This window comes from Bacillus sp. AFS037270, from assembly GCF_002585305.1.
Map to the genome: position 1 here is coordinate 57,672 of NZ_NUNF01000002.1, position 57,671 is coordinate 115,342.

Annotated in this window: 43 protein-coding genes and 1 pseudogene (2 of these 44 cut by a window edge); 8 read left to right on the forward strand and 36 right to left on the reverse strand. The window is 40.8% G+C overall.

Annotated elements, in window-relative coordinates:
- The 18 genes and pseudogenes from COD92_RS00725 to COD92_RS00805 form a co-directional block, all read right to left on the reverse strand.
- A protein-coding gene (locus COD92_RS00725; protein WP_098531116.1) for an iron-containing alcohol dehydrogenase family protein crosses the window boundary here: on the reverse strand, nucleotides 1-904 show its 5' portion. It extends 275 nt beyond the left edge of the window; 904 of the gene's 1,179 nt are visible here — the first part of the coding sequence; its start codon is at nucleotides 902-904; its stop codon lies off the left edge, out of view.
- 30 nt (nucleotides 905-934) lie between these two features.
- Nucleotides 935-2,401, reverse strand: coding sequence for an aldehyde dehydrogenase family protein (locus COD92_RS00730; RefSeq protein WP_098531117.1), 1,467 nt, complete (start codon nucleotides 2,399-2,401; stop codon nucleotides 935-937).
- A 30-nt stretch (nucleotides 2,402-2,431) separates the two neighbouring features.
- Complete coding sequence (locus COD92_RS00735; RefSeq protein ID WP_098531118.1) at nucleotides 2,432-3,007, reverse strand: UbiX family flavin prenyltransferase; 576 nt, start codon at nucleotides 3,005-3,007, stop codon at nucleotides 2,432-2,434.
- Nucleotides 3,008-3,036: 29 nt separating this feature from the next.
- Complete coding sequence (locus tag COD92_RS00740) at nucleotides 3,037-4,398, reverse strand: MFS transporter (RefSeq protein ID WP_098531119.1); 1,362 nt, start codon at nucleotides 4,396-4,398, stop codon at nucleotides 3,037-3,039.
- 182 nt (nucleotides 4,399-4,580) lie between these two features.
- Nucleotides 4,581-6,041, reverse strand: coding sequence for a hypothetical protein (locus COD92_RS00745; protein WP_255295232.1), 1,461 nt, complete (start codon nucleotides 6,039-6,041; stop codon nucleotides 4,581-4,583).
- A complete protein-coding gene (locus COD92_RS00750) occupies nucleotides 6,008-6,673 on the reverse strand; it encodes a (2Fe-2S)-binding protein (RefSeq protein WP_098531121.1) in 666 nt (221 codons plus the stop codon). The genes COD92_RS00745 and COD92_RS00750 overlap by 34 nt, the downstream gene beginning before the upstream one ends.
- A gap of 356 nt (nucleotides 6,674-7,029) precedes the next feature.
- Nucleotides 7,030-7,710, reverse strand: coding sequence for an Ig-like domain-containing protein (locus COD92_RS33540; RefSeq protein ID WP_483295667.1), 681 nt, complete (start codon nucleotides 7,708-7,710; stop codon nucleotides 7,030-7,032).
- Nucleotides 7,711-7,722: 12 nt separating this feature from the next.
- Nucleotides 7,723-8,883: pseudogene (gene ganB, locus COD92_RS33545) on the reverse strand (arabinogalactan endo-beta-1,4-galactanase); the annotation flags it as partial.
- A gap of 773 nt (nucleotides 8,884-9,656) precedes the next feature.
- Nucleotides 9,657-11,723, reverse strand: a complete 2,067-nt coding sequence (locus tag COD92_RS00760) for a beta-galactosidase GanA (RefSeq protein WP_480254005.1) — start codon at nucleotides 11,721-11,723, stop codon at nucleotides 9,657-9,659.
- Between the two features lie 39 nt (nucleotides 11,724-11,762).
- A complete protein-coding gene (ganQ, locus tag COD92_RS00765) occupies nucleotides 11,763-12,614 on the reverse strand; it encodes a galactooligosaccharide ABC transporter permease GanQ (RefSeq protein WP_098531124.1) in 852 nt (283 codons plus the stop codon).
- Nucleotides 12,615-12,617: 3 nt separating this feature from the next.
- A complete protein-coding gene (gene ganP, locus COD92_RS00770; protein WP_098531125.1) occupies nucleotides 12,618-13,874 on the reverse strand; it encodes a galactooligosaccharide ABC transporter permease GanP in 1,257 nt (418 codons plus the stop codon).
- 218 nt (nucleotides 13,875-14,092) lie between these two features.
- Nucleotides 14,093-15,373, reverse strand: coding sequence for an arabinogalactan oligomer ABC transporter substrate-binding protein GanS (gene ganS / locus COD92_RS00775; protein WP_098995832.1), 1,281 nt, complete (start codon nucleotides 15,371-15,373; stop codon nucleotides 14,093-14,095).
- 154 nt (nucleotides 15,374-15,527) lie between these two features.
- Nucleotides 15,528-16,520 carry a galactan degradation operon transcriptional regulator GanR gene (locus tag COD92_RS00780; protein ID WP_098531127.1) on the reverse strand — a complete coding sequence of 331 codons (993 nt, stop codon included), beginning with the start codon at nucleotides 16,518-16,520 and terminating at the stop codon, nucleotides 15,528-15,530.
- 247 nt (nucleotides 16,521-16,767) lie between these two features.
- A complete protein-coding gene (locus COD92_RS00785) occupies nucleotides 16,768-18,630 on the reverse strand; it encodes a DUF2264 domain-containing protein (RefSeq protein WP_098531128.1) in 1,863 nt (620 codons plus the stop codon).
- 49 nt (nucleotides 18,631-18,679) lie between these two features.
- Nucleotides 18,680-19,807: a glycoside hydrolase family 88 protein gene (locus COD92_RS00790; RefSeq protein WP_098531129.1), complete on the reverse strand. Its 1,128-nt coding sequence runs from the start codon at nucleotides 19,805-19,807 to the stop codon at nucleotides 18,680-18,682.
- 14 nt (nucleotides 19,808-19,821) lie between these two features.
- Nucleotides 19,822-21,648 carry a heparinase II/III family protein gene (locus tag COD92_RS00795; RefSeq protein ID WP_098995833.1) on the reverse strand — a complete coding sequence of 609 codons (1,827 nt, stop codon included), beginning with the start codon at nucleotides 21,646-21,648 and terminating at the stop codon, nucleotides 19,822-19,824.
- Nucleotides 21,649-21,748: 100 nt separating this feature from the next.
- Entirely contained in the window at nucleotides 21,749-23,530 is a 1,782-nt protein-coding gene (locus COD92_RS00800; RefSeq protein WP_098531131.1) for an ABC transporter ATP-binding protein, read from the reverse strand.
- Nucleotides 23,517-25,286, reverse strand: a complete 1,770-nt coding sequence (locus tag COD92_RS00805; RefSeq protein WP_098531132.1) for an ABC transporter ATP-binding protein — start codon at nucleotides 25,284-25,286, stop codon at nucleotides 23,517-23,519. Before COD92_RS00805 ends, COD92_RS00800 begins: the two co-directional genes overlap by 14 nt.
- 145 nt (nucleotides 25,287-25,431) lie before the next feature.
- On the opposite strand from COD92_RS00805, the gene COD92_RS00810 reads away from it, so the two are divergent.
- Nucleotides 25,432-26,346 (forward strand): helix-turn-helix domain-containing protein, encoded by a 915-nt coding sequence (locus COD92_RS00810; RefSeq protein WP_098995834.1) that lies wholly within the window; start codon nucleotides 25,432-25,434, stop codon nucleotides 26,344-26,346.
- A 65-nt stretch (nucleotides 26,347-26,411) separates the two neighbouring features.
- Here the strand turns inward: COD92_RS00810 and COD92_RS00815 are convergent, their stop codons facing one another.
- Together COD92_RS00815 and COD92_RS00820 are read right to left on the reverse strand one after the other, a co-directional pair.
- Nucleotides 26,412-29,570: a family 43 glycosylhydrolase gene (locus COD92_RS00815; protein ID WP_255295233.1), complete on the reverse strand. Its 3,159-nt coding sequence runs from the start codon at nucleotides 29,568-29,570 to the stop codon at nucleotides 26,412-26,414.
- Nucleotides 29,571-29,666: 96 nt separating this feature from the next.
- Nucleotides 29,667-31,712 (reverse strand): glycoside hydrolase family 2 protein, encoded by a 2,046-nt coding sequence (locus COD92_RS00820; RefSeq protein ID WP_098995836.1) that lies wholly within the window; start codon nucleotides 31,710-31,712, stop codon nucleotides 29,667-29,669.
- A gap of 549 nt (nucleotides 31,713-32,261) precedes the next feature.
- On the opposite strand from COD92_RS00820, the gene COD92_RS00825 reads away from it, so the two are divergent.
- Nucleotides 32,262-33,119 carry a hypothetical protein gene (locus COD92_RS00825; RefSeq protein WP_098531136.1) on the forward strand — a complete coding sequence of 286 codons (858 nt, stop codon included), beginning with the start codon at nucleotides 32,262-32,264 and terminating at the stop codon, nucleotides 33,117-33,119.
- A gap of 63 nt (nucleotides 33,120-33,182) precedes the next feature.
- On the opposite strand, the gene COD92_RS00830 is transcribed toward COD92_RS00825, so the two are convergent.
- Nucleotides 33,183-33,776, reverse strand: a complete 594-nt coding sequence (locus COD92_RS00830; RefSeq protein ID WP_098531137.1) for a biotin transporter BioY — start codon at nucleotides 33,774-33,776, stop codon at nucleotides 33,183-33,185.
- 579 nt (nucleotides 33,777-34,355) lie between these two features.
- Between COD92_RS00830 and COD92_RS00835 the strand changes: the two genes are divergently transcribed.
- On the forward strand, nucleotides 34,356-34,892 hold the full coding sequence (locus COD92_RS00835; RefSeq protein WP_098531138.1) for a ribonuclease H-like YkuK family protein: 537 nt from the start codon (nucleotides 34,356-34,358) through the stop codon (nucleotides 34,890-34,892).
- Nucleotides 34,893-34,935: 43 nt separating this feature from the next.
- On the opposite strand, the gene COD92_RS00840 is transcribed toward COD92_RS00835, so the two are convergent.
- Genes COD92_RS00840 through COD92_RS00855 form a run of 4 tightly spaced genes read right to left on the reverse strand, consistent with a single transcriptional unit; the run spans nucleotide 34,936 to nucleotide 38,558 of the window.
- Nucleotides 34,936-35,883: a siderophore ABC transporter substrate-binding protein gene (locus COD92_RS00840; protein WP_098995837.1), complete on the reverse strand. Its 948-nt coding sequence runs from the start codon at nucleotides 35,881-35,883 to the stop codon at nucleotides 34,936-34,938.
- Between the two features lie 20 nt (nucleotides 35,884-35,903).
- Nucleotides 35,904-36,665: an iron ABC transporter ATP-binding protein gene (locus tag COD92_RS00845; RefSeq protein ID WP_098995838.1), complete on the reverse strand. Its 762-nt coding sequence runs from the start codon at nucleotides 36,663-36,665 to the stop codon at nucleotides 35,904-35,906.
- Nucleotides 36,662-37,615: an iron chelate uptake ABC transporter family permease subunit gene (locus COD92_RS00850; RefSeq protein ID WP_098531141.1), complete on the reverse strand. Its 954-nt coding sequence runs from the start codon at nucleotides 37,613-37,615 to the stop codon at nucleotides 36,662-36,664. Before COD92_RS00850 ends, COD92_RS00845 begins: the two co-directional genes overlap by 4 nt.
- Nucleotides 37,608-38,558, reverse strand: coding sequence for an ABC transporter permease (locus COD92_RS00855; RefSeq protein WP_098995839.1), 951 nt, complete (start codon nucleotides 38,556-38,558; stop codon nucleotides 37,608-37,610). The genes COD92_RS00850 and COD92_RS00855 overlap by 8 nt, the downstream gene beginning before the upstream one ends.
- A 234-nt stretch (nucleotides 38,559-38,792) precedes the next feature.
- On the opposite strand from COD92_RS00855, the gene COD92_RS00860 reads away from it, so the two are divergent.
- Nucleotides 38,793-39,275 (forward strand): hypothetical protein, encoded by a 483-nt coding sequence (locus COD92_RS00860; RefSeq protein ID WP_098995840.1) that lies wholly within the window; start codon nucleotides 38,793-38,795, stop codon nucleotides 39,273-39,275.
- A 116-nt stretch (nucleotides 39,276-39,391) separates the two neighbouring features.
- Here COD92_RS00860 and COD92_RS00865 read toward each other — a convergent pair whose 3' ends face one another.
- The 7 genes from COD92_RS00865 to COD92_RS00895 all read right to left on the reverse strand — a co-directional run bounded on the left by COD92_RS00865 (nucleotide 39,392) and on the right by COD92_RS00895 (nucleotide 48,056).
- Nucleotides 39,392-40,396 (reverse strand): DUF418 domain-containing protein, encoded by a 1,005-nt coding sequence (locus COD92_RS00865; RefSeq protein ID WP_098531144.1) that lies wholly within the window; start codon nucleotides 40,394-40,396, stop codon nucleotides 39,392-39,394.
- 349 nt (nucleotides 40,397-40,745) lie between these two features.
- Nucleotides 40,746-42,107, reverse strand: coding sequence for an arsenic transporter (locus COD92_RS00870; RefSeq protein WP_098531145.1), 1,362 nt, complete (start codon nucleotides 42,105-42,107; stop codon nucleotides 40,746-40,748).
- Nucleotides 42,108-42,391: 284 nt separating this feature from the next.
- Nucleotides 42,392-43,906: a succinyl-CoA:acetate CoA-transferase ScpC gene (locus COD92_RS00875; protein ID WP_098531146.1), complete on the reverse strand. Its 1,515-nt coding sequence runs from the start codon at nucleotides 43,904-43,906 to the stop codon at nucleotides 42,392-42,394.
- A gap of 130 nt (nucleotides 43,907-44,036) precedes the next feature.
- Nucleotides 44,037-44,681, reverse strand: a complete 645-nt coding sequence (locus tag COD92_RS00880; protein ID WP_098531147.1) for a LytTR family DNA-binding domain-containing protein — start codon at nucleotides 44,679-44,681, stop codon at nucleotides 44,037-44,039.
- 66 nt (nucleotides 44,682-44,747) lie between these two features.
- The gene (locus tag COD92_RS00885) at nucleotides 44,748-45,350 is read right to left on the reverse strand and encodes a class I SAM-dependent methyltransferase (RefSeq protein ID WP_098531148.1); all 603 of its coding nucleotides are present in this window, start codon (nucleotides 45,348-45,350) and stop codon (nucleotides 44,748-44,750) included.
- Between the two features lie 94 nt (nucleotides 45,351-45,444).
- Complete coding sequence (gene nagE, locus COD92_RS00890) at nucleotides 45,445-46,887, reverse strand: N-acetylglucosamine-specific PTS transporter subunit IIBC (protein WP_098531149.1); 1,443 nt, start codon at nucleotides 46,885-46,887, stop codon at nucleotides 45,445-45,447.
- Nucleotides 46,888-47,150: 263 nt separating this feature from the next.
- On the reverse strand, nucleotides 47,151-48,056 hold the full coding sequence (locus COD92_RS00895) for a Gfo/Idh/MocA family protein (RefSeq protein WP_098531150.1): 906 nt from the start codon (nucleotides 48,054-48,056) through the stop codon (nucleotides 47,151-47,153).
- 168 nt (nucleotides 48,057-48,224) lie between these two features.
- On the opposite strand from COD92_RS00895, the gene COD92_RS00900 reads away from it, so the two are divergent.
- On the forward strand, nucleotides 48,225-49,202 hold the full coding sequence (locus tag COD92_RS00900; RefSeq protein ID WP_098531151.1) for a glycosyltransferase family 2 protein: 978 nt from the start codon (nucleotides 48,225-48,227) through the stop codon (nucleotides 49,200-49,202).
- An 18-nt stretch (nucleotides 49,203-49,220) separates the two neighbouring features.
- Nucleotides 49,221-51,404 carry a glycosyltransferase family 39 protein gene (locus tag COD92_RS00905; RefSeq protein WP_098995841.1) on the forward strand — a complete coding sequence of 728 codons (2,184 nt, stop codon included), beginning with the start codon at nucleotides 49,221-49,223 and terminating at the stop codon, nucleotides 51,402-51,404.
- A 68-nt stretch (nucleotides 51,405-51,472) separates the two neighbouring features.
- On the opposite strand, the gene COD92_RS00910 is transcribed toward COD92_RS00905, so the two are convergent.
- The 4 genes from COD92_RS00910 to COD92_RS00925 form a co-directional block, all read right to left on the reverse strand.
- The gene (locus tag COD92_RS00910) at nucleotides 51,473-52,222 is read right to left on the reverse strand and encodes a sulfite exporter TauE/SafE family protein (RefSeq protein ID WP_218011290.1); all 750 of its coding nucleotides are present in this window, start codon (nucleotides 52,220-52,222) and stop codon (nucleotides 51,473-51,475) included.
- A 137-nt stretch (nucleotides 52,223-52,359) separates the two neighbouring features.
- The gene (locus COD92_RS00915) at nucleotides 52,360-53,121 is read right to left on the reverse strand and encodes a TerC family protein (protein ID WP_098531154.1); all 762 of its coding nucleotides are present in this window, start codon (nucleotides 53,119-53,121) and stop codon (nucleotides 52,360-52,362) included.
- Nucleotides 53,122-53,318: 197 nt separating this feature from the next.
- Nucleotides 53,319-54,431, reverse strand: a complete 1,113-nt coding sequence (locus tag COD92_RS00920) for an FtsZ/tubulin family protein (RefSeq protein WP_098531155.1) — start codon at nucleotides 54,429-54,431, stop codon at nucleotides 53,319-53,321.
- Nucleotides 54,432-54,572: 141 nt separating this feature from the next.
- Nucleotides 54,573-55,775: an MFS transporter gene (locus COD92_RS00925; protein ID WP_098531174.1), complete on the reverse strand. Its 1,203-nt coding sequence runs from the start codon at nucleotides 55,773-55,775 to the stop codon at nucleotides 54,573-54,575.
- Nucleotides 55,776-56,064: 289 nt separating this feature from the next.
- Here COD92_RS00925 and dltX point away from each other — a divergent pair, with 289 nt between their 5' ends.
- Together dltX and dltA are read left to right on the forward strand one after the other, a co-directional pair.
- Nucleotides 56,065-56,214 carry a teichoic acid D-Ala incorporation-associated protein DltX gene (gene dltX, locus COD92_RS00930; RefSeq protein WP_098531156.1) on the forward strand — a complete coding sequence of 50 codons (150 nt, stop codon included), beginning with the start codon at nucleotides 56,065-56,067 and terminating at the stop codon, nucleotides 56,212-56,214.
- 18 nt (nucleotides 56,215-56,232) lie between these two features.
- Nucleotides 56,233-57,671, forward strand: partial view of a D-alanine--poly(phosphoribitol) ligase subunit DltA gene (gene dltA / locus COD92_RS00935; protein ID WP_098531157.1) — the 5' portion only. 64 nt of this gene lie beyond the right edge of the window; only the first 1,439 of its 1,503 coding nucleotides appear in the window; it begins with the start codon at nucleotides 56,233-56,235; the stop codon falls past the right edge of the window.

Consider the following 57,671-nt stretch of genomic DNA (forward strand, 5'->3'; position numbering starts at 1 on the left):
ATTCAATTACACTTGGAAGTAATAGTCCAATTGCAACCCCATGTGGAACATGACAGTGACCGGACAGGGCGCTGCCAATCGCATGGGCTAACCCTAAAAATCCGTTATTAAAAGCCATCCCTGCTAATAAGCTGCCATGTGATAGGCCAACGCGTGCTTCCACTTCATGCCCTCGTTCGACCGCACTGCGAAGATGTCCATTCACCATATGGATAGCCTCCATCGCAAGTGCATCCGATACAGGGCTGGATAGAATTGAAAAGTATGTTTCAATTCCGTGAGCCAAAGCATCAATTCCTGATGCAGCGGTCATTTTTACTGGTAAACTCATTGTCAAGGCAGGGTCGACAATCGCAATAGTTGGCGCCATATATGGACTGGTCACCGTTACCTTCACATTATTTTGCCAATCCGAATAAACGCCGAACATGGTTACCTCACTCCCGGTACCAGATGTGGTTGGGATGGCGATAAGCGGAAGTGTTGGCGCAACAGGGACCCGATTTACCCCGGCATAATCACCGATGCTGCCCCCATTTGCGGAAACTACCCGGATCCCCTTCGCGGTATCAATCGGACTTCCGCCGCCGACTGCGACAATACAGTCATACACCTTTTGCCGAAAAATTTCATAACCATTGTTGATGGTCTCAAGACTCGGGTCGGGTTCTACCCCTGTAAAGATATCGAATAAAATCTCTGATTTTTCCAAAGATCCAGTTAATCCTGCAAGCAATCCAGCTGATTCGACCCCTTTATCCGTTACTAAAAACACCTGTTTAACTCCAAGCTTTTGAAGCCGTTGTCCCAGCTCAACAGCCTTTCCATACCCGAATTCAATTAGAGTAGGAAGATTAAACGAGAATTTAAAATCGGTTGCCTTTACTAAATGTCCTGTTGTCACGGTATCCCCTCCTTTTTATTCCTGTTTTGATTAATCGATTTCAAAATGAATGTGTTTTGTCTCACAATATTCATTTAATCCATCAATACCGCGGGTACGTCCTTGACCACTTTGCTTATAACCGCCAAATTCAGCTTCTGGGAAGTTCCTGTTGTACGTGTTAATCCATACGGTACCTGCTTTAATTCCTCTCGACATTTTCATCGCTCGGTTTAAATTGGTTGTCCAGACACCTGCAGCAAGTCCAAAATCGGAATCATTGGCCATGGTGAGTGCTTCTTCATCATTAGAGAAAGACTGAATAGCTAGAACCGGTCCAAAGATTTCCTCCTGCACGACTCTAGAGGATGACGACAGTTCATCGATAATAGTTGGTGCTATAAAAAAGCCTTTATCATATTCCCCACCTGTTAAGCGGTAACCGCCTGTAACGATTTTTCCTTCCTTACGTCCCATTTCGATATAGTCTGTCACGATATCCAACTGACTTTGCGAAATAACTGGCCCCATATCCGTTGTTTCAAGAATTCCATTCCCGACCTTCAGATTCTCCGCATATTGTTTTAAGCCGGCAATCACTTCATGTTTAATAGATTCATGGACTAACAATCGAGAACCGGCCATACAAATCTGTCCGGCGGTGTTAAAGATCGAGCGGCCTATCAGAGGGATTGCCTTCCTTAAATTTGCATCTGCAAATACAACATTGGGCGATTTTCCACCTAGTTCTAATGCCAGCTTCTTAATATTGCTTGTTGCCATTTCCATGATCGTCTTACCTGTGGAAGTATCTCCAGTGAAGCTGATCATATCGATCTTCTTGCTTGTTCCCATCGCTGCACCTATTGATCTTCCAGGTCCAGTCACAATGCTAACTATCCCTTTGGTGAAATCAGGAACTTGGTCAATGAGTTTGAAAATTTCCACTGAAATAGCCGGTGTGAGACTTGCCGGTTTAACAATTACACCGTTACCAGCTGCCAAAGCAGGAGCTAATTCCCGAACCATCAAAAGGGCCGGCCAGTTCCATGGGCTGATAATTCCAACTACGCCAATCGGCTCTTTTGCAATAACCCCAAAATTTTGCGATTCAAGCTGAATCGAGCGCCCAAATACGGTCCGGGATGCACCGGCAAAGTATTTTAAGGTATCAATACAACCCGCAATCTCGCCTCGGGATTCATTGATGGTTTTCCCTTGCTCGATCGTTAAAACTCTTGCAAGATGCTCCTTGTTCTCTTCCATTTTTTGAGCTAAACCTAACAAAGCGTTGTAGCGGCGCTTCGGATTATAGCCCCAGTCACTAGTGTTAAACGCATGAAAAACGGTATCAATTGCATATTCCACATCCTGAACCGTTGATTTTTGCGCGTAGCCCACCACTTCACCAGTAGCCGGGTTTTTTGATTCCAATAATTCTTTTGAAGAAGATTCCGTCCATTCCCCATTGATGAGATTATAATATGTAGTCTGTTTTTGATCGATTAATGTAGACATATCCCTACTCCTCTCATGTCCATTCATTTATCATTTTTCTATCGGATGTTCCATACCTGACCATCGCGTAAATAAATTAGCTTCAAGATCAAATTGATCAAGTGCTTTCTGAACACTTTGATTTACAATATCATCAATTGTTTTAGGTAAATGATAGAAAGACGGAACCGGCGGAAGAATCACTCCTCCCATTTGGGTAACGTTCATCATATGTTGGATATGCCCAAGATGTAAGGGCGTCTCACGTAGAAGAAGCACCAGCTTTCTGCGTTCCTTTAACTGAACATCTGCCGCCCTGGTCAGCAATTCATTATTAAAACTATTAGCGATACCGGCCAGTGTCTTGATTGAGCATGGTGCGACTATCATTCCTTTTACTTTAAAAGAACCACTTGAAATAGCGGCCCCCAAATCACGATTTTCATATACCTCTGAAGCCATTCTATAAACATCCTGAAAACGATAATCTGTTTCGTACTCGATCGTTTTCCTGGCTGTTTCACTGATTACAAGGTGAACTTCCACCCCCAGCCGGTACAATGCTTCCACGGTGCGAACGCCATATATAGCACCGCTCGCACCGGAAATACCCACGACCATTTTCATGTTTATTCACCTCCTGTAGTTTACAAGATTTAGAAGTTTCCTTTTGTCTCTGGAATAATGATACTTCCAATTATGAAAATCAAATAGATTCCAACAAGGAAGCAAGCCAGCGCAACAGGAATGCCACCAGTTACACTACTAACCAAGGAAACGAATGTTGGCATGATTCCGCCAAGTGCAAATCCTGTGTTCCAAGAGATACCAGTACCAGTGGAACGGATAGCTGTTGGGAAGCGCTCATTCAGAAAGATCATAACAGGTGCGTATCCGGCATTGCCTAGTCCTGAAAACACAATCGCATAAAACGCAATAGCTGAGATACTTGTAGCATGTCCCAATCCCAATCCCAGCACCGGAAGCGCAATAACATTGATAACCCCGATAATTAAGAAGGTTTTCTTTCTTCCAATTTGATCGCTTAAATATCCCAATGCGATCGGTGTAATAATGGCCACAACACTAGCTCCCATTAGAATAAACGATGCTGTTGTAGGATTAATTTTGTTAACCATCTTCAAGAGTGTAGGAAGGTATCCGGATGTTAAATAGTAACCGGCACCACCACCAAAAACAATCATCAAGTTGACAAAAAATACGGAGCGATATTTTGTAAAAATAATCTTAACAGGCGATTTTTCAAGCTCTGGCTGTATTTGTACAGTCTTCTTGTTTTCCTTTTCTTTCTTCAATTGCTTCCATAGTGGAGATTCTTCTAGTGATTTAAATACAAAGATCCCCATGACCGAACTTAAAATTCCCGAGAAGAACATGACTCTCCATCCCCAGCCGTTAAATGCCTCGCCTGGAAAAAGCTGTGTAACAATAAGATAGACAATCGATGCAAATAATGCTCCCAAACCTGCACCGCCGCCGCCGATCAGACCTGACATCGTTCCGCGCCACTTAGCTGGAACAGATTCGGTACCGATTGTATGCGTAGATGCAACAACGCCACCGACAAAAACCCCTTGAACTATACGGAGGACAAGGAAAATGATTGAAGCGGCAATACCAATTTGATCAACAGTAGGCAGAAGACCGAATGAAGCAGAAGCCAGTCCGACACCAATAAATGCTACAGTCATTGCACCCTTTCTTCCGTGCTTATCAGCATAAGCACCAAAAATGGCGGAACCAAGCGGACGGACAATTAATGTTACCGCAAAAGATGCGTAGACAGCTGCCAGTGAAAGCACCGGGACATGGGAAGGGAAAAACACTTGACCAACAACAGGAGCGACATAAAGAAGAATAAATAAATCAAAAAGATCGAGTGACCATCCTAATACAGATGCAATAGAGGCCTTTATCATTTGACTATTACTAACACCTGTTGTTGGACTTGAATTTGGATTACTTGCTAAATTTGAAGAACTAGACAAATTAGACATATTTTTTCCTCCACATTTTCATCATTTTGCTACGATTACAGAGCAATCCTATGAATCCGGTTTCATTTTTAAAAATTCTTGTTGGAGAGGATGTTCAAAAGGGGCAGACCCCCAATACATAATAAGTGAACGTTTACTGTATATTGGGGGTCTAGGGTGACCCTTCGTTTTTTGAATAATCACTATGCGTTGACCAAAATGCCTCTTTGCTTTAGCCATTTTGGCATTAGGATGTTATCGACTTTGTCGCTGACACTTGGTGCGACTTCCATCAGATGATCTGCCAAGGAGCGGCTCACATTGATCCCGCCAACGGCACCGTCAAATACGATGACTTTGTCTGTTCCTGTTGTTTTATAGGCAAAGTTCATGGAATCATGTAAGTTATCCGCTACCATCGCGTATTTCATATACTCGATGTTTTGCGAATCATGTTCAAACAGGTCTGCTTGTTCTTTTCCAACTACCAGCGTTGGCACCTGCTGAGAGAAGAATGCACTCGGATATCCGATCCACGCGTAGTTATGAACGACCATCTTAATAGCTGGATTGACTGGTTTTACATCTGAAACGAGCGGTTTTCCGTCTCTGCCGTACATCGCTTCCGCATACCATGTATACGGTGCGAGTCTCTCATCGAGATCAAACAAATCGCAGTTGGCCCCAACAAAGTTACAGTAAATAACCCCTGCCGAGAATACATATGGCACCGGACATGGGAAGTCCAAACCAACGATACACTCATCAATTTCGCCTAACAGCTGGAACACTTTACCGTAGTGACGTAAACCACTAAGGGTAATGACATCGTTAATCTTGTACAGGTCATTATCTGCCTCGACGCTGATGACACCACTTGGAGACATGTTGAGGAACACAGCTCCAACGAACTTGCTTTGTACAAACTCTGATTCAAAGATAGCCCGAGCAGTGAAGTTAGCTCCGCGCGGTCCTAGGTTTTGATGGTAAGTCGACCGAGTTTCAATCCGCGCATAAGACATCCCAAACGGCTTCACCGCACGGTCTACCTGGCGGTGGAAGTGAACCTCACGCACGTCACTGTTATGAACGTGAATAATCCAAGTAGCATCATACGTCCATTTCAACCCGTAAAGCGTCCCGATTTCCGTTTCGATCGGAATGCCCTCATCAATTGGGGCCATTCCTCTTGCTCTATCAAAATGCTTATTCAACTCAAAACGTTTAATATATTCTTCCGTCTCTCTAAAGCGCAGACCCACGCCTGCACGTAAACGAACTTCCCTGGCGCCTGTACGCTGCTTAACTACGTCATAGACTGTTTTTAATAATTCGGCATACGGTTCTCCGCCCAGAAGCGTAAATCCATGGTGAGAAGCCAAGATATTCACCGTATGATTCGGCTGGATCATCGACAGATCAACTTTTTCGAGTGCTGCCTCAGCGTGGCGGCGGATTGAGTAGATTCCTTCTGGACTTGGATAAATGACATCCGGAACATCCGGGAACAATTCGTTTAGCATCAGTGAGGTCATCTCTGGAAGCTCAGCAAAACGGTTTTTCACCAATGATGGGTCGATACCATATCGTGATGGCCGTGGATTAAGTGGTTTAATTGGTGCTGGGTACATTACTTTTCCTCCCCTTTCACTTGAAGTTGACAAGTTGTACTTGATAATGGAGCGTTACGCAACTTCTCCAGGAATTCAATATCCTCATCAAAATGGAAACCGCGTTTCGAATATTTCTCTTTTACTTCGTCCGGAATACTCCAAATAGTCGGTGTTTCTCCATACCACTGGTAACGGCCTTTAGGAGCTTCGAGTTCAATACCTGCTGATTTCAGCATGCGAATGGCCGGCTGGAGGCATTCTACCGTACAACCTGTACGCAGGCCGGTTCTTTGTGAGATTTTATCCGGTGTATCCGCTCCTTGAAGAATGGCCGCAGCTACCTCGTCGGCACGTGTACTAGTACAATAGCAAACAATTTGCTCCGGGTGTAAATGGGCATCATAACAAATCTTTTGTACTTCTTCATAGTTTGATAGGCTAATATCCACGCCGATCATACGAGACTCTTCCAGATTGGTCATCTCAATCGCATCGAACGGACAGCGCTGTTCACACGCCGTACAGCCCGTACAATTTTCCTCCTCGACCACAGCCAGCTTTTTATGCTTGGTTCCTGGCACAGGTTCCATTGTAATTGCTAAAGTCGGACAAACTTGAGAACAAATTTTACAGCCGGTACATTTGTCATTCAGAATTACCGCCAACGAATTAATTAAGCGCATACATTTCACTCCTTTGGGAATTACATCACAATGTCACTTATATACTTGCAAGTATTGTGCCAATTTAGATTTATTTAAAATATGCGACGATTGGCGGTTCCATCCCTGACAGTGGTGCCATAAGGTTCCAATATGGAAATTTTTTCGTTCCAAAAAGTTTCCGTGTTTCCAATACTCGGATAAGGTTTAAACAGGTAGCTTAGGAGAGTAGGAATCTTGAAGTGGTTTGGTATAGGAGAAGATAGATTCTTGCAAAGGAACTCATCAATGAATACAACCTTACTAAAATATTACTAAAACTTCAAAATAAAAAAGAGACGCATGAACCAAACTTTTCATGCGCCTCTTTTTATATCTTATTGATTGCTTACCTGATACAAATAAAAGTCATCTAAACTTCCCCATGCACCACCATCAGCCTTTATACTTGCTCCAATCGTAATCGTTCCATCCTCTTTAACAAATATGTTAGCGATCTGAGGGTTACTCCAATTCACCCAGCCATTTACAGCAGAATCCACTTTATATTCTTGACCTCCAGCTTTTGCAAACAGATACATCTCGGAGTTATGCGCATCTCCGCCTTGTAGAAATGTGGATAGATTATAGTACCCTGGTTTTAAGCCTGCAATCGTCTGCTCTACGGTAAAGTTAACCTCGGTCCCAGAATAAAAGTGGAGAGAATAATCCCCTGATTTAGCATCTGAAGCTTTTAGTTGAAAGTCGGCGTGTGGCGTGGTACCCGTTCCATAGGAAATCTTCCACATGGTCCTATCATTATTTTCAAAGCTTGGATTTACTACAAAGTTTTGCGGCTTTATTTCAAGTTTAGCCTTTATAGTCATTCCACCTTCGACCATACCATTAATCACATAGGTGCCAACACCCGCGCTGATGGCTTGCTGTAGAGCTGCATTGTCCCAAGTAACAGCTACCGTTCCTTTGCTTCCATCATTATAAGTAACAGCGACAGTATCTGGTAAATTAATATTTTCCCCTGAGATAGCACTTATCGATATATCTTTGATTTCGTCAATTTTTAACGGGGCAACGGCTCCTGTGTCTACATATTTAAAGACATTTAGGGATGCAAGCGGATGTCCAGTAAAGTCAAACATCGCCTGGTTGTCTACCGCACTGCCGCCGTACCACTTGCCAGCATCTTCAGGATCATATTCGCCTGCATAACTTGACGCCCAGCCTGATCCGTATTTTTCCCACTTCATTTGGTTTTGCTTTAGTTTTTCAAGCGGTCCCACTGGAATCCAAGCTGGCTCCCAGTAAAAGACACCAATCCCAGCTTCACCGACATTCGCAATCGCTTGAATTACGTCCCGTACAGAATTAGCTTGACCTTGAACTGTAATAGGGTAATTTAACGTTTGACCTGCATCCTTTGGTGCTGTATTTCCGTGCCCATCTCCGTCTGCTGTGGTATAAGTATATGAGGTTTCAGCCACCATTACTTCTTTGCCATAAGTATCGGCAACATTTTTTAGAACAGAAGTCAAATTACTTAAGGTGCCATGCCAGAATGGATAATAGGAGCTTGCAAATACATCATAATCAACATTATTATCAGCAAGAGTTTTAGCATAAGAAGCATATCTGCCTGCTGTTTCAGGGTTTGTAAAATGAACAGCTACTAAGATATTCGGATCAACTGCTCTTACTGCTTTACTTCCTTCATTAAATAAAGCACTTATTTTTGTCCAATCCTTTTCCCCTGCAACTCCTCCATTCGTTTCATTTCCTACCTGAACCATACCAATACTAACTCCCGCAGCCTTCATTGATTGCAAGCTATCTTTGGTATAGTTATATAAAGCTTTCTTCTTATCTTCGAAACTTAAGTTTGCCCACGCCTTAGGTACCTGCTGTTTAGCAGGATCGGCCCAGAAATCGGAATAATGGAAGTCTACTAACACCTTCATTCCATTAGCAGTAGCCCTTTTACCGATTTCAATCGCCCTCCCTAAATCGTTAGTACCGCCGCCGTACCCATTTCCTTTTGAATCATAAGGATTATTCCATACACGGACACGAATATAATTAACTCCAGCCTCATGCAATGTTTTAAAAATGTCCTGTTTTTTTCCAGCCTCATTGTAGAATTTAACACCGCTGTTTTCTAAAGAAATGATACTAGAAACATCAACGCCTTTAATAAAGTCCTTATCGAGTCCATCTACTCTTTTAACAAAAATATCAGCATCAACGGCCTTAGGAACAGATTTCAAGGTAAAACTATCTAAGTACCCCCATGCCTTTGGTGCTCCGGTTACAGTTGCTCCCACTTGAAGATTAGACGTCTCTTGTTTTAAAACAAATTTCAAGGTAATGGTCCCCCATGCATTGTAGCCTGTTGTGGCAACAGCATTTATAGTTTCCGTTCCCGCAAAAAGTTTAATATTGCCAGCTTCAGCACTTGCTCCCCCCATCGATTTTACCGATAATTCATAACTTCCTGCAGGAAGTGTCGGGATCGTCTGCTTTACTGTAAAAGACGGAGCCTCTGTAGCCGTTTCCTTAATCCAATACTTTAAAGCATGGTCCCCTTCATCCTTCGTCATCCAAGTATCAGAGGAGTATAAATAGTGTTGAATATCAATGTTGTCCCAATTTAAGGATTCAATATTCCATGAACCATCATTCCAAAAATTACTTTCAAATCCTCCATTTGTTAAGTATTGTGTTTGTGATTCTGCAGCAAGGCTAATGTGACCATTCAAAAGTAGTGTGCTAAACACCATCACAATGGCTAACAGCATTGCAAACGGCTTGACCATTCTTCTCATATTCTCCTACCCTCTCAAGTTTTTTATGACTATAGCAACATCTTTGCTAAATCACCAAGTAAACGTTTCCACAAAACTGTAAAACTATCAATCTATAGAAAAGACACCCACTCAAAATAACGAAATGGATGTTTTCTATTGGTTGGACAAATCAAGCGGGAAAAGCTCCCGCTCACAATCATCCATTAATTATTTCTTACTTTTTCCAGAATACGAACCTCATACGTTTCCAGAATCAGCTCACCTGTAAGCTCTTCACCAGTAACTAAATCTTTTACATGGTCCTCCAGTACAATTGGCTGCTTCTTTTCCGTAAAATTCATAACGAAAATATAGTCATGTTTAGGAGCTTGTCTAACCTGGACCGATACGCCCTTTTCATGTTTTACAGAAACTACAGGCTGCAGTACTAACTCATTAATTAGTTCCTGGTAAAATTCTCGATGAAACTCATCTTCTAAGCGGCCGCCAAGATAATAGGTTTTACCTTGATTATACTGATGGCTCGTAACCGCTGGGGTATTGGCATAAAAGTCTACCTTATATTGAGCTTCAGCCTTGGCAGTATCAAGTTCAATGACAGTTGCATAATCTTTCAATTCATAGACCTGGCTGCGATAACTTACATAATTTTTATCACTTGGATATAAAGTATCAGTTTCAATTGGCTTCATCCCAAACATCTCTTGCAAGTCCTTATGCCAGCCGCCAAGATAAGTTAAATCATGTTCATTGACAAGTCCGCTAATATAAGTCATAACCAATCTGCCGCCATTTGCAACGAAGGTCTTTAAACGGGCAATGGTTTCTTCACTTACTAAATAAAGCATTGGAACAATCAATAATTTATAGGAAGAAAAATCTTGTTCTTTTGTAATCACATCAACCGGAATATCCTGTTCCCAAAAGGTACGATAATGATCGACTAATGTTTGCGGATATCGCTTGGTTTCCAATCCAAACCCTTGAGCGTCATTTAGTGCCCAATTGCTTTCCCAATCATACAGGATCGCCACATCCGCCGGACGATTTGTCCCCACAACATCCGACAGCTTTTCTAATGTTTGACCAACTTTTGCAACCTCTTTGAAAACACGATTTTCCGGACTATTATCATGATCAACCACTGCGCCATGGAATTTTTCCGATGATCCACGGGATTTCCGCCATTGGAAATACATAACACTATCAGATCCATGAGCAACCATTTGCATTGATGCAAGCAAATGCATACCTGGACGCTTTGCTTTATTAACATTATGCCAGTTGACACCACTTGGGGTAGATTCCATTAATAAAAATGGCTTTTGCTTTAGACTGCGGTATAAGTCATCGATAAAGCCAACTCGCATCGCTAAATCTGCCGTACTTTCCCAATCATTATGCCACGCAGGGTACGCATCCCAGCTGATGACATCAAGGTGTTTAGCAAACTTGCTATAGTCCAGTGCTTGGAATGGTATGAGTTCATGCGTGTCAGCCATAAAGTTTGTCGTAATCGGTATATCAGGTGTTAACTCCTTAATTGGGACAATTTCATTTTCAAAGAATGAAATGGTTTGGTCAGTGACAAACCTGCGCCAATCTAAGTTTAATCCGTGAACCATGCTCTCTCCGATTGGAGATGGGGATTCAATCTGTGACCAGTCACTGTAAGTATGACTCCAGAACGGCCCCCACCAAGCATCATTCAAAGCTTTAAGATCATGATTGTATTTTTCTTTCAGCCAATTTCTAAAAGCATCTTGACATTTGTCACAATAGCATTCGCCACCGTACTCATTTGAGATGTGCCACATTAATAAAGCCGGATGATTACCATATCGTTCTGCCAGCAGTCGATTCATCCTCTGTGTTTTTTCACGATAAACTTCTGAAGTAAAACAGTGATTATGTCTTCCGCCATGCAATTGTTTTACCCTTGCACTATTCACACGTAATACTTCTGGATATTTCTGTGACATCCAAGCAGGACGTGCTCCGCTTGGTGTAGCTAGAATAACACGTCCGCCAATTCCATGAATGTTATTAAAAATCTCATCTAACCATTCAAACTTGTAAACTCCCTCTTCCGGCTCTATTGCAGCCCAAGCAAAAATTCCAAGGGAAAAGGTATTCGTATGAGCTAGTTTCATCAATTTGATATCATCCGCTAATATATCTGGGCGATCTAACCATTGATCCGGGTTATAGTCTCCTCCATGAAGCATGAAGTTCGCTTTCGTTGTATAGTTTTTTTCATGATTTGTCATAATAATCTCCTTCTACCATTAGTTCATACTCACGATTCATTAACCTTTTGTTCCACCTGCTGTTAAGCCTGAAACAAAGTGTTTTTGCAATAACAGGAATGCTACGGCAATAGGTATACTGATGAGAATGGCCCCTGCAGCAAAGGTTGTATAACTTGCACCCATTACTTCATTGACTAAATTGTAGAGTCCAATTGGCAATGTGTAAGATTCTGGTGTTCTCAAAATGGTCGATGACATAACGAAATCCCCAAGTGGACCAGTAAATCCATTCATCGCAACAACCGCTAACATTGGCCGTGACAATGGCATGATAATTTGCAAGAAGATTCTTGTATTGCTTGCACCATCAATTTTGGCACTCTCATCTAAGTCCATAGGAATAGAGTCCATATATCCTTTCATCAGATACGTATTCATTGGAATCGTCCCGCCAATATACAGGAGGATTAAGAGCCAGTGACTGTTCATCATACCTAGAAGCTGCGCCAGTACAAACAGAGCAATTAACGCTGAGAACTGCGGAATCATCTGCAGTAACAAAAACAGAGTTAAAGCATTTTTTCTGCCTTTAAAGCGGAATCGTGAAAAGGCATATGCCGTAAAGGAAACGCTGATAACCGACCCAATCATTGTAAAAATACTAATTTTAAGAGAATTTAAATACCAATGCCCATATTGCAGACTTTCTTTTCCTGCAAATAGCTCTTTATAATGATCCAACGTAGGATTTTTTGGAATAATCGAATTACTGACTAAACTGTTACCGGGGTTAAAGCTTGCTCCCACTGTCCACAGTAGGGGGTAAATGATAATAACCGCCATTAGAATTAAAATTAAATGGGAAGCAAAGAGACGAAAAAATCGATTTCCCTTCATACCTGTTAACATCTATTAAGCCCCCTCCTTAAACGAATTTGTTCTTCTGAATTGCCATAAAGCAATTGCAATGACAAAAACAGATAACAAAATGGTTAATGCAGCAGCCAGTGAATATTGACTTGATTGCATCGTCAATTTGTAGATCCAAGATACTAATATATCGGTTCCGCCGGCATTTGAACCAGGAACTGCTGGCCCTCCGCCGTTGAACAGGTAAATAATATTGAAGTTATTGAAGTTAAAGGTATACTGCGTGATAATAATTGGCGCCATTGCGAGTAAAATCATTGGCATGGTGATATGTCTGAATTTCGCAAAGATAGAGGCCCCATCAATCGTGGCCGCTTCATAAAGGTCGTCAGGAATAGACTGAAGGACACCTGTAGTCACGATGAATATATACGGAAATCCAAGCCAGCCCTGCATTAGGATAAGCGCTAATTTGGACCAAGCAGCATTGGTCATCCAAGGAATAGGATCAATGCCAAACGCAGCTAAAATCGTATTATTAATCGCACCAAAACTGTCATTAAATAGGCCGGCAAAAATCAAAATCGTAACAAATCCTGGTACCGCCCATGGTAAAACTAAAATCGTACGATAAAGTCTCTTAAATTTAAGGTCTTTTTGGTTAACTAGTACAGCTAAGAAAATACCAAGTGCAACCTGCACTGTCGAAGCAACAAGTGTCCAGATGACCGTCCAGCTTAAAACATCGAAAAAGGTTGAACGCCAGATATCCACTGTAAATATTTGCTTAAATGTACTTAATCCAACCCAATCAGCTAAGTGTGCTGGAGGAGAATGGTATAAATCATAATTCGTAAATGCTAATGCAAAGCTAAATAATATTGGAAAAACAACAGCGAAAATCAAAATAAATAGCGAAGGTCCACTAATAACATAGGGATAACCTTGTGAAATTAAATTTTGATAATCTTCTTTAAGAGAACTTGGATTCATGTTTTCGTCACGCATTTTTCCATTCTTATAAGCATCCCGGAAATTTGCGTAATAAAATGCAAGTCCAAAACAGGTAACAATCAGAGCAATAATCCCCTCTGCCAGCAGGAATATGGAATTATCCCGCGGCACTTCCGTCCCAAGTGTCATTAGCCCCCAAAAACCCATATTTAATAAATCTTTAAATACCGCAATGAACGATATCCCTAAAATGAGGAACAACAAACCTTTTACCCATTGTTTATTGTACAATTGCCCAAGCCCGGGAATAACAGAAAGTACTAAGGCGGTTTTACGATACTGCATTTTCTTCACCTCTTTAATTTGAAAGCGTAAGCGCCACGTCCAGTACCGACAGGCATAAGACAAGCGCTGACAGAAGGCGCTTTTTGCCTTCCGAAGCGATTGGCTTATGACCCCGAGGGGCTTGGCGCTGAAGCTAGACATAATCCAAAGTCAGGAATCATTAGAAAACAAATGGTGTCAAACCTCATTAGGCGTTTGACACCATTCTTTATACCTAATTATTTGCTGTGTTTTGCTTTTATTTGTCCTTTAATAGTTTCAGCCGCTTGATTTAAGGCTGCTTTTGGTTCCGCCTTGCCAGTTGCAATAGTTTGTAATGCTGCATCAGCAGGTGTCCAAACTTCGTTCATCTCAGGAATATTTGGTGTCAATTCTGAGAATTGAGATTGCTGTGCAACAGCTTTTGCTGCATCACTCTCTGTGACAACTGGGTCATTAGCTAAATCTTTTACAGCTGGAACTTCTTTTGTAATTTCAAAACGTTTCTTAGAATTATCTTTGTTAGCTAAGTATTCAACTAGCTCTTGAGCAAGGTCTGCATTTTTTGAATATGCACTTACGTTATAGCTCTTCACACCGACGAATGCACTCATGTTTTTACCATTATCTAGCTCAGGAAGTTTAGCTACACCAAAATTTACGCCCGCCTTTGTAAACGGGTCGATGTTCCAAGGTCCAGAAATGATTGCCGCTGCTTTACCTGACGTAAATAATGATTCTAAAACATTAATACCTTGTGCACCGATAATACCAGCAGGGAATAATTTTTCTTTATAAAACTTTTGAATAATTTCTGCCCCTTGAACCGCACCTTTATTATTAATACCGATGTCCGCTGGGTCATATTTACCTTGATCATCTTTATTGAAGATGTAGCCGCCATAACCACTCATTACACTTTGAGCATAATAAATTTGGTCAAATAGAGCTAAAAATCCATAATTGCCGCCTTTAGTTACTTTCTTATCATACTCGTACCATTCATTAAGAGTTTTTGGCAGGTCCTTCTCTGCAATTAGGTCTTTATTATAGTAAAGCATTGTTGTTTCCACTGCTTTTGGAAGACCGTAAACCTTGCCATCTACTTTTTGCGACTGCATAGCAACATCCGTATAAATGGATTGAACATCGTCACCAACGTTTAACTCTTTAATTAACCCTTCGGTTACAGCTGTACCAATTTGGTCACCAGGCATTGTTAATACATCGGGGCCTGTCCCAGCTGGACCATCTAGACGTAAGCCTTCAATTTGTTTTGCGTATGGTTTTTCAACCACTTTGATTTTTACATTATGATCTTTTTCAAACTGGGTAATAGCATCCTTGATACCAGCAGATTTTTGTTGGTCTTCCCAAACTAGTAATTGTTTTGTTTCTTTTGAATCTTTATTTGCAGTATCAGAACCTGACTTACTACTGTCTTGTGGTCCACAAGCAACCAATGAGAAGCTCAGTGCAAGTCCACCTACGATCCCGGCATATTTCTTAAAATTTTTCATATCTTTTTCGTCCTTTCAAGTCAAATGAGTGAAAGCGGTTTACAAGAATAAATATATCACCGTTAAGAAAAAGTGTAAACAACTTTTTTACTAAATTAAGTGAACTTTTTTACGAAAATTAATAAAAAAAGAAGAGCAGTAACTTTACTGCTCTCTAATTGGTACTTTTTCTGACTATTAACTCCGATCCTAAATATAAAGTCTTTACGATTTTACGTTTTTCCAGCACTTGTTCCAAAAGCAATTCGATAGCGTTTTTACATATTTCCTTCAAATCAATATGAAATGTAGTCAATGGCGGCGAAACATATTTTACTACACTAATATTGTTAATACTAATAATGCTTACACGATTGGGAATGGCGATTCCATTTTCATTTAATGCTTGCAGACAGCCAACGGCAATCGGATCTGCTGCAATAAAGAAGGCGGTGGGTAATCCATCACCGAGTTTTTTTATGGCATCCGTCATCAAACGGTAGCCAGTTTCTACAGAAAAACCTCTGTGACAAAAAATAAATTGCTCCTTTAATAACCCCTTCTCCACCATATACGAACGAAACGTCTGTTCACGAATATCCATTTCATCTTGATCTGTATTGGGGTTATGATAGGTACCGCCAATTAAACCGATATTGGAATGGCCTTTTTCTATTAGAAAGTCTACAGTTCTTCGCGTCATTTGCACTAAATCAGGCCGGACGGAATCATAATGATTCGGGTCTGGTGTTGTATCGAGGAAAACACCCTTTGTAGTAATCTTTCTCAAGTATGCTAACTCTTTGTCTGAAAACATACCTACGGCAATAAAGCCCTCAATTGTATCAGGGATTTTCTCGATTCCATCGCTTATTTTATAAGTGGTTAGCTCGATATTATATTTACTTGCCCACTTTTCAATTTCTATCCTCATGGTCTTAAAATAGACATCTTCTAATTCTTCAATGTCTGTTAACCAATACAAAAAGGCAATATTCTTTACTAAAAGCCTTACCGTTTTCTTACGATAGTTTAGTTTTTCTGCAATTTCATATATTTTTTCCCTTGTTTCATCCGGAACAGAAAGGCTTTGATCATTATTTAAGACACGTGAAACCGTCGAGATTGAAAAACCCGACTCTTCGGCAATATCTTTTATTGTCGCCATTCTATCCACCTCCACTTCTGTTATCGTTTACATAAAAATTTAAAAATATTAATTTCACTTATTTATCAATGGTATGTTTCCATAAAACGAAGTAAAACTTTTTACTTGTATTTTACTAGTTTTTCTTAAACAGGTCAAGCTTTCCTAGAGTACTTTAGTTTACAACTCCTCCACGTCGTATCTAAATCCTAGATCGCCAAAGCTTTTTTACACAAGAAAAGAGCCTGTATACCCAGGCTCTTTCTTGCTAATCTCCCTTACCCATTGGAATAGTAATTTTCTCAAGTCCCTCTCCAATAATAATTTCTACATCCGTAACCACAACATGCGGTACATTGTCCCATAGATTAATAGCATTCACACTGCCCGGTTGCCCAAACACCGCATTTACCAGCCAGTGCGTACCTGGATTAAGGCTTGCCTTTACTGTCGGAATGACTGTACGGGTATTCACCAAATTCGTGTTTGCATTAGGATAGACCAACTCCGGCTGCCCGTTTCCATAAATACTTTTGATGCCGCTTGCTCCCCACGGTAATACGGCTAAGCTTTCTAGCTTATTCGCCAATACTTCCATTTTTTGATCTATACATGCCTTATGTTCTAGTCCTAGTGCGAATCCCCCATCCGCAACATCGAGGCTCCTACTTGTCTCAATACAATGGATACGGATATGCCATGGTATCCCCGCCACAATCCAGGTCCGAATCACGACATCCTTCCATGGACTCCATTTTGTATAAATCAAGTTTTCATCAATGGTATATTCTTCACTCTTTCTTTTACCCCTAAAAATGTTGTCACACTCGCTGACAGCCAGCATTGAATCAAATGCACTTTGCCCAAGCCCCCACTCTGCTTTTGATACACTAAAACCAAATACATTTGAGTAAACAAACTTTTCGTATTTGGCCGCAGTATGGGAGTGGTCATTCGTATGCTGATATCCCGCGTTAAACGCAACAAGATGGTCGTTGTCATCCCGTCTGCACAATATAAAGCGTGGTGCTGGTTGAACCACCTTCGTTTTTAAAACTGGAAGCGGCATTTCTTCTGCCCGCCAAAAAGGATGATTCTCTGGCAACGCTATAGGTAAAAAGGTCTTCAGGGCCCAATACGGTGAGCCGGGTGAATTGTAATTTTCCGCCATAAGCAAATTGGGATAGCGATAGCCAATTGTCAACAAACCATTAGAAGCAAAAATAGGCTGACTGAACCACCAGCGGAGGTTCCTTAAGATCAGTCCCTTCATCACACCCATAGGAAACGGCTCCGCTCCAGCATATACGAGGGCACTCCAAAAGGCAGATTGGGCAAATCTATAGGTTAAGCTTCTTCCATATGGAAGGGCAGAACCATCACTACTAAACCAATAGATAAAGTCTTTAGCGTAAGCCTCGGCTCTGCTTTTATAGCGCTGCGCCCTTATTGGATCCTCTTCACTCATCAGTGCTGAATATAGAAGACTGTAAAAATGGATCGCAAATGGCCCGTAATAGTCACAATGAGCATCTTTTCCGTCCGCATACCATCCTTCTCCTAAATGAAATTGGTCTATACGGTCAAGGTTTTCCTTCACTTTTTCCTGGTCATAAGGTAATCCCACTCTCTTAAAACCAAGGTTCACAAGCACAGGAAAAAACAGCCAATTACAATCATATACTTTGATTTGATTAATTTGATTGAGCCAATTATATAAATTCCCTTTATCTTGATTATTTAGTGGTTCCCAGACTTTTTCAGGTGTTAGTGCTAAGCAATAGCCAAATGCCGCCATTTCGACTGCCTTTTGATGGAAGTCGGTAATTTCTCCCCAGTATTCCTCATGGGAAGGGTTTGTACCATTCTTGATTCCTTGCAGACAATCTTCCCAGATTTCCGATTCTTCTCCTCCAGCCAATAGTGGAACGAGACCCCAAAGCACCCTTGAGAACCCCTCCATTCCAGCAATTGAATCAGAGTAACCGGCACCTGTACTTCCAATTTCTAAAAGTGCTCTTCCCTTACTGTAATAGGGCTTCAATGGGTTTATAATTTGATTTACGGCATTAATAAAATCTCGTCGTGATTGGAGAGGATTCTTTTGTATAGGTAAATCTAGTTTTAACATATACGATAGCTCCTTTTAATGACAAGTGGCCACGTGCTGGCCGATTATTCTACCAAAATAATTCCTTGTAACCTTTTAATCTAGCAAGCCCTTCAACAAAATAGTAATCCCCATAAATCAGTGGGTTATCTGTATATTTCCCTTCAGGAAAATGGCTTGTCCCATGCAGGATTAACCCTTCCTCCTCCGAACCATCCCAATTACCATAATTCCTGTAAAGGGATTCGAGGATTTTCTCCCCAGCCCGTTTGTAAACAGGTGCTTCTGCTGCGGTTACCTCAGTTGCCAATAACAAGAGACCCGATGCGGCTATAGCACCTGCAGAAGAATCCGTTGGTGAATCGATATCTGCAGGAAGGCGGAAATCCCAATCAGGAACAAAATCCTCCGGGAGATGGGAGATAAAGAAATGAGCCACTCTTTTGGCAGTTTCCAGGTATTTTGCTTCTTTAGTATAGTGGTAACACAATGTCAGACCATAAATCGCCCAGGCGGTTCCTCTAGACCATGCTGAGTCCGGGCCGTAGCCTTGTCCCCCCAAAGCCTCAACCTTACTTCCGCTTTCGGGATCAAATCGGACAATATGGTGTACACTGCCATCATTCCGGATGAAATGCTCCAGCACCGTGTCAGCATGCCTTTTGGCAACACTTTTGAATCTTGGATCACCTGTTTCTTTATTTGCCCAGTACAATAGCGGCAAATTCATCATACAATCAATAATCGCTACCCCGCTATTGTCTTCTCCCTCTGTCCATGGATTCCAAGCTCTGATAAAATTTCCATTTACATTAAATCTTCCCATGAGGAGATTGGCAGCCAAGAGTGCACGACGTTTGGAATCCTCATTTCCTAAGAGTTTATAGTGGGCAACACTGGTTAGAGTCCACATAAACCCCATATCATGATCGAGCCGGTAATACTCATTTTGGACAGTGTCCAGCTTGGCCTCACATTCCTCTGCCAGCTGCTTTAATGCAGCATCTTTCGTATCCTGATACACCAGCCACAGCAATCCAGGCCAAAAACCAGCTGTCCACCAGTGCGGTTCCGCAAGAATATAAGTCCCGTTTTCACTTGCATGCGGAAAATTGGCTCCTATTGTTTTGCTGGTTCTGTTTATTTTTTGTGTAACTTGCTGCCATGCTTCATTTACCCAGTTTAATTGTTCTGTCATTTTCTTCACCCTTTCTATTCAAATTGAAAAACCAATTTAACACTACAATCCTTTTCTGGATTTATTACAATAAAATCAAGTGCAATATTATTTTCCGTTTTTCCAAAATGGTTCTCAAATTCTAGTATTCTTACTACTAGCCTTAGCTTTGTTTTGTCATATAAAATTCTGAGCCTTTGTTGTCCCTCAAGGATCACTCCTTTACCATCCATCGTTATGGAAAGTGATGGTATGATAAATCGTTCAATAATAGAATCGGGTTGTTCTTTACAAGTGTAGATGTCTTCCAAAATTAGCTTAGGCTGTTTTCTTTTTATCCAAGTAAACTTTCGGGATAATTTTTGAAGACTGTCTACTTCATACGCATTTGTAATATCCAATTCAAAGGTATCAACCTCTTCTTCAAATGAAGCATTACAGATGCTGGCAAAACGCTCTGGACCTTCTTTTTGAAATTGATTATTAATAATAGGAACAGAATGTCCCTGGGAACCGTTACATAAATACGTATAGCGTTTGTCATTAAAGTAATCTTTAGTGTATAAACCAGCGCCCAAATCTTTTAAAAACACTTCATTATTACCTTGCAAGATAAAATGGCCGAGATCATTATGATTATGAGGTTCATCATTATGACCGCCTTTTGCTGCGAAGGAAAAACAGCCGAATTCTGATTGATGCCTTGAAATAAACCATGCAGGTTTTTCCGAGTAAAAGGTTTCGCTCTTCCTTTGTGTCGGTAATGCCGTTTCATCAAACCATAGTAGATTGCGAATGGCTGGAGCCCATCTGCTGCAATGATCCTCTGTATACTTCGCGCGTAAATCCTGTTCCGGGACCTCAAAATCATTGTAAATTCTGCTTAAATAATGACTCATGCCTAAAAAAACGGTGGCTGTCGGCTGGGCATCTGAAAAGTTCACAACCAAGTTCCGACTCAGAAAACACCTTTGTTGAAAGAGGGCAATCTGATGGACCTTTTCAGAAACAAAGAGGTTCCACTTGCCTCCAGTCCTCTTTTTTAATAAGTCTGCAAAATACACATAATAGCCAAAGCCATATTGCCAGTAGCCGTACCCCTCAAGACAAATGCCATCATCATTGAAACCTTTTAAATAAGAATCCATGGCTGGAAGCACCCGCTCTATTACTATGGCGAGTTCTCCAGTATCCTTCATTAAATGCAGCGCCGCTGACCCAATTGATCCCGCACAAACAGCAGCCCAATTATGGGTCTGTGTTTCCCATCCAAATTGATTTTCCATAAATGGATGAAAGATTCGTTTAAATACTTCGTCATAAATACGCTTACAAATGAGCGGATTCAAGTAATCCTCTGTGAGTCTCAATATTTCTGCCAAAGAAAATGCGGTTTCAGCTGCAAACAAGTCAATCGAATATGTTTGCACAAAAGCCTCTTTTAATGAGTAACTGACTTGTACCGATGTTTCCGGACTATTTAGCAAATGAGCGGGCAGGCACCAGCTGTACTCATTACAAATCGACCAAATGGTATTTTCCAACGCCGTTAAATAATCAATGTTTGTAGGTTCGAGCAAAACCATGATCGCAAATGTATTCAGCCGTCTCCTCTTTTCAAAATAAACCTTTTCATATTCAAGCCTGAAACCCGTTTCAGCAAAAATTTTAAACAGTGAATAAGGCAGCTCTGGGTCTTTTTCTGTCAATAGCCTCCCTGCCTCATTCCTAATTTCATCAAGAAGCGGTTGAAAAGCGGCATTGTGGCTGATAGATCTCCACCATTTGTTTTTTTCTTCCATGCTTGAAAATAACAAAGAAGTATTCACTTCTAGCAATCTTTTATAATCAACAATGATCAAGCCTTTCACCTCCTAATTTACCTTACTTACGGAAAAAGCCTTTTAAAAAGAGGAATCCGGCTTTTACCAGATTCCTTATACCCTTCTCTTTTATTCTTATTTATCCCACTTCTAAGGATTGATGTTGTGATTGGTGCAGGTTCCAATAGTAACTCTTTCGGCTTAATAACTCGTTATGCGATCCTTCCTCGATGATTTTGCCTTTATCAATGACAAGGATACGGTTTGCATTTTGAATCGTAGAAAGGCGGTGAGCAATAATAAAAGATGTTCTTCCGGCAAGCAAGGTCTCAAGGCCTTTTTGCAGCGCCAGCTCTGTTTCCGTATCAATCGAAGAGGTAGCCTCATCCAGAATTAAGATCTTAGGATCGGCCAAGAGTGCACGGGCAAAGGAAATCAATTGTCTCTGTCCAGTAGAAAGCCTTGTGCCACGTTCGTTGACCTCTGTTAGATAACCATCGGCTAGACCGCTGATAAACTGATGTGCCTGGACAGCCTTCGCAGCCGCGATCACTTCCTCGTCTGTAGCATCAAGCCGGCCATAACGGATATTATCCATAATTGTGCCAGAAAAAATAAATGGATCTTGAAGCATAACGCCCATTTGCTTCCTTAGAGAAGGAATGGTAACTGTATTGATATCAACACCGTCAATTTCTATTTTTCCGGTGCTTACATCATAAAATCGGCTGAGCAAGCTGACAATTGTGGTCTTTCCCGATCCGGTAGCACCCACAAGTGCGATGGTTTCACCAGGATTGACAGAGAAACTTACATTTTTAAGGATTCTTTCGCCTTCTTCATATTCAAAGACAACATCCTTGAATTCAACTTTTCCTTTAATAAGAGGAAGCTCCACAGCATTTGGTTGATCTTCTACGGTAGGCTTTTCATCGATCATTTCAAAAATTCGTTCCAAATAGGCCGTTGCATTAATAATCGCATTGTAGAAGTTTCCGATATTGGCAATTGGAGCCCAAAACATGCTTATATAGCCAACAAAGGCAACCAAAGCACCGACAGTTACTCCTTCTCCAATCTGGGATATACCGAATACATAAATAATCGAAGTAGTGAGAATCGAAATATTCTCAATCGAAGGCCATAGCAGGAACTGGATTCTAACCGCTTTCATCCAGGAGCTTCGATAACTTTCCGATACATCTCTAAAGATTCGTTTATTTTCCTCTTCCCTTGTAAAGGCCTGAGTTACTTTAATCCCATTGATACTTTCATGAATATAAGCATTCATGTTGGACTGCTTATTACTTAAAGTTTGCCATGCTTTCCGCTGTGCATTTTTAATAAGGAGAATGACGGCAGCAAGGACAGGAAATCCGAGCATTGCCATTAGCGTTAACTTTACATCAATCGCTAACATAAAACCGACAATAACGAACAGGCTAAACAGGTCCGTAATCAAATTAATTAATCCATTTGATAATAAATCACTTAAGGAGTTAACATAGTTAACCACCCTCACTAAAATCTTCCCGTGCGGCCTGCTGTCATAAAAGGAAAAAGACAATTTTTGCAAATGGGTAAACAAGTCTTTTCTAATGTTGAGGATGACGCTCTGCCCTATCTCGGACATCATTCTAATTCTGAATTTCATACAAATCCCGGTAATCACTAGGGCACCAAGGTAGATGCAGGAAAGGACCACTAAACTTCCTACATCCTTGTTCGGAATACTATCATCGATTGCTTTTTTTATTAAATAGGGTCCAATTAAATTTGCTCCGCTGGCAATCAGCATAATCAAAACGGTTAATAGAATCTTTTTTCTGTACGGTTTTAAATAAGTAAATAATCGTTTCAGATGAACAAAGCTGAATGGTGATTCCAACTCTTCATCCACATCAAATTTATTGCGCGCCATTGAGATAGATCACATCCTCACCATTGTGCTGACCATCAAAATTGCCATTTTGATTCATAAACACTTTGTAGTAATACCCTTTTTTCGCAAGCAGCTCTTTATGCTTACCTCTTTCAATGATTTCGCCATTTTCCATTACAAGGATTAAATCAGCCTCTTTTACAGAAGAAATCCGATGAGCAATGATAAAACATGTCTTCTCTTTTAGTAATGACTTTAATGTCCGCTGGATACGAAGCTCCGTTTCCATATCGACAGCTGATGTTGTGTCATCAAGGACTAGGACGGATGGGTTCTTTAGAATAGCCCGGGCTAAAGCAATCCTTTGCCTTTGGCCTCCCGAAAGACCTACACCCCGTTCCCCAATAATCGTGTCGTAACCTTCTGGAAGGTTGGTAATAAAATCATGAGCCTCCGCCATTTTAGCAGCAGATTGCACCATTTCCAAGGTAGCATCTGGATTCCCATACGCAATATTCCCCTCAATCGTATCGGAGAATAGGAATATATCCTGCATGACCATGGCCATACTATCTCTCAATTTAGAAATATCCCAATCTCTAACTTTAAGCCCATCCACTATTACTTCCCCGCCGGCTGTATCATAAAAACGGCTTAAAAGGTTTACCAATGTAGATTTACCAGCTCCGGTTGGACCGATGATTCCTACTGTTTGGCCCGGAAGCACTTTAAAGCTGATATCTTTCAGGACCTGTTCATCCCCATAACTAAAGGACACATGGTTAAACTCAACACCCCCACTAATGTGTCTAATAGCTGCTCGGTTTGCTTCATTGGTGATTTCTGGTTCAGTATTTAACAAGTCCTCCACTTTTTCAGCTGAAGCAATAAACCGCTGCACATCATTGATTAACCATCCAGCCATTCGCATAGGATTATTTAACGCCCAAATCAAGGAATTAAAGGTTACTAATTCCCCAAACGTAAGCGAACCATTAATGACCATAATTCCTCCAACCAAAATCATCACAACAGTTAATACTCCTGCAAGTGAATCGAGCACAGGCAAATATTTTTCCCAAACTTTTGCAGAATCAAGACTCTTTTCCTTAAAGGCCTCATTTTCGACTGAAAACTTGTCAATTTCGTAATCTTCCTTCGCAAATGCCTTTACAACCCGATTTCCGCTAATGTTTTCCTGTACCACTGAGTTTAACCGTGCAAACTGTCCCCTAATCTCTGTAAAGGTCGGTTTGACCGTAAAGGATAAGCGAGTAGCAAAGAAACCAATAATCGGTGTTACCGCTATCATTGCCAAAGCCAATAATGGGTTAATATAGAACATAAACCCAATCGCAATGAGTAATATGGTTAGATTTTCGAAGATCATATAAATAGCCCACGCCGTAAAATGCCTTACAGCTTCTAGATCCCCGGTCATACGGGCCATAATATCTCCCGTTTTGGTCCGATCGAAAAAACTAAAATCTAAATGCTGAAGCCGGTCATACAATTGTTCTCTAATTTTAAATATGACGTTTTGTGAAACTGCTTCAAACATTAATTGGTAATTATATCGAATGACCGTTTTGATAACGGTAACCCCAATCATAGTCCCTAAAAAGGGCCATAATAAATTGTTCTGGTGGCCATAAATCACTTTATCGACAATTTTTCCTGCAAAATATGGATTCAGCATGTTTAGCATGGAAACAGCTAATGCCAGAAATAGTCCACTGAATAATCGAATGCGAAAGTTCTTAATATACCCCCACACCCACCGTATGCTTTGCATAATTCAACTCCCCCTCCCTACACCTCTTTACATAAATACATTAAAATAAAAACATTTATGAACCAATTATAGTGTTATTATTAAAGAATAAAATATAAAATCATAACAAAAAATTGCACAATCCTAACATTAGAGGAGAGATCAAATGCTTCAATTGTTTGCCCCGCCTTTACCAACACTTCTTGCCGCCGGTAAAAATACTTTTGATATCGGTCAAACACATCTAAATCGAAATAATATTGGTGTTTTTGATTTATTAGTTGTCACAAAAGGACAATTGTTCATGGGTGAAGATTATCGTAAATATAAGGTTAGTAGAGGAAATGCATTGATTCTCTACCCCGATCGGCACCATTATTCTATTTCACCGTGTGATGAAATTACCGACTTTTTTTGGTTTCATTTTGTTTCTTCGAAGGGCTGGCAGGACCTTACCATTTCTAAACCTTTTCATTACGAGGAAAGAGCTGCTGAAGATTGTGGAAACTTTTTATCAGAGAGCCCGTTCGGAATTACACTACCCAAATATTGCAAAGTATCCAATTCTGAAGCGGTTGAACTCCTGTGCTCAAAAATTACTTCATCGGAAAATGAGTCTATCTACTCTAGAGAATGGCAGCGGCAGATCCTTTTTCAGCAATTACTCCAAGAACTTTCAAATCATATGCACTTAGCCAATTCTCTGCCCGCATTCGCGGTCGCAGAAAAAGCAGCCGTTTATTTGCGGAAAAATTATGCCAAAAAAGTGACCTATGAAAGTATTGGCCGGGCTCTCAAATTCCATCCCAATCATATTGCAAGATGCATGATCCAGTCCTTTGGCTGTACACCGATTGAATATGTAAATAAAATTCGTATTGATCAAGCAAAGATATTATTGGTTTCAACAGATTGGAGCATTGATAGGATTTCAGAAAGCAGTGGTTTCACACAATCCGCATATTTCAGTAGAATCTTCAAAAAGCTGGAACATTTAACTCCCAATCAGTTCCGAAAACAATATGTTGGAAAAGTACCTAATAATAAATCATCAATTAAAAGCAATGAGGACACGCCCTAGTTCTGTTTCATCACTCAACTAGGGCGTGTCCGTTTTACTTTATTTTTCCTTTAGATCTGTCTTTTTTATTTTAATAAAAGGTTACTAGACAGTGATATTAATAGATTTGCTTGCTTTTCCGTAATAGATTTACCGCTTTGGGCCGACAGTTCATTCACAAATGCTTTAAGTTTGCCTGCCACAGCCTCTTTATTTCCTCCAGCAAATGCTTCTTTTGCTGAGGCAAGTTTGGCTGTAAGTGAATGCGCTATTCCTTCGTCTGTAATAAACGACTCAGTCAATCGGCTTAGACTGTCGAAGTCAACAGTCACTGTAAATTGAATTTCAGCTTCCGAGGAATTCCCTGCATGATCTGTAGCTTTTGCTGTAAATTTATTTACACCAACACTATATTCATATGCTGGACCTTCAATGGCCGGACAATCAACAGATTCAATTCCAGATAAATTATCGCTTGCACTGCAGGAGATGGATATGTTTCCATCAACAGAATAGGTTCCCTCATTACCTTTAACCGTAATGACTGGAGCTGTTATATCTTCTTCCACAATCATAATCCAGCTGATTTGCGGATCTGGTGAACCAGGTACCCTGCGAACAGTCACATCCAATTTTCCATCCGTTACGTTCACATGTTGATAGCTTAGAGCATCATATGCACTTGTAAATACATATCCCTTTGTTTTTGTTTCACCGTTAATTAGGATATCCGCTTTTCTGCTTCCCTTAGTCGATGAATACCAGCGATCATATAGACCGGTATATACCGTGTACTTACCATTTTTTAGATCAAACTTATATGAAAGGTCATCACCAGAATTCGCTAAAAGGTAGCGTAATGAAGAAAATAAATCATCACCTTCTCCGCCAGCAAGTCTTGTTTTATCCCCAACAAATCCCCATGTCTGACCATTAACTGGGTCATACTTTTGATCAATTACATCTTTGTTTAATAGTGTATTCTCCATATAAGAAGACCATGTCACGTAATCACTTGTTTTCACTCCGCCCGCATGGACAAAATATCTTACATGATCCGGGATAACTAAGATTTTTGTTCTAATCACTTTATTGGCTAACTCAGAAAGTGTGCCTTCAACGACAACGGTACTAGGCTTTGAGAAATCTGCTGGATTAATTGCCCATGTTACCGCCGTATCAAGCTTTTCCCCCTCTGAATTTGTTACGTTGATTCTATTCGGTAAAGTGGGCACTTGACCAACAGACACCTTCTCAGGCAGTTCTGTATTGATGGTGACTTTCCCCATTCTGTCTAATGCATCCAGTTTCCACTCTTCATACCATTGCAGACTCATTTCATCACCCTGGCCGAACTCAATTGGCAGCCAAATATATCTTGAATCCTTTAAATCACTAGCCTTCCATCTGTCAGCCATAAAAATAAACTTACCCTTTTTAGCATCGACTGGAATAACGTTGGTACTTTGTGAATCAAATGTCGTCGAAGCTTTGTCGCCTATCGAAGGATCACGCAAAGGCTTCCATTCTCCAAATATATTATCCGCCACTGTATACCTAGCTGGATTAGGGTCCCAGCCGGTAGCGCCAGATGTTATTAAATAGTATTTTCCTTGATATTTAAACATTGCCGGTGCTTCACGCTGCGCACCTGGAAATACCCTCACATAATCCTCACCATAAACCGCTTTATACTCAGTATCACGTTCTATATTTCCGTCCTTATGCCAGCCTACTACATCGGTATAAGAATCATTTAGCTTTGAAATATAAATCGTCCTATTTTCTTCGCTAGAATAGATCAAGTATGCAGTACCGTCATCATCCTTGAACAAATTCATATCACGAGCCATCCCCGGCTGATCTGGCTGACCATTGTAGGTGGCATCCTTAGGTGCTCTATCCATCCGATTGCTTACTTGATAAACGAAAGGTCCTGTAGGAGAGTCACTTAATGCATAACCAGCTTCCGCTTTTGCATACATCGCAGTTGATGTAGTCGAAGGGCCATCGGTATGCATCCACATGACATATTTTTTTGTCTTTTCATTGTAGATGACTTTAGGTCTTTCTATTACCCGGTCTGTACCAATATCATTTAAAATATCGGCTTTGTCCTTTCTGCCTTCATAAAGTCTAGAGATTAACGGGTCGGTCTCAAACTGATCCATCGATTCAATGGCAGTAAGGGCTAAGCCTTCATCTTTCCAGTTATATAAATCAGTAGAAGAATAAACTCTTACCCCTCTGGCAGGAAGATATCCATTTGTTTTATCTTCCCCGTACCAATAGTATTTTTTCGTTTGCTCGTCATACATGATCCCGCCGCCGTGCGCTTGAATAAGGGCACCGTTTGTATCTGTCCAAACTTGCCCCGGTTTATAGGAAGTATTTGGAGCGTAAACAGTAAGCCCTGCCAGTGCAGAGTCTAGATTTTTTATGGCTGTTCGAATTTGCTCCTGAATCGTCTTATTCTCACTATCTAACCCGTTTTCATTGATATTTTTAACCAGGGCATCTGCTTGTGTGATGGCTTTATTTAGTGATTCTAGGCTGAATTGGGTATAGGTATTTGTTTTATCCGCCTCTTTCTTTGCCGATTCTATTTTTGCATCCAAATCTGAAAGAGGAATCACAACATATTTTTTGATAATGATATAGTTTACTAATGGGTCATTATAGTTTGATAGGGCAGCTGTGGCAGGTCCTTGGATTCTGACATCTAATTCTCCATCCGTTACCGAAACCTGTTGATAAGTAACCTCTTTTTCAGCATTATAGCTTCCAATATCCAAATCTCCATTGGATAGATTTTGTCCCTCACCGATGATATTCACACTTCGGCCGCTCCACGGATTTTTGAATCCTAATGTAAGATCATATTGACCATTCGGCAGCTCGAACTTATACTCTAATGCCTTATCCCTAACTTGCGGTCCGTTATAATATCGAAGTGAGCCAAATTTATCAGCGCCATTAGAGACACTAGTATTACTAGCGGTGGTTACCAATCCCCATGTTTTTCCAGTAACACTGTCTACACCGTATTTTTGCTCTGTTTTACTAGAATACCGCCCAAATTGATCGGTTCCCTCGACCGTATCAGGGGTCGGGTCACCTGCATTCACAAAATAGAGCACGTCTGTGTCCACGGTTGTCCCCTCAGCAGAAACATGTCCGGTTGAGGAAAAGGTTGGGATTGTAATGAGTGAAGCTGTTAAAATCGAAGATAAAACCTTTTTCATTTTAAGCAACAAGATTCCTCCCTACTTTATTAATGTTTCTTTCCTTCTGTAGTCAAAGAGGTAATTTCATGTAGAGGAACCCTACTTCCTGAGCCGTTAGCGAATAGGGTTCATTGCGTTTTTAAAGGTGTCATATATCAAACGTGGTTTTTCTTTGTCGAAAGACATTAAGCCCATTGTGGAAATTCCATTAATCTGTTGGTTGTAGTTTAATCTTTCTTTATAATCTTTTAACACCCAGAACGTATAGCCGGCCATATAAGGCAGGCGACTAGGATCTGTTACCTGATTCCAGTGATTTAGGAACTTGTACGATTGCCATTCTTCTGTTCCGGACTGTGTTTCTGGTCCATGGTTATTGATTTCATCTGCATAGGCCCATGTTCCATTTTCTGTAATCAGAATTGGCTTATTTGGATAGGTTTTATGAACGATATCCAATGTCCGCCCCAAGTCTGAATCCTGCATATAAAAATAACCGAAGTATTCATTTAAACCAATTACATCCGCCAAGTCATAAGCCGGGTCCCAGCTGCTTCCAGATGCCCATGTGACGGGACGTTTTTGGATATCAACGCTTTTGACCGCTTCCTTCATATCTGCCAGCCAATTACGATAAACAGTTTGATCATCCCAAATCCCTGACTCATTCTGTAATGACCACATGATGGTGGAAGGGTGATTGATTTGATTCCAAGCCATACTTAAAGCTAAGGCTCTAGAGAGACCATAAGAGTTTGTTTGCAGCGCTTCCTGCTTTGTATCAAGCCACATATTCTCTACTTCATCAAGCACCATTAATCCACGTTGATCCGCAAAATCATACACATATGGATGACGATTGTAGTGGCTATTACGTATGAAGTTTGCATTCACATCCAGAACATGACTCAATTCCGTATTATATTCTTCAATTGTCATAGAGCGGCCGCTTGCAGCCGTTTCCTCATGCCAGTTAAGTCCCTTCAAAAATACCTGTTTCCCATTTAGTGTTAATTTGCCATTCTCTACTGCAATGGTTCGCATTCCATAATTTGTGGAAAGACTGTCATCGAGAGACCCATTTCCTTTTTGAATAACCTGACCTTCCCCTTTTCCTTTATAAAGTTCTGCGGTTACTTGATAAAGATTCGGGGAATCTGGAGACCAATAGGCTGCTTTTGGAATTTGGAAATCCATTGAAACGACTTTTACTTCACCAGGTTTTAAATCCACTTCCTGTGACTTAGGATCTCCACCTGTTTTTTCCCCTGGATCGACAACTAATTGGCGATGTACTTCTTTATCGCCATGGTTGTACACAACCACTTTTGTTGTTAAGGTATGATCGCCTGTTGCAGTTAGTATTTTGCTAACATTTACATCGGATGTTGCTTCTAAATAAACACTGCGTGTAATCCCTGCATATGGCCAAAAGTCTACCGGTTTATACGGCAGTTCTGTGTCAGCTGTAATTGGTTTCGGATTCGAGCTTGTATAGGAATCATAGGTCGGTTTACGGTATACTCGGACCGCAATGACATTATCTTTTCCAGGTTGTAAATATTCGCCTACATCCAGGGCAAAAGGTGAATATCCCCCTTCATGTTCCCCCACCAAATGACCATTGACATAAACCCATGCACGATAGTTAACGCCAAGAAAATTAAGCTTGACGAATTGGTTTTTCCAATTAGCATCAGGCGAAAAATGTGTCCGGAACCAAGCGTAACCATCGTAAAAAGCACTTCCTTTTCCGAAGTTTGATCCATCGTATGTACCAAATCCAGGGGTATCATACAGATCCCAACTGCCCGGAACCTTTTCTTCTTGCCAATTTTTATCACCGTATCCTTGTTCAAACCACTTTTCATTCAACCCTTGATTATTTGGGTCCATGGCGAATTTCCACTTACCATCAAGGTTTAAATAACTTCTACTTTGCTCTTTTAACGTCCATGTATCAAACGAAGGAACTGGTTCCCCATATTGAAACAACACATTCGTTCCATCAATTGATTGCACTTTCGTATTCATCGGTTCATGTTCAGCAATATTCACATTATTTCCTTTTGTATCTGCCTTGGCATTAGGCAGCCCAGCAAAAAACGTGGAGCCAAGAAGAAGAACACCAATCCCAAAACTAGTGAATTTTCGATTCATTTGCCAACCTCCCGTTTGATATAATTCTTAATCCTGAAAAGTAAGTACTTTTAAATTTGAAAACCTCACCTTTTTAGACTGCTTGATTTCAAAAAAACAACTTATTTTTGAAATCGGTTTCATAAATCTCTAAAATAGAAACGCTTACAATTATTTGGATAACTAAATTTTTCATCACCCCCCTAATGTCCTTCAAAGTGTTGTTTCTAAACGAACGTTGAGTCGCCATATTTTAAACTGCTGATACTTCATCATTACTTTTCTGATCAGCCAAAGTTTAATTATATAAGCTGATTAACGGATGATTGACCAGATATTTTTTAATGTTATATTTTTTGATACCAAAATAACTAAACGATTATGAAACCCGTTTCAAAATTAAGTTTTATAATTGACTAGATGATTAAATCTAAAGAATATTTTTACAATTGTAGCTAAATTTTACATGATAGACTTCTACTGTGTCATGGGCCTATTTTCTTATGTTAGGCTACTATTGAATAAATTTTAATTGGAGATGGATACTATTTTTTTAAAGGGGGTATGATAGTGGATTTAAATTCATTATGCTATCTCGGACTTGGATTCATTAGTATCATTCTTCTTATTTATATATGTATAAAATCAGATGTCAGACAAGCCTTATTAACTTTTATGGGCATGGTCGGGCTGGGGTATATCATTGAGGCTGTCATTTATAACTTTTTAAGCAGCTATCAATATTATCCTCATATCATCAAACACGATCCTATTTATGATAGTGCTTTGGGTGCCATCGCATCTAATGCCTTAACATTACCTGTGGCTGCCACCTTTCTTGCGGCTTTCCGTAGAAATTGGCTTTGGGTGGCATTTACGATTGCTCTGTATGCGGGGATTGAATGGCTTTTTTTAGAACTACATATCTATAAGCATCATTGGTGGAAGACTGTCTATACGTCCATTGGCCTTCCCTTTTATTTTCTATTTGCTAAATTTCTTTATCGAAAAATGAGTGTCCCATTAAAAGGCTTTTTTCACACCCTTTGTTTATATCTCATTATAAGTCCCTTTTCAGGTTCGCTGCATTTTATCCCGATCATGTTTTTTTCTAATCGCTATTATGAGTTTGGTTTATTTGCTAACCAATCTAAAGATACGACAGCTTTTTCAACCATTTTTTATTTATGTGCGAGTATTGTTTACGTGTTTATGGCCAAATTTCAGCCTTTACCACGATGGGAAAAATACCCTGTTATAGGACTTTGTATGTACTGCGCCACACACATACTGAGACGTGCCGGAATCCTCCACAGTTTAGTATGGTGGGACACATGGTATTACATTGTACTATCTTTCCTCTCCCTTCTCTTTACCGAATTCATTAGTAAATCTCTCCATAAAGGCTCTTTGGCATCCAAAATCTAAAGCAAAAGCGGCTCAACCAATCGGTTGAACCGCTTTTGCATAGTGACAAAATGATTAATGGTGTCAGGCACCACGTTTGATTTGTTTGAATTGGCCCTTGGATAGGACGGTTTTTTCGAGGCGGTGGGCCATTATTCCGGCTAGGACGGATAAGACGATATCCTTCGGCAGGGGTGCTACCATCCATAACCATGCCATTTTGTAAGAGAAACCTTCTGGAGCTGCAGCCCAAAGTTTATATGCGAAATACATCCAGTTGGTTCCGAAAAGATAGTTGACCGCCATTCCTATTAACGAAGCAGTGATAAACGCAGACAGGCTTTTATTCCTTTCAACCATTTTACCAATCATAAATGCTACCAATATATAAGAAAGAATAAAGCCAAATGTAGGTCTTATGATAATGGAAAGCCCGCCGGTAAAGTCAGCAAAAACAGGAACTCCGACTAAGCCCACTAACATATAAACGGTCAAAGCAATTGAACCTAAACGGCTTCCTAAAATGGCTCCCGCTAAAATAGCAAAAAAGGTTTGTAGTGTAATCGGAACTCCGCCCACATGTAAAAATGGAGCAATCGTCGAAATATTTGCCCCAATGGCCATCAGTGCCACAAACATAGCAGCAAGTGTTAAATCTAATGCCCTTAAATTCCTCATTTAATCCCCCACCTATATTTTTTATCTTATCTTTAAAATAAATGGTAAGGGAATCATTGTCAACTGAAAATTAATAGTAGTTAACAATATGAATATCGAAAGCTTTGGAGAATAACCTTATTTATTACGGCAGTATTTACAAACCTGGATGGTTTGGCCTGTTTCTGTTTTATGTGAATATAGCAATTTTATCCCGGTTCTTGCGCATAATGGGCATGTCCCCCGTCCATTTGAAGGAAGGTTGCTGATTGTCTTTCCTCTGTTTCTCTTTGCCATTCTCATCATCCTTTTTCTATTAATCTTGTTTCTTTATCTAATGATGGACTGACACAAATATTGTTAGGCAAATAACGTTTTTAAGATAATTTTTTGTCCCGATTATTATAGCCGGCAGGCAAAAGGACTAGCCGTATTACCCCACACCTCCCTCTCGTTTTACTATTTTTTCAAAACACGACATACATATTAATTAGATTGAAATTACCCTTTATGGTCCGCACGACAGTTGTCCCCCCGCATAAGATAGAAATAAGAGGAAGTCAAAGCTTTTTAACGAAGGGAAAGATGTGGTGTTTCAATATGAAAAATAATTCAGCGTACCACCATACATTTCAAAATCTTCAAGAGAATGGACTCTCATTCGAGCAGGTGTTTGAGCGGATTGTTACCTTTATGTCGCTCAATCCTAAAGGGAACTATCGCTTGATGGTGGGCACAGATTCACAGGTCCATAAATCGCAAACGGTTTTTATCACCGGAATTGTCATTCAAAATGAAGGAAATGGGGTGTGGGCCTGTATAAGAAAGGTCGTTGTCCCAAGGAAGATGACACAGCTTCATGAGCGGATTTCACTTGAATTATCTTTAACAGAGGAAATAGTCGCCATGTTCACCGAAGAACGGAAAAATCAGCTTATCGCGATCGTCCTCCCTTATCTTTACGAGGGTTCAACCTTCACCATGGAAGGGCATATCGATATAGGGGCCGGCAAACGCAATAAGACGAGAGAATTCGTTAAAGAAATGGTAACACGAATGGAATCAATGGGGGTGGAACCAAAAATCAAACCGGATGCTTTTGTAGCCTCTAGCTATGCCAATCGCTATACGAAATAAAGCGTCAGACACCGAAATTCTCATGGTGCCTGACGCTTTTTTATTAAAGGGCTGCTTCTACCTCTTTTGCCATACCTTTCAGCGATTTTAAACCGCCGCCGCTTAGGTACCAAGAGTCAGCATCTAAGTAGACAATTTTGTTATTTTTATAGGCTGATGTCTTTTTGACGAGCTCATTTTCTACAATTTCTTTGGCGCCAATTTCGCCGCCTACAGCCGTTGCCCGGTCAATCACAAACAGGACATCCGGATTTTTTTCCTTAATATATTCAAACGTAATACTTTGTCCATGGGTAGAGACTTCAATTTTTTCATCGGCCGCCCCGAAGCCAAAAACATCATGGACGATACCAAAACGAGAGCTTGGGCCGTAGGCACTCACTTTTCCTTCGTTCGCTAGAACAACGAGGCCTTTTTGGTCAAGAGCAGATGCTTTTTTATTTAACGCCTGCACACTTTCTTGAACATCCTTTATTTCACCAGCTACCTGACCTTCTTTTCCAAAAATCTCACCGATTAAGTTCATATTTTTTGTAAAGGAAGCCATGTAATTTGTATAATCAATCCCTACATAAACGGTTGGGGCAATCTCCGCAAACTGATCGTATAATTCCGCTTGACGCCCTGAGATAAATATAACGTCCGGCTCCAACGCGTGAATCGCCTCAAAATCCGGTTCCTTCAAGCTGCCTACATTCGTATATTTCTTATCACCGTATTTTTTTAAATAAGAAGGCATCGTTGCTTGGGGAACTCCTGTTACTTCAATACCTAACTCATCTAGGGTATCTAGGACACCAAAATCAAACACAACGACCTTCTTCGGATTTTTCTCAACTTCTGCTTCACCATATTCATGCTTAATCGTTATCTTCTCCTCTGATTGTTCACTAGAAGCTGTTTGAGATGCCTCCTCCTCTTTTGTCCCGCCGCAAGCTGCTAACACCAAAATCATCGTAAAAATAAACCCTAGTAAACTCCACTTTTTCATCTAGTCCACTCTCCCTTTTTTTATGAATTAAAATAAACGCAAATTCGGCAATTGTTCATTTCTTGAATCGGAATATCCATATCATAAATCTCACTCAAAGCCTCCGATTGGATAATTTCCTCTGTCGGGCCATTTTTGACCACTTTTCCATCTTTCATGGCGACAATCCAATCAGAATAGACTGAGGCAAAATTAATATCATGGAGAACAATAACAACCGTTTTACCCAGCTCATCTACTAAGCGGCGCAAGATTTTCATAATCTGAACAGAATGCTTCATATCCAAATTGTTAAGAGGCTCATCGAGCAGGATGTACTGCGTATCTTGAGCAATCACCATCGCAATAAACGCACGCTGCCGCTGTCCCCCTGATAGTTCATCCAAAAAGCAATCCTGCATTTCCGTAAGATGCATGTATTCTAACGATTGATCCACCATCCGCTCATCCTCCTCCGTGAGCCGCCCCTTAGAGTAGGGAAATCGGCCAAACGAAACCAGTTCGCGGATCGTGAGCCGGACATTCATGTAATTCGATTGTTTTAAAATCGAAACGGATTTGGCAAAATCATTCGACTTCATCTTGCGGACATTGGACTGATTGACAAGCACTTCACCCGTATCTGCATCGAGGAGCCGGCTGACCATTGACAAAAGCGTTGACTTCCCGGCACCGTTCGGCCCAATAAAGGAGGTTATTTTTCCAGGCTGGATATCAACGGTCACATCTTCGACAACCGCCTTCTTACCGTAAAACTTCGATAATGACTTCACTTGGATCATGCTGCTTTCCTCTCCTTTAGTAGTAGATAGATAAAGTAAATCCCGCCGAAAAAGTTAATAATCACGCTGAGCGTGGTCGAAAAAGTAAAGATTCGCTCAACCACCCATTGCCCGCCGACAAGGGCGATAACACTCATTACAATCGCCCCGGTAATGAGTACCTTATGTTTATAGGTTTTAAAAAACTGATAAGAAAGGTTCGCAACAATTAAGCCCAAAAAAGTAATCGGCCCTACAAGTGCGGTTGAAATGGAAATAAAGATGGCCACGATTATCAGCATTTTTTTCACAATCGAATCATAGGGGACACCAAGATTAATGGCCCACTCCCTGCCCAGCGATAATACATCGAGGTATTTCATATAGCGCCAGGCATAAATAATGACGACCGCAACCAGCAATAGTGCCAGCCAAACCAAGTCTGAATTAATATTGTTAAAACTAGCAAACATTCGGTCTTGGACAATCTGAAATTCATTTGGATCGATCAGCACTTGAAAGAACGTAGATATACTCGAGAAAAAGGTGCCGACAATAATTCCAATGAGTAGTAAAAAGTAAATGGACTGACCGCCCTTTTTAAAAAGAAACTGATAAAGTCCGAGAGCAAAGACAATCATTATGACTATAGAGATTAAGAAATTAACCTGTTTATTGACCACTACTAAATGATCGGAACCCAGAAAGAAAATGATTACGGTTTGCAACAGTAAATAGAGGGCATCAAGCCCCATAATGCTCGGTGTTAAAATACGATTATGGGTAATCGTTTGAAAAACAACCGTCGCATAGGCGATCGTAAATCCTGTAATGATCATAGCGATGACCTTCACTGCCCTTTTGGGGAGTGCATAATCAAAGCTGCCATTAAGATCGTGAAATAAGTAAATCCCGCAGCACAGCAGTGCGCCTAAGACTAAGCTCCCTATTTTTATCCACTGGTTACGCATAAGCTCTCCTCCTAAACAAAAGATAGAGGAAGATTCCGCTGCCTATGCCCCCAACCATCAGGCTAATTGAAATCTCGTACGGGTAAATAATGATTCTCCCCAGAATATCGCAAACTAGCAAAAAGCTTGCTCCTAGTAAGGCCGAATGCGGCAGCGTTTTTTGCAGGTGGTCGCCTCTAAAAATAGAGATGATATTCGGAATAATTAGACCGAGAAACGGAATCATTCCGACTGTCAGCACAACAGTGACCGTTATTAGCGCAACGAGCACCAATCCAATGTTGACGATTCTCCGATAGGCAAGACCTAAATTTTTTGAAAAATCTTCCCCCATTCCAGCCACAGTAAAACGGTTGGCATAAAAATAGGCGATAATTAAAATCGGAATACTTATGTATAGGAGCTCATAACGCCCTTTCATAATCATGGAAAAATCCCCTTGCAGCCAGGCGGACATATTTTGTATCACATCTGCCCTGTAGGCAAAGAACGTCGTGACGGAAGATAAAATATTGCCGAACATTAAGCCTACTAGTGGAATGAAAATTGCATCCTTCAACTTAATTCGGTCAAGAATTTGCATGAATAAAAATGTTCCCGCAAGCGCAAATGCAAAGGCAACCAGCATTTTTTGCATCATCGAGGCATTTGCAAACAGCAGCATCGAAACCAATATTCCTAAACGGGTTGCATCCAGTGTTCCTGCAGTTGTCGGTGAAACAAATTTGTTACAGCTGAGCTGCTGCATGATGAGTCCGGCAATGCTCATTCCTGCACCCGCAAGGATGATGGCCACTAGCCTCGGTACCCTGCTGATCAGAAATATTTGAGTTTCTTCAGATTGGAAGTTTATGAGATCGATAGGCGAAATGCTGCTAACCCCTACAAACAATGAGATCCCTGACAATATAGCTAACACTAACAATAAATATCGTTTCTTCATCGCTGTCTCCATAGATTATTTTTAATGATATTGAAAATCATTATCATTTAAATTAAGTATAAACAATTGAGGAAAATAGTGTCAATAGCTAATTGAGAATATTTATCAATCTTTTAATAACCTGTTGGGAAAAAATCCACCCTTTATTTGTGACTGAGAGTACTGTCCTTTTTTTTACTCCCTAACATATTGGACTTCCAGCGCCTCATAAATTGAGGATTAGGGGGGGATCGAGTGAAAAAGGGACTATTAGCCATTGTTTTACCGTTCATTTTGTTAGTGTCAGGATGCTTTAGTGACCCAGTACAAGATGATTTGTTAAATTATGTGAATAAAGAAATGAAACAAGCAGGGAAGTTAGAAGCGGCAGCGGTTTCTTCCTACGAAGGTGTGTCCGGAGCGAATTATAAGGATGACCAAACGATGTACGATGCGTTAACCAAAGAAGTCATTCCAAACTATAATGAATTTATTAAAGAATTGGATTCAGTCAAGATAGAAACCGATGAGTTACAGGGGATACATGAGATTTATATTGAGGGGGCTGACATTCAATATAAAGCATTTGTTACCATAAAACAGGCCCTCGAGGAGCAGGATCCTGCGCTAGTTCAGGAGGCAAATGATATGCTGGCCGATGCAAGAGAGCATATCCGGGATTATAAGAGTAAGTTGAATAAACTGGCAAAAGATCATGATGTTAAAATTAATCAATAACTAATACTTAAATGTTTACAAAACTAACAAAGTGCCCGCCCAGTATTCTAAGAGATGGAGCGGGCACTGAGCATTTTTAGTATAACTGCCTCCAGGGCGGAAAGGCTGAGGCTCGGCTAGGATCTTTTTCGCATTGGGGGTAACTCCTGATAGGTCAAGGCTCTCCATACCCATTCCATTGGACCGAACTTGAAATAACGAAGCCATAGCGTACTATAGATTAATTGGATGACATAAATAGTCAAGCATATATAGAGTGTTTGAAGATAGTTAATATGATTTTGCAGCTGCAGGATTTTTCCAGCCAGTAAAATTAAGGTTGTTTGCATTAAATAATTAGTAAACGCCATTCGGCCATAGCTTTTTAAAGGAGCTAATAGTTGACGGAAAAAAGGTAATTGTATCAGCAGCACGATACATCCCGCATAAAAGGCTGAAATCACAGGGCCAATCGTAATACCAATGCTCATAAACTGCTGTGTTTGGATGGAATTAGCGACATCCACAGGACTCGGTGCGGATTGATATTGAAAGATCAGCCCCGCTAGACTTAGGACTAACGTTATTACCGTAAAAACAGTTGTTGCCTTTATGTGATGCCGAATTCTCTGAAACAGATGATATTGGCCCGCGGCAATCCCCAACAACATCAACGGAATAACCATAAAGATTTTTGCAGCAAAAAGTCCTAATACTACTAGCATGATGACACCGAAGATAAAATTGACGTTTTTGTTCACTTTGTAAAATGGCAGGAGGATCAGACCTGAGACGGCATAGATTGTTAATGCTTCTCCCGGATGAAACTGCACATGTCCCCATCCAAATATGAATAACACGATTAGTCTCCGTACAAACAACACTTGTCCTTTCTTCCCTTTTGTATTGGCACGGTCGATGAAAAGAAATAGGCCGACACCAAACAGGAAGGTGAAAATCGTATAAAAACGGCCTTCAATAAATAAATACAAAAACCGCCAATAAGCTGCATCCGCAGAATTTGCTGCCGGGGGATTGACGGCCAATAATGGCCCAATATTAACCAAAATAATTCCCAGCAAGGCAACCCCCCGCAGATAATCCAACACATCGATCCGCTCATTGTCCCCTATTGCACTCATAGTAATCTCCTAATCAGTTTCGTTTTACCATGTCACTAGTTTACCATGTTTTCTTAATGTTAATGGTGCCTGTCACCAATAGTGGGCTTTATATTTTTTTTATGGTGATGAACATAGTTATACTCAGATTCATATTTTATTTATATACCGATCTTTTTCCGAAATGAAAAAAACCGTGGTCACTTACTACCACGGCTTAATAAGTGTGCAAATACGAGCGTGTTAATCCATCCTTTGTCGGCCAAACAAGTTTGGATTATTTTTTTGGCTTTTTTTTCTAACCAAGTGGTCACCTTTCCTTTTCCTTTCTTATAGACTGATAACCTCTTCGAGCTACTCCATCTCTAACTCACTGAAGTGCTCCCCCGAACAAACTGGAGACCCAGTAATACAAGACGACTAACGTAAACAAGGTTGCAGGTGGTATTACAACTATTGTAATCTTTACGTATTCCCACCAAGAAAACTTGACCTTTCCCTTCCGAATAATATGCATCCACATTAGTGTAGCAAGGGTTCCCATTGGCAGAAGCAGTGACCCCATATCACTTCCAATAACGTTAGCCAAATAAGCGACTTTCAAAGTAAGCATGTCTAGCCCCATATGTGTTAACGTTAGCGTTCCAACCATCAGGGCCGGATGATTGTTAAAGATATTAGATAGAACGGATAGCAGTGTCCCCATCATCACACTAGCATGCAGTAAACTTCCGGAAACCATCGGGCGCATGAATCCGATTAACCAGTCCGTTAGACCAATATTGTTGAGGCCATATATGATGACGTACATACTAAACGCGAAAACGAGAATATACCAAGGCGTTTTTTTAATCATATCCACCGGTGGTATTTTTAGGTAGACCCATCTCCAGCCCAGCAGGACAAGCGAACCAATCACAGCCATGACGGAAACAGGAATTCCAATGTAAGAGGCGACAAACAGGCTTATCCTCACAGCAAATACAAATAGGAGCACATTCCGCATAAACTTGGACCGCTCTTTTCCGGAAGAATGTTTTGGTTCCGGCATAAGTGGATGGTAAGATGTGAGTGTTAATCCGCTTACCTTAGTAGGAACTGTTTTCGGTAAGACTTTTTTAAATCGAAGGTACAGCAGAAAAACTAAGAACAGAAGCCCGAGTGTTGCTGGTACAAACATCATCGCTGTGTGCAAATACAAACTCATATGCACGATTTTAAGTGCGATCAGGTTCACAATATTACTTACACCAATTGGAGCACTCGATGCTGTCGCGACCAGCCCGCCTGATAATAAATACGGAATCTTTTGATGGTTCTTTAACCCCATATTATTTAGCAGCATTACCAAAATTGGCGTAGTGATTAAGATACTTCCATCATTATTAAAAAACAGTGTCATTAGGAAGCACAAGAGATTCACATACCAAAATAACCGAATCCCGGACCCACGAGCCTTTTCAGCCAGCTTCTCGGCAACCCAGTTAAAGAATCCAAAGCTTTCTAACACGATCGCCATGACAATTGTCGCAATAATCGTTATGGCAGCACCGCTTATAGTCTCAGTAATCAATCCAAGGTCAGACAGCGACACACTGCCGCTTAATAATACAAATATCGCCCCAATTGTTGCTGGAATTGCTTCATTAACCCCTTTTGGCCTCCAAAGAATAAATATTAACGTAACCACAAAAGATAGGATCGTCATCCATACCATTGGTTGAAATAACATGTCTTTCCCCTTTCATTCTAGTTAGTAATTCATGATGTTTCATAAGACGGACCTGCCTCCTCCCTCAGGTTTGTCCGCACTTGTCCCTCCCTTCCATTTATCTCTCTGTATGACTGTACTTCATGATATGTAACCCAAATTAGACAGGCTCTAGGTTTGTACCCTTTTCTAGGATAAATCCACGGGAATCTAGATATTAAAAAGGTGACAGGCACCACGGATGGACATTTGTCCATCTGTGGTGCCTGTCACCCTTCCTACTCTTAGCACTGTTTGTACTTATATTATACGGTTTGGCCAATCGGTAATTTCATTGTTCCATTTGCGGCAAAGTTTGTGTGCCAGGATAACGCTTTTTCTAATACATGAGGAGTTTGTCCGCCTCTCATTCGTGCTTCTTGATAATATTCACGCAGCTGCTCGCGATACAACGGATGAGCACACCGCTCAATAATTAACTCCGCGCGCTCCCTTGGTGCCAATCCGCGTAAATCTGCAAATCCCTGCTCTGTCACAATAATGTCCACATCATGCTCGGTATGGTCGACATGGGACACAAACGGTACAATACTTGAAATCTTTCCACCCTTTGCTATAGACTTTGTTACAAAAATAGCTAAGCGGGCATTACGTGCGAAATCCCCTGAGCCGCCAATCCCATTCATCATCTTAGTGCCTAGTACATGGGTAGAGTTCACGTTCCCATACATGTCCAATTCTAAAGCTGTGTTAATCGAAATTAACCCCAGACGGCGAATGATTTCTGGATGATTTGATATCTCCTGCGGCCTCATGATTAACCGGTCACGATACTTTTCAAAGTTCCCGTAAACCTCCTTCATTTTTCCGTCAGAAAGGGTAATGGAACAGCATGAAGCAAATTTCACCTTACCGGCATCAAGTAAGTCAAATACAGCATCCTGCAATACCTCTGAATAGACTTCTAAGTCAGTAAACTCCGAATCTAGCATGCCGTGCAGGACAGCATTAGCCACCGAACCAATCCCGGATTGCAATGGAGCAAGCCGTTTCGTCAATCTTCCTGTCCTCACTTCCGTCCGCAAAAACTCAATCAAATGGTTCGCCATAACGACAGTCTCATCATCAGGCGGAACAATCGTCGATGGAGAATCTAGCTGATTTGTAAAAACAATCCCTTTCACCTTTTCCATATCCACCGGGATGCCGATGGTTCCGATTCGATCGTCGACCTTTGTTAAAGGGATCGGACCGCGCTCCCCCTGCTTTCCGGGATCATATAAGTCATGGAGACCTTCAAGATTGACTTGATGGGCCAAATTGATTTCTATAATGATAGATTTAGCATTTAATGCAAATGAGAGGGAGTTCCCTACTGAAGTGGTTGGTATCACCATTCCCTCCTCCGTCACAGAGAACGCTTCCAAAATAGCAAAATCGACAAGCTCCATTACACCTGCTCTTACTAATTCCGCCGTATGTGATAGGTGCTGGTCTACAAACATCATTTCCCCATTATTAATTTTATTCCGCATGGTCGGATCAGCCTGAAAGGGAAGTCTTTTTCCAAGAATCCCGGCCTCTGCAAACAACTTATCAACATCAGAACCCAAGGACGCACCCGTATACACATTTACCTTAAATGTCTCCTTTTCAGCACGTTTGACCAGAGCGAATGGCACCGCTTTCACATCTCCGGCACGTGTAAACCCGCTTAACCCCAAAGTCATCCCGTCTTGTATCCATGAAGCCGCCTCTTCTGGTGTTACGATACGATTTAACAAACGCTGATCACGAATCCGCTCTACATAATTTTCCATGCTATCTCCACTCCCCTAAGTGAATTTTGAGATAATTGTAACCGATAAAGGTTATCAAATAGAGATTTCCAGGATAAATTACGGAAAATTCAGATAAACCAGCATTATTACATTCTCAAACAGTATTTACTTAAAAACCTAGCAATCTTCGAAAATAACTTGAATACGATTGACTCACAGGGACTTTGTCGCCGTTATCCATCGACAAGATGAAGGTAGAGTGAGTGTCAGGAAAGATCGCTTTAATATGATTTACATTTACGATAAACGAGCGATGACAACGGATAAAATAATCCTTTGGCAGATGGAACTCAAATTCCTGTAAAGAGTACTTATGTGTACCGCTAAGTTCCATAGTGGTAACATACGTTTTTTTATCCTTGGCTTCGATATAGATCACTTGAGAAAAAGGAACCGGTATCCAGCCATCCTCTGTTTTGATCGTCACGACCAGCTTTCCGCTCGTTAAAGCAGGATAAATTGCAGTCACACAACCTTCCAGCCTACCTTCATGAAAGAAAGGAACCGCCATACCGTGATAAGGGACGCCAAATAGGTCCCGATTTATAAACTCGGAAATCTTTTGTTTTGAATGGATCGCCTTATAGGCTATCGTCCCCTCCTTTAAAGGATCCCCCGCCCTGATCTTCAAATCAACCCGCTTACTCGGCCGGAAATAAATATATTCCCGAGTATTAGAAACTGCAATCGAAATCTCCTCCGAAAACAACTCACTAATCACATCTAAAAGAGAAACAACCGTAATACTTTCCATACACTATAACTCCCTTGGAGAGATTGTAAATGGTGACAGGCACCATTTCTACTATTTTACACTTATCTACAGCGCTAGCCGATAAATTAAAAACCGTTCATTCTGATTATGCTCGTAAACATACGGTAAGATTACTTCCTTCTGTAACTCAAAAGCAGTATCCTGTTCTAGGAAGTAAATATAATCCTCAGACGGATAATATAAAACCAGCTCTACTTCCCTTGGGTTCCGCTCCAAAGAGCGCAGGATATTATTAACTACTCTTCGAAACACTTGAATCGAAAACGGATTAAAAAAATAAAAACGATTATCGAAGCTGCTGATTTCATACTCTTCTGCCAAGCAGCAAACAAATTGAATTTTGTCCTTCCCAGTCTTTTTCACATAACGCTTCTGATTTTGCAGTGCCTCATCGTAAAGGTCTTCATTCATTTCAACCCCAACAACTCTAACATCATAGAAATAATGAAGATAAAAATTGAGCCGTCCCTTACCAGATCCAAAGTCCACAATATGGTCGTCATGACGAATCCCATAATGGCGAAACAGTTCCTCTAGTGCACTGTACGGTGTGGGCTCGTAACGATGATAATGCATCGACTTATTAAATCCCTGCTGGTCGCCGCGGGTTTTAATATTAAGTAATTTATCATAGTAATATTCTTTCATAGGTGACTCCTAAATTCTCTATTTCTATTTATTTTAACAAAGGGCAACGAAAAAAACCGCTTAGATACAAAATCAATCTAAGCGGCACTCTTTATTAGTTCTCTTTCCTTAGCTTATGAACCTCATCAGCGACAAACTGAACATTCGTACCGATAATAACTTGGATACTTTGTGGACCAACAATGTTAATTCCCGGTACACCGGCCGATTTGATTTTCTTCTGGTCGACCTGACTCATATCCTTCACTTCTAATCTTAAGCGGGTCACACAGTTATCCACTGAAACGACGTTCTCATCACCGCCCAATCCTTCATAAATGATCGCTGCCATTGAAGCAAACTTACTTTCACCTGCGGTCTCTTCCACAGCCTCATCTTCGTCATCTTCGCGGCCAGGAGTCATTAAATTAAATTTAACGATAATATAACGGAATAAGAAGTAATAAATAACCGCAAAAACTAAACCTTGAACGATTAACATATATGGCTTATTAGCAATTGGGATTTTAAAACTTAGCACATAGTCGATAAGTCCGGCACTAAACCCAAACCCAGCTGTCCAATGGAACGCTGCTGCAATTGCCAATGACAGACCTGTTAAGATAGCATGCACAAGATAAAGCATAGGAGCTAAGAACATGAATGCAAACTCAATCGGCTCCGTAACACCTGTAAAAAAGGCGGCAAAGCCGGCTGCTAACATTAATGAGGCGACTTGCTTTCTCTTCTTCGTTTTAGCAGTATGAACCATAGCTAAAGCGGCTGCAGGCAGCCCGAACATCATGATTGGGAAGAATCCGGCCTGGTACATACCGGTTACTCCCTTTTCCCCCTTGCTTGCCCAGAAGTTTCCGATATCGTTAATGTTGGCCACATCAAACCAAAATACAGAGTTTAAGGCATGGTGTAACCCGGTAGGAATTAAAAGGCGGTTAAAGAAGCCATAAAGGCCAGCACCAACAGCACCTAAATCACTAATTGCTTTACCAAAGGTAACCAATGCCGTATAAATTGGCGGCCATACAAAGAATAATACCGCGGAAACAACCAGCATTGAAATAGCTGTCATAATTGGGACCAACCGTTTACCGCTGAAAAATGCGAATGCATCCGGTAATTTCACATGACTATAACGATTGTACATCATGGAGGCCACAATACCGGAGATGATTCCAACAAAAGCATTTTTGACTTTTTCAAATGATGGATCGACTTTAGTTGGATCAACCCCTTCTAAGAGTGCCACTGTGCCTGTTGAAAGCAATGTAGTCACAACCAAGAAGGCAACCAGACCACTCAGTGCGGCAGAGCCATCTTTCTCTTTTGACATCCCTAAGGCAACACCGACTGCAAAAAGAATCGGAATATTATCGATAATCGAACTGCCAGCTTTAATTAAGAAAGCGGCCAGCGGACTGTCTGCACCCCAGCCGGTCGGGTCAATCCAATATCCGATACCCATTAATATCGCTGCTGCCGGCAGGACCGCAACCGGTAACATCAACGAACTTCCTAATCTTTGTAGGTATTTCCTCATTTGCTGAACCCCCTATTTATGTTTTTTCTGTAACGCTGCAGCTATCTTGAAAAAACAGACAATGAATAAATAATGACTATCAAACTAGTAAGATATGCTGCTGATTTTTCTAATCACCACCTCCTTAAAGACCTTATCCATTAATAGTTTACTGTCTGGTCCTAACTCCTATTACTGATATTGGGACGTATGACAAAATAAAAAGGCATAGAGGTAAAATAAAAGATCCTAAGTCGATCTTTCATTTCACCTCCACGCCTGAACTAACTTCCTAGCTTGGAAAGAATTTTTTCACAGATTTCATGAGTTTCCAGTGCATCTGAAGCGGATATGCTTGGCTTTGAGTTCGTCATAACAGCATTTACAAAATCTGAGACCATCTGCTCAAAGCCACGTTTTTTCAGGGTAGATTCCCAGTCACTGCCCCGTACTTCAGTTGTTTCCATCCCCTTTGAAACCACTAATTTAGATACATTATAAACGCTGCGTTTCTCTACAGGCCCCATGACCTCTACGATTTCTTCATTTGTGCCATTGTCCCGGTTCATGATTCCAAGCGCCGTTGCGCCACTTGAAATAAACTGAACAACAACATGGTAAAGTATACCCCCAACGATTTTTCCATTGACAATCACTTCATCAATTGGAGTCGGGCATAGATATCTCACGGTATCTACCACATGGATGAAATCATCATAAATGAATGTCCTTGGTTCGCCTGGCAATGCGTTCCGATGTTTCTGGACTATGACCATATTCGGGGCAGCGACTTCCTTTAGCCGTTGGTATGCAGGGGCGTATCTTCGATTGAAGCCCGTCATTAAGATTAGACCCTTCTGCTCGGCAAGTTCGACGAGTTTTTTTGCCCCATCATAATGGTCCGTAATCGGCTTATCGACAAACACATGGATATCGTGCTCGAGCAGCTGTTCGACAATCCCTTCATGGGAGACGGTCGACGAATGGACAAACGCCCCTTTAATCCCACTGCTAAGCAAGGATTCTAATGTAGAGTGAAGATTCTCAAACCGATATTGGCTGCCAACGGACTTTACCTTTTCTTGATTACGTGTAAAAAAGTGAAATTCCAGATCCTTCATACTGCTGTAGACCGGCAGATATGCCTTTTGCGCGATATCCCCGAGCCCGATTACACCGAATTTAACCACTATATCTCTCTCCTAAAAAGTTAATTTGTACCTTTAAGTATATCAATTACCTAGTAGTAGAAATCAATTTTTCCTGGCTTTAAGAAATAATTAAGTTTTAACCGTTAAAGTAAAGGCAGATACCACGGAATTGTTTCTCATCATTTCTTTGAAAGGAGAATTGAAACGGTGAAAAATATAAAATATTCGATTATTGTGCCTGTTTTTAATGAAGAAGAGGTAATCCTGCAAACCTATCAGCGGTTGATTACTGTGATGGACTCCACGGATGCCCCGTACGAATTGCTTTTTATCAACGATGGCAGCAAAGACCGAACGGAAGAAATACTGATTGAAATTGGGATAACCGATGCAAGAGTCAAGCTCATTAACTTTTCGCGGAATTTTGGACATCAAGTAGCGATTTCAGCCGGGATGGATTATGCACAGGGAGAGGCCGTCGTTATTATTGATGCCGATTTGCAGGACCCACCGGAACTGATACTAGACATGATTGAAAAATGGATGGAAGGCTATGAAGTCGTCTATGCCAAGCGGCTGTCACGGAAGGGCGAAAGTTTTTTTAAAAAGAAATCTGCCTCTCTTTTCTATCGGACACTCCGCTCGATGACGGATATTGATATACCGCTTGATACCGGTGACTTCCGCTTAATGGACCGGAAAGTCGTCCAGCAAATGAAGGGGCTTCGTGAAAAAAATCGATTTGTTCGGGGAATGGCGAGCTGGGTCGGCTTCCGTCAGACCGCAATCGAATATGAACGCGATGAGCGGGCCGCAGGCGAAACCAAGTATCCTTTAAAAAGAATGTTGAAACTGTCAATGGACGGGATTACATCGTTTTCCTATAAACCTCTGAAATTGGCAAGTTATGCGGGCGGATTGCTCGCGATTACCGGTTTGATTTATATGTTTTACGTGTTCTATTTAAAAATTTTCACCGAAGCAACGATCCCCGGATGGTCTTCTCTCATCATCATTCAGTTGTTCTTCAGTTCGTTTGTTCTTATTTTATTAGGAGTTATGGGCGAATATATCGGGCGGATATATGATGAAACCAAGAATCGACCATTATATATTGTCCGTGACCAATACGGGATGGATGAAATAAAAAGCATAAGACAAGAACCGATTACTATAAAAAAATAACAGTTGGAAGGTAACCAAATGAAAACAATAAAAAAAAGAGTTGATTATCTCCTAGTCGGGATTCTCGTATTATCGGCAGGTTTAAATTTTTATAATCTGAACAATGCCGGATCAAACACCTACTATACGGCGGCAGTCAAAAGTATGATGCAGAATTTCCATGCTTTTTTCTATGCGTCGTTTGATCCTGAAGGTTTCATCACCGTTGATAAGCCGCCTGTGGCACTGTGGGTTCAAACCTTAAGTGCCAAAATCTTTGGACTTAGTGACTTTAGCGTATTACTGCCGGAAGCACTGGCCGGGGTATTTTCGGTTTACCTTATGTATATCCTTGTAAAACCCAAATTCGGGCGCGCAGCGGCCTTACTATCCAGTTTCGTTCTTGCGTGTTCACCCATCTTTGTTGCTGTTGTAAGAACTAACAATGTGGACAGTATTTTAATTGTGACCCTTTTAATTGCAACTTGGGCATTAATGAAAGCTGTAGACAAGAAAAAGCTAGGCTGGTTAATTCTTAGTGTTTTCTTAATCGGCGTCGGCTTTAATATTAAAATGCTGCAAGCCTATATGGTCGTCCCAGCCATTTACTTGTTTTATTGGTTGGCGGTAAAATTAAACTGGAAGAAGAGATTGCTGCATTTAGCAGCTGCAACGGTAGTGCTAGTGAGCGTTTCTTTATCCTGGGCTTTAGTGGTTGATTCTGTTCCGGCCAGTGAGCGTCCATATATCGGAAGCAGTCAGACCAATTCCGTCTTGGAACTAGCCTTTGGCTATAACGGGATCCAACGTTTGTTGGGACAGGATAAGGGGACGTCTACTGGAGTTCAAAAGCAGGATAATAGCTCATCAACCAATTCTAGTAATGAGCTGTCTGGGCAAAATCAATCAGTAACAGCTGCTAGCCAAGCCCAGGGAACAACAGGAACTGACAGCTCGTCTACCAGCCAAGTGACAACGGGGGCTGGCACTCCGCCAAACTTCCAAGATGGAGGCATGGGCGGAAAAGGCGGCGGAACAAGTGGAATGTTCGGTACGGGTAGTACCGGTCCATTAAGACTATTCTCAACTGAGCTTTCCGGGCAAATAAGCTGGTTGTTACCGTTTATCCTGTTTGCCGTAATTGGTTTAGTTGCGGAATACCTGAAATCAAAGCAATTTGATATGCGCCTTAAATTTGCAGCCTTTTGGCTTGCATGGTTGATTCCAATGATGGTTTTCTTCAGCATCGCAGAGTTCTTCCATCAATATTATTTAAGTATGATGGGACCGGCCATTGCTGCATTAGTTGGAATTGGCTGGACGATACTCTGGAACTTCTTTACAAACAAAGAGGGATGGAAGTCTCGGCTTCTGCCTTCAGGGATCCTGGTTACTTTCCTATTTGAATCGTTAATTCTTAACCAAAACTCCCAATCAAAAATCTTGGTAATCGGAACTGTTCTTGTTGGGGCTGTGCTCTTTATCCTGATGGTTCTACTGATGAAAAAAAAATCCATTTCCCCTGCTTTACCAATGGCGGCCCTGCTGGCTCTCTTGATTTTGCCGCTATACTGGACGGGGATTACTATTAATAAAACAAATAATGCAAGCACTCCAATTGCAGGACCAGGTTCAGGTATGGGAGGCATGGGCGGCGGCCGAATCGCAGGTAACATGAGCTTCCCTGGAGGCATGCAAGGTACAAGTGGTAACATTGCACCTAGAGCATCACAAAATCAAGATGCTGAGAATATGACACCACCTACTAATCAGGAGGATGCTAGTATCCCTGCAAGTGCACCGGCAAATATGGGTGATAAAGGAATGGACACTAAAAACCAATTAAACACCGGCTTGCTTTCTTATTTAGAAAAAAATTATGACGGTGAAAAATATTTCTTAGCTACCGACAGCACGCAGTCAGCAGCACCATATATTCTTAATACCGATTATGCTGTTATGGCGATGGGAGGTTTTTCAGGCAGCGATCCTGCTTTAACTCCTGCAAAGTTAGAGGAAATGGCCAAATCTGGTTATGTTAAGTATTTCTTAATCTCTGGACGCGGCGGAAGGGGCCTTGAACAAAGTCAATCGGTGACACAGTGGATTAAAGACAATTGTGTAGAGGTTCCGAGCAGCGAATGGCAATCGGATTCTAGCTCACAAAGTCAAACATCATTTGGACTTGGCGGCGGAGATACGTTGTATGTTTATAAAGGATAAAATTTAACATAAAAAGACTAAGGTACTTAAAGCGCCTTAGTCTTTCTTTCTACTATTAATTAAACCTTTTAAAATATTAATCTGATTGCGGATAAAGCAGTAACTATTAAAATAATTATACGAAATGGCTTTTCATTAATCCTCTTTATTAAAAACGCACCTAAAATGGCACCCACAGCAATCGCCGGTATCATCATCAGGCTAAACAACAGCGTTTTTAAATGTATATTATGCCAGACCAAAGCCTGCATAGGTACCTTCGAAATATTGACAATGAAGAAAAACCAAGCGGTTGTGCCTAAAAATTTATCTTTCTTGAAGCCTTTTGCTAATAAAAAAACACTGAATATGGGTCCTGCCGCATTGCCGATCATCGAGGCAAAACCACTAAGGATTCCCGTTAGGGCATAAAACCATTTACCCTTGGGAACTTTAGCACCCTCTCCTTTTTTCTCCATATAGACTAAAATAATTAAACATAAAATGACACAAATGGAGATAATCATTTTAAATTGTGCGTCGTTGGTATACTCACCCACGACCAATCCTAATAATAGGCCTGCAGCAACCCAAGGCAATAATGCTTTAATGTCTTTCCAGTCGGCATGGCGATTATAATAATAAATCGCAAAAATATCCCCAATAATTAATAATGGTAATATCATTCCGGTTGACTCTTTGCCTCCGAAGATTAAAGCAATGATTGGAATTACCGGCATGGAAAAAGCGCTGATTCCCGTTTTCGAAAAACCGACTAAAACAGCGGCGACTATTAACCATATCCACTCTGAAAGGTTTAAATGAAATAAACTTAACATTTTAATATCCCCTATTTATCTAGCAAGTCCTGAAATACCTGTGCATTAAAAAAGCAGAAGAACCTATACTTTATTCTCCTGCTTATATTTCCATATTGAGTTTTACTTCCTATAATGTCAATACCAACCAAGTTCTTTTAATGTGAATATTTTTCAGCCCTGTTCTTGCGTATACCATGTACAATAAACGTAATAACAAAGGCTACCACCAAAACAACGATAAAAATCTCATTTGGGATTTCGATATCAACAAGGGTAAGTCCCATTTTAACCGCAATAAACAAAATTAAGAAATATGCAGTCGTCTCAAGCTCTGGGACCCTGTTCATTAAACTGATAAAAAAGGTCGCCACACCCCGCATCAAGAGAATCCCAATCATTCCGCCAAGTAAGACAACCCAAACTTCATCGGAAACCGCTAGTGCAGTAAGGATACTATCAACTGAAAAGGCCAAATCCATTAGTTCGACACTAATAACCGTTGCCCAGAATACACCAAACGTTTGGGTCAACCAGCCCTTCGGTTTATGTTCCTCTTCCTCATCTCCATCTTCTTTAGGTTTTAGCTTGTCCATAAAGAACTTGACAGCTAGCCAGAGTAAATATAGCGCACCAATTAGTTTAATAAACCATAGCTTAATTAAAAATGTTCCTAGTCCGATAAAAATAAACCGGAATATATAAGCTCCCCAAAGTCCATAAATCAGGGCCTTCTTTTGCTGCTGCTTTGGCAATGGTTTAACAAAGGCTGATAAAACCAAGGCATTATCAGCAGACAAGATACATTCCAGTACCGCTAAAGATAAAATTAATCCCCACGCCTTTGGTGAGGACAACACATCTGCCCACATCTGCCAATCCAGCATAGAGGCAAAGTTTGAAACCACTTCTTCCCACATCGTTCATTTCTCCTTTATTAAAAAAAAGACATTTTGTCTATTATTTAATTTTAACGTAAAAACGCCAGTAGCTACTAGTTTTTCGCTTGATACCTGCGTGCAACCATATAAATAAAGTCTTCCCAGATTGAGGAACAATTACCCAATTAAAGCAGCGAAAAAAAGGCCAACCCCCTAACGGAAGGCTGACCTATCGGTTATCTTTGATATTTAGATAATTTGGATGTAACGTTACCTTCTTTTCTCTCCTGCGTCCGCGCTTTTAAGTTAGAGGCCCAGGAACTTTGCGACTCATAATGTTGGGAATGCTCCTTATTAACTAGGTGCTGGAGGCGGTCTTTATTTTTCTCAAGGAGATCTTCTAATGTCTTTAAACGCCGCGTCGGAAAGGAAAGTCCTGCTAGTACAGTTGTAATCGTTGGGTCTGATTCGGAAATATACGTTCCTTCGAATAATTCAAGCGGTTCTCCAACCCTTTCAAAAATGGATGGAACATTAATTAGTTTTGCCATACTCTCCGGTCCTTCATAGATTAATCCCGCTCTTATAACCCCAGTTGACTCAACAGGGCAGAATATGGAGTTTATCCACGATTGCTGAATTTTACTGGAGACATCAGCGGTTGTTCTTGCATCCGTGATGGTGGTTGTTGAGATAATCGTAACTCCTCTTGTACTTAGTATATTCATTAAATCGGTTTCATCAAAATTTCCAAATAAGGAACTCTTCTTCGTTACTTGCAGCACATTATTAATGGCATCCATGACTTGATTATTGGAAGAAAGGTAGATCTGATGTTTACTTGATTGGGGACTAACCTTCCGCAATTGATCATTATCAACAAGGAATACGGAAGACAGAGCCTCGATTCTCGAAATCTCCTCGATACAGGCCGTGGCATTGATTCGATTTCCCGCCAGCACGTTACGGTCTGGGACCACCGCGATAGCACCAATGTTAATGCCCGGCAGCTGGTCCAGTAATATATCTATTAGGAGCGGACTCATTCCTGACCCTGTTCCGCCATCTGTAGAGAAGGCCACTAATAACAGTTTAATATTCTTAAAAGACTGTTTGACAAAGTCAATTAACTCTCTATAATTTTCTTTCACTGCCTTTAACCCAATCGACCTATTCTGACCGGCTCCGCTGTAGCCTGGGACAAAATACTTCTTTTCAACCCTTGTATTAATTGTGCCATCACGTTGATTTGTATTTATTAGTGCGGCCTGAAAGCCCATCGATACTGCGATTTCTGCAATATTTCCGCCTGCCTGGCCGACACCTAAGATCCCAATAGATTTCGCCATTTTCTATATCCCCTCCCCTTTCTTCTTTTAAAATAATACTCATATTTTTGAAATTTAGACTTTAACAATATAAAAACAGGGAAAATAGTTGGAGGACGAAAAAGAACCTTTCTTTGTCCGAAAGGTTCTTTTTTAAACGAATCAGTTCATAGCCTGTACTGGGCTCTCCGTCACAGAGGAAAGCTTGAGTGATAATGGAAAAGCCAGCAAAAGCAAACAGATGATAAAACCAATTACCCCTTTCCAGCCAAAGTTGGAAAAGAAAAAGCCACCCGCTGTACCGGCAATACTCGAACCGGAGTAATAAAAAAACAAATAAAGCGACGAGGCTTGTGCTTTCGCAGTTCGCGCCCGCCTTCCCACCCAGCTCGAGGCGATTGAATGTGCTCCGAAAAAGCCAAACGTAAAAACAGCAATTCCGATTATTTTTAACACTAATGGTGCAGCTAAGGTTACTATGGCCCCCGCTGCCATAATAACGAGGCCAATCCATAAAACCTTTTTCCGGCCTAGAGAATCCGAAAGACGCCCCATCCAAGTCGAACTAAATGTTCCAGTCAGATAGACGATAAAAATCCAGCCCACAATGGTTTGACTTAAGTGATACGGTGGTGCCAGCAGTTCAAAGCCGATATAGTTATATAGGGTAACAAAGCTTCCCATTAAAATAAATGCGATACAAAACAAACACAAAAGAGCTGGATCCTTTAAATGTCCAACCAGCGATTTGCTTAGTGCCTTTAGCTTTAATGGCTTAGGTGCAAAGTAACGAGAGTTTGGCAGGTGAAACCAAAACCAGATGCTTAGCATTAAGCTGATGACGCCAATACTCCCCATGGCAATACGCCAAGAAAAAAGGTCTGTAATCGACCCGGTAATAATTCTGCCAGCCATTCCACCAATCGAATTTCCACTGATGTATATGCCCATCGCAATACCGAGACTCCTAGAATCCACCTCTTCACCAAGATAGGCCATTGCAATCGCAGGAAGGCCTGCGAGCACTATTCCCTGCAGTATACGAAACCCAAGTAACGAGCTGAATGTCGGACTAAAGGCTGTGATAATCACTATTAGTGAAGAGAGGAGTAACGAGGCCGACATAATCGGCTTTCTCCCCCACGCTTCGGATAAAGAACTAATAAATAACATGGATATAGCAAGCGTAAACGTGGTTACCGATAAGGCCAAACTCCCCGTCGCCGCCGTGACATCAAATTCCTTTGTAAAGATTGGCAGTAAAGGCTGGACATCATATAGAATCGAAAAGGTAATGAACCCGCCGGCAAAGAGAGCAAAATTAGCCTTTCGAAAAGCAGTCGTTCCTTGTTGCAGCTTCTCCAACGATAAAACCTTCTTTCTATCTTCTTTCACTTATCCACTTTACTCCTTTTTGGTGTCAGGCACCATCGAAATACATTTGTCCACTTCTCATTTCTCATAGACACCCTGATTTTCATAGAGCATAATCGGTCAATTTCAAACTCCCTTTTAATCTTTGAAGATATAAATTAAAAATTAATTTCCTTTTCATTAAATTTTAATGCAAGGAGTTTCAATCCGAATTATGATAATTATGTAAAAAATATAGGATTATAGTTACAATTGACTATCTTTATAGTGGGGTATTATTATGCTTCAAAAAATTAAAAGTTTCATTTACCAGGAGAAAGTTAGATGGGCCAGTAGATTTTTGTATTACTTGCTTATTCTTCTTTTACTGTTTTTTATGTATGGCTTCAATGACGCAAGTGCAGGTTCGTATATTTACAATGATTTTTAATTACGGGGGGATCCCAAAATGAAATTGTTACAAGCCATTCAAAACAATGCTAGGTTACAACCAGAAAGATTGGTTTTTATCTCTCCTACTAAACAGATTACCTACGGTGAGCTTTGGCGAAATTCTGATCAACTAGCTGGTTTCATTATGGAACAAAACCTTAAGGAGTATTCACCTATTATAGTTTATGGACATATGGAACCGGAAATGGTGATTTCCTTCCTTGGAAGTGTAAAAGCTGGTCATCCCTATATTCCTGTTGATACGTCTATTCCATTAGAAAGAGTGGAAAAAATAATCAGGAATTCTAACGCGGAATTATTAATTAATGTGTCCGGACACGAGTTTCCGATGGAAGAATCATTGATAAGGGTTGTAACCCCTGAGGACATGGATAAACAAGACTCAATAGGTTCATCCAATTGGGTTAAGGACCATGATGTTTTTTATATTATCTATACATCAGGAAGTACGGGAAACCCAAAAGGTGTCCAGATAACTGCCAACAATTTGCAAAGCTTCGTGGACTGGATGATGGAAGACTTCCCAATTAAGGGCGGACTTCGCTTTTTAAACCAAGCTCCCTTCTCATTTGATCTTTCGGTAATGGACCTCTACCCGGCTTTGGCAAGTGGTGGCACATTATTTGCTATTACAAAAGAAATGATCGCTAGACCAAAGATCTTATTTGAAGAGTTAAAAAGATCCGAAACAAAAGTATGGACCTCTACGCCATCGTTTGTCCAAATGTGTTTGATGGACCCATCGTTTAATGATCACCTGCTTCCACAACTTTCAGTATTTCTTTTCTGCGGCGAAATTTTGCCGGTTTTGGTTTGCAAGCAGCTGCGGGAACGGTTCCCAAAAGCAAGGATCTTTAATACCTATGGTCCAACCGAGACAACGGTTGCTGTTACCTTTTTAGAAATAAAAGATGAAGTGATAGAGGAATATCAAACTCTTCCTGTAGGAGCAGCAAAATCAGATACGCAAATTATCCTATTAAACGAAGATAATAAGCCTGTACCAGACGGAGAAAAAGGAGAAATTATCATTGTTGGACCAAGTGTAAGTAAAGGCTATTTAGGACAGCCAGAACTCACCGATAAAGCCTTTTTCAATTATAATGGACAGCAGGCTTACCGAACCGGTGATGCCGGCTTCACCAAACAAGGTTTACTTTTTTATAAAGGGAGATTAGATTATCAGATCAAATTACATGGGTATCGGATGGAGCTTGAGGAAATCGAATACCATATTGCAAGATCGAAATATGTGAAATCAGCAGTTGTCGTCCCTATTTATCAAGACGATAAAATAGAATACCTTTCCGTCTTGATTATTCCAGCGGAACATAATTTTGAAAAAGAATCTCAGCTTACTGGTGCGATAAGAAAGGAACTAGGATTAGTCCTGCCAGCCTATATGATCCCGCGGAAATTCTCGTATCACAAGGA

What these genes read in the sequence shown, in the direction of transcription:
- COD92_RS00730 (WP_098531117.1), bottom strand. Translation starts at nt 2,401, where the DNA reads ATGTCTACATTAATCGATCAAAAACAGACTACATATTATAATCTCATC.
- COD92_RS00735 (WP_098531118.1), bottom strand. Translation starts at nt 3,007, where the DNA reads ATGAAAATGGTCGTGGGTATTTCCGGTGCGAGCGGTGCTATATATGGC.
- COD92_RS00740 (WP_098531119.1), bottom strand. Translation starts at nt 4,398, where the DNA reads ATGTCTAATTTGTCTAGTTCTTCAAATTTAGCAAGTAATCCAAATTCA.
- COD92_RS00750 (WP_098531121.1), bottom strand. Translation starts at nt 6,673, where the DNA reads ATGCGCTTAATTAATTCGTTGGCGGTAATTCTGAATGACAAATGTACC.
- COD92_RS00760 (WP_480254005.1), bottom strand. Translation starts at nt 11,723, where the DNA reads ATGACAAATCATGAAAAAAACTATACAACGAAAGCGAACTTCATGCTT.
- ganQ (WP_098531124.1), bottom strand. Translation starts at nt 12,614, where the DNA reads ATGTTAACAGGTATGAAGGGAAATCGATTTTTTCGTCTCTTTGCTTCC.
- ganP (WP_098531125.1), bottom strand. Translation starts at nt 13,874, where the DNA reads ATGCAGTATCGTAAAACCGCCTTAGTACTTTCTGTTATTCCCGGGCTT.
- ganS (WP_098995832.1), bottom strand. Translation starts at nt 15,373, where the DNA reads ATGAAAAATTTTAAGAAATATGCCGGGATCGTAGGTGGACTTGCACTG.
- COD92_RS00780 (WP_098531127.1), bottom strand. Translation starts at nt 16,520, where the DNA reads ATGGCGACAATAAAAGATATTGCCGAAGAGTCGGGTTTTTCAATCTCG.
- COD92_RS00785 (WP_098531128.1), bottom strand. Translation starts at nt 18,630, where the DNA reads ATGTTAAAACTAGATTTACCTATACAAAAGAATCCTCTCCAATCACGA.
- COD92_RS00790 (WP_098531129.1), bottom strand. Translation starts at nt 19,807, where the DNA reads ATGACAGAACAATTAAACTGGGTAAATGAAGCATGGCAGCAAGTTACA.
- COD92_RS00800 (WP_098531131.1), bottom strand. Translation starts at nt 23,530, where the DNA reads ATGGCGCGCAATAAATTTGATGTGGATGAAGAGTTGGAATCACCATTC.
- COD92_RS00805 (WP_098531132.1), bottom strand. Translation starts at nt 25,286, where the DNA reads ATGCAAAGCATACGGTGGGTGTGGGGGTATATTAAGAACTTTCGCATT.
- COD92_RS00810 (WP_098995834.1), top strand. Translation starts at nt 25,432, where the DNA reads ATGCTTCAATTGTTTGCCCCGCCTTTACCAACACTTCTTGCCGCCGGT.
- COD92_RS00815 (WP_255295233.1), bottom strand. Translation starts at nt 29,570, where the DNA reads ATGAAAAAGGTTTTATCTTCGATTTTAACAGCTTCACTCATTACAATC.
- COD92_RS00820 (WP_098995836.1), bottom strand. Translation starts at nt 31,712, where the DNA reads ATGAATCGAAAATTCACTAGTTTTGGGATTGGTGTTCTTCTTCTTGGC.
- COD92_RS00830 (WP_098531137.1), bottom strand. Translation starts at nt 33,776, where the DNA reads ATGAGGAATTTAAGGGCATTAGATTTAACACTTGCTGCTATGTTTGTG.
- COD92_RS00835 (WP_098531138.1), top strand. Translation starts at nt 34,356, where the DNA reads ATGAAAAATAATTCAGCGTACCACCATACATTTCAAAATCTTCAAGAG.
- COD92_RS00840 (WP_098995837.1), bottom strand. Translation starts at nt 35,883, where the DNA reads ATGAAAAAGTGGAGTTTACTAGGGTTTATTTTTACGATGATTTTGGTG.
- COD92_RS00845 (WP_098995838.1), bottom strand. Translation starts at nt 36,665, where the DNA reads ATGATCCAAGTGAAGTCATTATCGAAGTTTTACGGTAAGAAGGCGGTT.
- COD92_RS00850 (WP_098531141.1), bottom strand. Translation starts at nt 37,615, where the DNA reads ATGCGTAACCAGTGGATAAAAATAGGGAGCTTAGTCTTAGGCGCACTG.
- COD92_RS00855 (WP_098995839.1), bottom strand. Translation starts at nt 38,558, where the DNA reads ATGAAGAAACGATATTTATTGTTAGTGTTAGCTATATTGTCAGGGATC.
- COD92_RS00865 (WP_098531144.1), bottom strand. Translation starts at nt 40,396, where the DNA reads ATGAGTGCAATAGGGGACAATGAGCGGATCGATGTGTTGGATTATCTG.
- COD92_RS00870 (WP_098531145.1), bottom strand. Translation starts at nt 42,107, where the DNA reads ATGTTATTTCAACCAATGGTATGGATGACGATCCTATCTTTTGTGGTT.
- COD92_RS00875 (WP_098531146.1), bottom strand. Translation starts at nt 43,906, where the DNA reads ATGGAAAATTATGTAGAGCGGATTCGTGATCAGCGTTTGTTAAATCGT.
- COD92_RS00880 (WP_098531147.1), bottom strand. Translation starts at nt 44,681, where the DNA reads ATGGAAAGTATTACGGTTGTTTCTCTTTTAGATGTGATTAGTGAGTTG.
- COD92_RS00885 (WP_098531148.1), bottom strand. Translation starts at nt 45,350, where the DNA reads ATGAAAGAATATTACTATGATAAATTACTTAATATTAAAACCCGCGGC.
- nagE (WP_098531149.1), bottom strand. Translation starts at nt 46,887, where the DNA reads ATGAGGAAATACCTACAAAGATTAGGAAGTTCGTTGATGTTACCGGTT.
- COD92_RS00905 (WP_098995841.1), top strand. Translation starts at nt 49,221, where the DNA reads ATGAAAACAATAAAAAAAAGAGTTGATTATCTCCTAGTCGGGATTCTC.
- COD92_RS00910 (WP_218011290.1), bottom strand. Translation starts at nt 52,222, where the DNA reads ATGTTAAGTTTATTTCATTTAAACCTTTCAGAGTGGATATGGTTAATA.
- COD92_RS00915 (WP_098531154.1), bottom strand. Translation starts at nt 53,121, where the DNA reads ATGTGGGAAGAAGTGGTTTCAAACTTTGCCTCTATGCTGGATTGGCAG.
- COD92_RS00920 (WP_098531155.1), bottom strand. Translation starts at nt 54,431, where the DNA reads ATGGCGAAATCTATTGGGATCTTAGGTGTCGGCCAGGCAGGCGGAAAT.
- dltX (WP_098531156.1), top strand. Translation starts at nt 56,065, where the DNA reads ATGCTTCAAAAAATTAAAAGTTTCATTTACCAGGAGAAAGTTAGATGG.